General features: G+C 72.3%; 55 protein-coding genes (2 of these 55 cut by a window edge). 31 read left to right on the forward strand and 24 right to left on the reverse strand.

The window, feature by feature from the left end:
- From F4554_RS03745 to F4554_RS03775, 7 genes are all read left to right on the forward strand, one after another.
- Positions 1 to 645: the 3' portion of an oligosaccharide repeat unit polymerase gene (locus tag F4554_RS03745; RefSeq protein ID WP_179786068.1), read on the forward strand. 933 nt of this gene lie to the left of the window's left edge; only the last 645 of its 1578 coding nucleotides appear in the window; its start codon lies off the left edge, out of view; it ends in the stop codon at positions 643 to 645.
- Positions 642 to 1916 (forward strand): glycosyltransferase family 4 protein, encoded by a 1275-nt coding sequence (locus F4554_RS03750; RefSeq protein ID WP_179786069.1) that lies wholly within the window; start codon positions 642 to 644, stop codon positions 1914 to 1916. The genes F4554_RS03745 and F4554_RS03750 overlap by 4 nt, the downstream gene beginning before the upstream one ends.
- Before the next feature lie 286 nt (positions 1917 to 2202).
- Positions 2203 to 3453, forward strand: a complete 1251-nt coding sequence (locus F4554_RS03755) for a DegT/DnrJ/EryC1/StrS family aminotransferase (RefSeq protein WP_179786070.1) — start codon at positions 2203 to 2205, stop codon at positions 3451 to 3453.
- A 25-nt stretch (positions 3454 to 3478) separates the two neighbouring features.
- Complete coding sequence (locus F4554_RS03760; RefSeq protein WP_179786071.1) at positions 3479 to 4114, forward strand: acyltransferase; 636 nt, start codon at positions 3479 to 3481, stop codon at positions 4112 to 4114.
- Positions 4115 to 4233: 119 nt separating this feature from the next.
- On the forward strand, positions 4234 to 5304 hold the full coding sequence (locus F4554_RS03765; protein ID WP_179791280.1) for a DegT/DnrJ/EryC1/StrS family aminotransferase: 1071 nt from the start codon (positions 4234 to 4236) through the stop codon (positions 5302 to 5304).
- Positions 5301 to 6368: a Gfo/Idh/MocA family protein gene (locus tag F4554_RS03770; RefSeq protein ID WP_179786072.1), complete on the forward strand. Its 1068-nt coding sequence runs from the start codon at positions 5301 to 5303 to the stop codon at positions 6366 to 6368. The genes F4554_RS03765 and F4554_RS03770 overlap by 4 nt, the downstream gene beginning before the upstream one ends.
- A gap of 108 nt (positions 6369 to 6476) precedes the next feature.
- Complete coding sequence (locus F4554_RS03775; protein ID WP_337795862.1) at positions 6477 to 6992, forward strand: DinB family protein; 516 nt, start codon at positions 6477 to 6479, stop codon at positions 6990 to 6992.
- 29 nt (positions 6993 to 7021) lie between these two features.
- Here F4554_RS03775 and F4554_RS32890 read toward each other — a convergent pair whose 3' ends face one another.
- The 7 genes from F4554_RS32890 to F4554_RS03810 all read right to left on the reverse strand — a co-directional run bounded on the left by F4554_RS32890 (position 7022) and on the right by F4554_RS03810 (position 13815).
- Positions 7022 to 8728 carry an HNH endonuclease signature motif containing protein gene (locus tag F4554_RS32890; protein ID WP_179786074.1) on the reverse strand — a complete coding sequence of 569 codons (1707 nt, stop codon included), beginning with the start codon at positions 8726 to 8728 and terminating at the stop codon, positions 7022 to 7024.
- Between the two features lie 135 nt (positions 8729 to 8863).
- Positions 8864 to 9352 (reverse strand): tetratricopeptide repeat protein, encoded by a 489-nt coding sequence (locus F4554_RS03785; protein WP_179786075.1) that lies wholly within the window; start codon positions 9350 to 9352, stop codon positions 8864 to 8866.
- Positions 9353 to 9406: 54 nt separating this feature from the next.
- Complete coding sequence (locus F4554_RS03790; RefSeq protein ID WP_179786076.1) at positions 9407 to 10099, reverse strand: CE1759 family FMN reductase; 693 nt, start codon at positions 10097 to 10099, stop codon at positions 9407 to 9409.
- A 4-nt stretch (positions 10100 to 10103) separates the two neighbouring features.
- Positions 10104 to 11264, reverse strand: coding sequence for a CE1758 family FMN-dependent luciferase-like monooxygenase (locus F4554_RS03795; RefSeq protein ID WP_179786077.1), 1161 nt, complete (start codon positions 11262 to 11264; stop codon positions 10104 to 10106).
- A 105-nt stretch (positions 11265 to 11369) separates the two neighbouring features.
- Positions 11370 to 12497: a winged helix DNA-binding domain-containing protein gene (locus F4554_RS03800; RefSeq protein WP_179786078.1), complete on the reverse strand. Its 1128-nt coding sequence runs from the start codon at positions 12495 to 12497 to the stop codon at positions 11370 to 11372.
- Positions 12498 to 12536: 39 nt separating this feature from the next.
- Positions 12537 to 13265 (reverse strand): maleylpyruvate isomerase family mycothiol-dependent enzyme, encoded by a 729-nt coding sequence (locus F4554_RS03805; RefSeq protein WP_179786079.1) that lies wholly within the window; start codon positions 13263 to 13265, stop codon positions 12537 to 12539.
- 43 nt (positions 13266 to 13308) lie between these two features.
- Positions 13309 to 13815 (reverse strand): DUF3224 domain-containing protein, encoded by a 507-nt coding sequence (locus F4554_RS03810; protein ID WP_179786080.1) that lies wholly within the window; start codon positions 13813 to 13815, stop codon positions 13309 to 13311.
- Between the two features lie 138 nt (positions 13816 to 13953).
- On the opposite strand from F4554_RS03810, the gene F4554_RS03815 reads away from it, so the two are divergent.
- The gene (locus F4554_RS03815) at positions 13954 to 14952 is read left to right on the forward strand and encodes a WYL domain-containing protein (protein ID WP_179786081.1); all 999 of its coding nucleotides are present in this window, start codon (positions 13954 to 13956) and stop codon (positions 14950 to 14952) included.
- A gap of 10 nt (positions 14953 to 14962) precedes the next feature.
- Here F4554_RS03815 and F4554_RS03820 read toward each other — a convergent pair whose 3' ends face one another.
- Complete coding sequence (locus F4554_RS03820; RefSeq protein ID WP_179791281.1) at positions 14963 to 16126, reverse strand: pyridoxal phosphate-dependent aminotransferase; 1164 nt, start codon at positions 16124 to 16126, stop codon at positions 14963 to 14965.
- A 205-nt stretch (positions 16127 to 16331) separates the two neighbouring features.
- Between F4554_RS03820 and F4554_RS03825 the strand changes: the two genes are divergently transcribed.
- The 4 genes from F4554_RS03825 to F4554_RS03840 all read left to right on the forward strand — a co-directional run bounded on the left by F4554_RS03825 (position 16332) and on the right by F4554_RS03840 (position 18982).
- Entirely contained in the window at positions 16332 to 16901 is a 570-nt protein-coding gene (locus tag F4554_RS03825; RefSeq protein WP_179786082.1) for a hypothetical protein, read from the forward strand.
- Positions 16902 to 16912: 11 nt separating this feature from the next.
- A complete protein-coding gene (locus F4554_RS03830) occupies positions 16913 to 17686 on the forward strand; it encodes an SDR family NAD(P)-dependent oxidoreductase (protein ID WP_179786083.1) in 774 nt (257 codons plus the stop codon).
- Positions 17687 to 17779: 93 nt separating this feature from the next.
- Positions 17780 to 18289 (forward strand): orotate phosphoribosyltransferase, encoded by a 510-nt coding sequence (gene pyrE, locus F4554_RS03835; protein ID WP_202889643.1) that lies wholly within the window; start codon positions 17780 to 17782, stop codon positions 18287 to 18289.
- A gap of 51 nt (positions 18290 to 18340) precedes the next feature.
- Complete coding sequence (locus tag F4554_RS03840; protein ID WP_179786085.1) at positions 18341 to 18982, forward strand: LemA family protein; 642 nt, start codon at positions 18341 to 18343, stop codon at positions 18980 to 18982.
- A 25-nt stretch (positions 18983 to 19007) separates the two neighbouring features.
- Here F4554_RS03840 and F4554_RS03845 read toward each other — a convergent pair whose 3' ends face one another.
- Positions 19008 to 19727 (reverse strand): VTT domain-containing protein, encoded by a 720-nt coding sequence (locus F4554_RS03845; protein WP_179786086.1) that lies wholly within the window; start codon positions 19725 to 19727, stop codon positions 19008 to 19010.
- 310 nt (positions 19728 to 20037) lie between these two features.
- Between F4554_RS03845 and F4554_RS03850 the strand changes: the two genes are divergently transcribed.
- Positions 20038 to 20682 (forward strand): TrmH family RNA methyltransferase, encoded by a 645-nt coding sequence (locus tag F4554_RS03850; RefSeq protein ID WP_202889646.1) that lies wholly within the window; start codon positions 20038 to 20040, stop codon positions 20680 to 20682.
- A gap of 6 nt (positions 20683 to 20688) precedes the next feature.
- Here the strand turns inward: F4554_RS03850 and F4554_RS03855 are convergent, their stop codons facing one another.
- A complete protein-coding gene (locus F4554_RS03855; protein ID WP_179791283.1) occupies positions 20689 to 21429 on the reverse strand; it encodes an HAD-IIA family hydrolase in 741 nt (246 codons plus the stop codon).
- 187 nt (positions 21430 to 21616) lie between these two features.
- On the reverse strand, positions 21617 to 22666 hold the full coding sequence (locus F4554_RS03860) for a hypothetical protein (protein ID WP_179786087.1): 1050 nt from the start codon (positions 22664 to 22666) through the stop codon (positions 21617 to 21619).
- Positions 22667 to 23513: 847 nt separating this feature from the next.
- Here F4554_RS03860 and F4554_RS03865 point away from each other — a divergent pair.
- A complete protein-coding gene (locus F4554_RS03865) occupies positions 23514 to 24299 on the forward strand; it encodes a GAF and ANTAR domain-containing protein (protein ID WP_179786088.1) in 786 nt (261 codons plus the stop codon).
- Between the two features lie 53 nt (positions 24300 to 24352).
- On the opposite strand, the gene F4554_RS03870 is transcribed toward F4554_RS03865, so the two are convergent.
- Entirely contained in the window at positions 24353 to 25243 is an 891-nt protein-coding gene (locus F4554_RS03870) for an rRNA adenine N-6-methyltransferase family protein (RefSeq protein ID WP_179786089.1), read from the reverse strand.
- Between the two features lie 328 nt (positions 25244 to 25571).
- Positions 25572 to 26615 carry an SIS domain-containing protein gene (locus tag F4554_RS32895; protein WP_179786090.1) on the reverse strand — a complete coding sequence of 348 codons (1044 nt, stop codon included), beginning with the start codon at positions 26613 to 26615 and terminating at the stop codon, positions 25572 to 25574.
- 137 nt (positions 26616 to 26752) lie between these two features.
- Between F4554_RS32895 and F4554_RS03880 the strand changes: the two genes are divergently transcribed.
- From F4554_RS03880 to F4554_RS03890, 3 genes are all read left to right on the forward strand, one after another.
- Entirely contained in the window at positions 26753 to 27520 is a 768-nt protein-coding gene (locus tag F4554_RS03880; RefSeq protein WP_179786091.1) for a UTRA domain-containing protein, read from the forward strand.
- A gap of 126 nt (positions 27521 to 27646) precedes the next feature.
- The gene (gene fbaA, locus F4554_RS03885) at positions 27647 to 28672 is read left to right on the forward strand and encodes a class II fructose-bisphosphate aldolase (RefSeq protein WP_179786092.1); all 1026 of its coding nucleotides are present in this window, start codon (positions 27647 to 27649) and stop codon (positions 28670 to 28672) included.
- Between the two features lie 528 nt (positions 28673 to 29200).
- Positions 29201 to 29617, forward strand: a complete 417-nt coding sequence (locus tag F4554_RS03890; RefSeq protein WP_179786093.1) for a DUF3151 domain-containing protein — start codon at positions 29201 to 29203, stop codon at positions 29615 to 29617.
- Positions 29618 to 29639: 22 nt separating this feature from the next.
- On the opposite strand, the gene F4554_RS03895 is transcribed toward F4554_RS03890, so the two are convergent.
- Together F4554_RS03895 and F4554_RS03900 are read right to left on the reverse strand one after the other, a co-directional pair.
- The gene (locus tag F4554_RS03895; RefSeq protein WP_179786094.1) at positions 29640 to 30512 is read right to left on the reverse strand and encodes an aldo/keto reductase; all 873 of its coding nucleotides are present in this window, start codon (positions 30510 to 30512) and stop codon (positions 29640 to 29642) included.
- Between the two features lie 75 nt (positions 30513 to 30587).
- Positions 30588 to 31616, reverse strand: coding sequence for a diacylglycerol kinase family protein (locus tag F4554_RS03900; protein WP_179786095.1), 1029 nt, complete (start codon positions 31614 to 31616; stop codon positions 30588 to 30590).
- Positions 31617 to 31854: 238 nt separating this feature from the next.
- Between F4554_RS03900 and F4554_RS03905 the strand changes: the two genes are divergently transcribed.
- Genes F4554_RS03905 through purD form a run of 3 tightly spaced genes read left to right on the forward strand, consistent with a single transcriptional unit; the run spans position 31855 to position 34889 of the window.
- On the forward strand, positions 31855 to 33138 hold the full coding sequence (locus tag F4554_RS03905; protein ID WP_179786096.1) for an adenylosuccinate synthase: 1284 nt from the start codon (positions 31855 to 31857) through the stop codon (positions 33136 to 33138).
- A 51-nt stretch (positions 33139 to 33189) separates the two neighbouring features.
- Complete coding sequence (locus F4554_RS03910) at positions 33190 to 33591, forward strand: PIN domain-containing protein (RefSeq protein ID WP_179786097.1); 402 nt, start codon at positions 33190 to 33192, stop codon at positions 33589 to 33591.
- A gap of 29 nt (positions 33592 to 33620) precedes the next feature.
- On the forward strand, positions 33621 to 34889 hold the full coding sequence (purD, locus tag F4554_RS03915; protein ID WP_179786098.1) for a phosphoribosylamine--glycine ligase: 1269 nt from the start codon (positions 33621 to 33623) through the stop codon (positions 34887 to 34889).
- A 53-nt stretch (positions 34890 to 34942) separates the two neighbouring features.
- Here the strand turns inward: purD and F4554_RS03920 are convergent, their stop codons facing one another.
- Positions 34943 to 35227 (reverse strand): DUF1540 domain-containing protein, encoded by a 285-nt coding sequence (locus F4554_RS03920; RefSeq protein WP_179786099.1) that lies wholly within the window; start codon positions 35225 to 35227, stop codon positions 34943 to 34945.
- A gap of 229 nt (positions 35228 to 35456) precedes the next feature.
- Positions 35457 to 36248 carry an LLM class F420-dependent oxidoreductase gene (locus tag F4554_RS03925; protein ID WP_179786100.1) on the reverse strand — a complete coding sequence of 264 codons (792 nt, stop codon included), beginning with the start codon at positions 36246 to 36248 and terminating at the stop codon, positions 35457 to 35459.
- Positions 36249 to 36428: 180 nt separating this feature from the next.
- Between F4554_RS03925 and purB the strand changes: the two genes are divergently transcribed.
- From purB to F4554_RS03940, 3 genes are all read left to right on the forward strand, one after another.
- Positions 36429 to 37859 carry an adenylosuccinate lyase gene (gene purB, locus F4554_RS03930; protein ID WP_179786101.1) on the forward strand — a complete coding sequence of 477 codons (1431 nt, stop codon included), beginning with the start codon at positions 36429 to 36431 and terminating at the stop codon, positions 37857 to 37859.
- 35 nt (positions 37860 to 37894) lie between these two features.
- The gene (locus F4554_RS03935; RefSeq protein WP_179786102.1) at positions 37895 to 38560 is read left to right on the forward strand and encodes a glycine zipper family protein; all 666 of its coding nucleotides are present in this window, start codon (positions 37895 to 37897) and stop codon (positions 38558 to 38560) included.
- A 122-nt stretch (positions 38561 to 38682) separates the two neighbouring features.
- On the forward strand, positions 38683 to 39564 hold the full coding sequence (locus F4554_RS03940; protein WP_179786103.1) for an NAD(P)-dependent oxidoreductase: 882 nt from the start codon (positions 38683 to 38685) through the stop codon (positions 39562 to 39564).
- Positions 39565 to 39667: 103 nt separating this feature from the next.
- Here the strand turns inward: F4554_RS03940 and F4554_RS03945 are convergent, their stop codons facing one another.
- Positions 39668 to 40726 carry an FAD-dependent monooxygenase gene (locus F4554_RS03945; RefSeq protein ID WP_179786104.1) on the reverse strand — a complete coding sequence of 353 codons (1059 nt, stop codon included), beginning with the start codon at positions 40724 to 40726 and terminating at the stop codon, positions 39668 to 39670.
- Positions 40727 to 40818: 92 nt separating this feature from the next.
- A complete protein-coding gene (locus tag F4554_RS03950) occupies positions 40819 to 41244 on the reverse strand; it encodes a VOC family protein (RefSeq protein ID WP_179786105.1) in 426 nt (141 codons plus the stop codon).
- A gap of 63 nt (positions 41245 to 41307) precedes the next feature.
- On the opposite strand from F4554_RS03950, the gene F4554_RS03955 reads away from it, so the two are divergent.
- From F4554_RS03955 to F4554_RS03965, 3 genes are all read left to right on the forward strand, one after another.
- Positions 41308 to 42765 (forward strand): sulfatase family protein, encoded by a 1458-nt coding sequence (locus F4554_RS03955; protein WP_179786106.1) that lies wholly within the window; start codon positions 41308 to 41310, stop codon positions 42763 to 42765.
- Positions 42766 to 42834: 69 nt separating this feature from the next.
- On the forward strand, positions 42835 to 43590 hold the full coding sequence (locus tag F4554_RS03960; RefSeq protein ID WP_179786107.1) for a metallophosphoesterase family protein: 756 nt from the start codon (positions 42835 to 42837) through the stop codon (positions 43588 to 43590).
- Positions 43591 to 43659: 69 nt separating this feature from the next.
- Positions 43660 to 44520, forward strand: coding sequence for a phosphoribosylaminoimidazolesuccinocarboxamide synthase (locus tag F4554_RS03965; protein ID WP_179786108.1), 861 nt, complete (start codon positions 43660 to 43662; stop codon positions 44518 to 44520).
- 28 nt (positions 44521 to 44548) lie between these two features.
- Here the strand turns inward: F4554_RS03965 and F4554_RS03970 are convergent, their stop codons facing one another.
- The gene (locus F4554_RS03970) at positions 44549 to 46198 is read right to left on the reverse strand and encodes a hypothetical protein (protein ID WP_179786109.1); all 1650 of its coding nucleotides are present in this window, start codon (positions 46196 to 46198) and stop codon (positions 44549 to 44551) included.
- Positions 46199 to 46441: 243 nt separating this feature from the next.
- Here F4554_RS03970 and purS point away from each other — a divergent pair, with 243 nt between their 5' ends.
- Both purS and purQ read left to right on the forward strand, forming a co-directional pair.
- Positions 46442 to 46702: a phosphoribosylformylglycinamidine synthase subunit PurS gene (purS, locus tag F4554_RS03975; protein WP_179786110.1), complete on the forward strand. Its 261-nt coding sequence runs from the start codon at positions 46442 to 46444 to the stop codon at positions 46700 to 46702.
- A 1-nt stretch (position 46703) separates the two neighbouring features.
- Positions 46704 to 47378, forward strand: a complete 675-nt coding sequence (gene purQ / locus F4554_RS03980; RefSeq protein ID WP_179786111.1) for a phosphoribosylformylglycinamidine synthase subunit PurQ — start codon at positions 46704 to 46706, stop codon at positions 47376 to 47378.
- A gap of 69 nt (positions 47379 to 47447) precedes the next feature.
- Here purQ and F4554_RS03985 read toward each other — a convergent pair whose 3' ends face one another.
- On the reverse strand, positions 47448 to 48086 hold the full coding sequence (locus F4554_RS03985; RefSeq protein WP_179786112.1) for a response regulator: 639 nt from the start codon (positions 48084 to 48086) through the stop codon (positions 47448 to 47450).
- The gene (locus F4554_RS03990) at positions 48074 to 49354 is read right to left on the reverse strand and encodes a sensor histidine kinase (protein ID WP_202889140.1); all 1281 of its coding nucleotides are present in this window, start codon (positions 49352 to 49354) and stop codon (positions 48074 to 48076) included. Before F4554_RS03990 ends, F4554_RS03985 begins: the two co-directional genes overlap by 13 nt.
- 294 nt (positions 49355 to 49648) lie before the next feature.
- Here F4554_RS03990 and purL point away from each other — a divergent pair, with 294 nt between their 5' ends.
- A complete protein-coding gene (purL, locus tag F4554_RS03995) occupies positions 49649 to 51949 on the forward strand; it encodes a phosphoribosylformylglycinamidine synthase subunit PurL (protein WP_179786113.1) in 2301 nt (766 codons plus the stop codon).
- Positions 51950 to 52016: 67 nt separating this feature from the next.
- Here the strand turns inward: purL and F4554_RS04000 are convergent, their stop codons facing one another.
- Entirely contained in the window at positions 52017 to 52406 is a 390-nt protein-coding gene (locus F4554_RS04000; protein WP_179786114.1) for a hypothetical protein, read from the reverse strand.
- A 277-nt stretch (positions 52407 to 52683) separates the two neighbouring features.
- Here F4554_RS04000 and F4554_RS04005 point away from each other — a divergent pair, with 277 nt between their 5' ends.
- Positions 52684 to 53853, forward strand: coding sequence for a glycoside hydrolase family 27 protein (locus tag F4554_RS04005; RefSeq protein ID WP_179786115.1), 1170 nt, complete (start codon positions 52684 to 52686; stop codon positions 53851 to 53853).
- 21 nt (positions 53854 to 53874) lie between these two features.
- Here the strand turns inward: F4554_RS04005 and F4554_RS04010 are convergent, their stop codons facing one another.
- The gene (locus F4554_RS04010; RefSeq protein WP_179786116.1) at positions 53875 to 54297 is read right to left on the reverse strand and encodes a hypothetical protein; all 423 of its coding nucleotides are present in this window, start codon (positions 54295 to 54297) and stop codon (positions 53875 to 53877) included.
- Positions 54298 to 54827: 530 nt separating this feature from the next.
- Here F4554_RS04010 and lon point away from each other — a divergent pair.
- Positions 54828 to 56266 carry the 5' portion of an endopeptidase La gene (gene lon / locus F4554_RS04015; protein WP_179786117.1) on the forward strand. It continues 958 nt past the right edge of the window, so the window shows 1439 of its 2397 coding nt (coding positions 1-1439); the start codon lies at positions 54828 to 54830; the stop codon falls past the right edge of the window.

The following is a 56266-nucleotide window of genomic DNA, read 5'->3' on the forward strand; positions in this document are numbered from 1 at the left end:
GCCGGATGCGGGGTGTTCGCGGTGACCGCGATCGACTTCGCCCGCGGCGGGTGGGGCCTGTCGTCGATCCTGGTCCGCCGGATGGTGCTCACCAGCGCGGTCAACACGAAGTACCACTTCGAGTTCTTCCTGCAGAACCCCAAGGGACACCTGGGCTACGGCGTTCTGTCGCACTGGGTGGACTATCCGTACGACCTGAAGCCGCCGTTCCTGATCGGCCAGGTCTTCTACGGGAATCCGGAGACGAGCGCCAACGCCAACCTCTGGGCCGACGCCTACGCCAACTTCGGGTTGGTGGGCGTCTTCGTGTTCACCGGCATCCTCGCCGCGGTGCTGCACTTCGCCGACAGTGCCGCCCGCGGCCTGCCGGCCGGCATGGCTCTGGCCGCCCTCGCGCAGTCGGCGTTCAGCGTGTCGAACACCGCCATGCTGACGGTCTTCCTCACCCACGGCATGTTGCTGGCGGTGGCCGTCATCTACCTCATGCCGGCCGGCGACGGTGCAGCCAGGCGCGCGCGCACCCGTCGGCTGAGCCTGCGGCGGACCCGCCGCGGGATCGCGCCTCGCCGGACTCGCCGTGGGCCGCCCGAGGTGGACCGGCCGCGACCACGTCCGCGCCTTTCGGGAAGCCGAGCACCCTCATGAGCCGAGGCGAGAGTCCCCAGCGTTCCCGGAGTTCCCAGCGTTCCCGGCGTTCCCGGCGTTCCCAGAGTCCCTCGACGTCCCGGCGGGTACTGGTCCTCAACCAGTCCGCCCTCCCGCGGTCGCAGGGCGGCGGCACCCGCCACGTGGAGCTGTTCGGCCGCCTCTCGCGCTGGTCCCACCGCATCGTGGCCGGCAACCGCAACTACACCACCCGGGAACGTTTCTCCAGCCGGTCGCCGGCGTTCGTGACCGTCCCCGTCCCGAACTACGAGTCCAACGGCCCCGGCCGGGTGCTGAACTGGCTGACGTACGCGGTGGGTGCAACTGTCGCCGGACTACGGTCGGGCCGGTACGACGTGGTGTACGCGTCGTCCCCGCCGCTGCTCACCCCGCTGGCCGGCTGGCTGCTGGCGCGGCTGCGGCGGGTTCCGCTCGTCGTGGAGATCCGGGACCTGTGGCCGCGGTCGATGGTGGAGCTCGGCTACCTTGCGGACGGCTCCCGGACGCACCGGATGCTGGTCGCCCTGGAGAGGTTCGTCTACCGGTCCGCGGACGCGATCGTGGCCGTCGCCGACGGCTGGCAGGACCACTTCGCGGCCTTCGGCGTACGACCGGAGAGGGTCGTACTGATCAGCAACGGCGCCGATCCCGTCGACTTCGTGGCCACCGTGTCGCGGGACAAGGCGCGCGCCGAACTCGGCGCGGACGGCTTCGTCGCGGTCTACGCCGGGGCGCACGGCCCGGCCAACGGCCTCGACCTGATCCTGGACGCGGCCGGCGAGCTGCCCGGCTGCACGTTCGTCCTGGTCGGGGACGGGCTGGACAAGGCGCGGCTGGTCACCCGGGCGGGCGAGGAGGCCATCGGCAACGTGCGGTTCCTGCCCGCGGTGCCGAAGGAGCAGCTCGCGAACGTGTTCGTCGCCGCCGACGTGGGGCTGCACACGCTCGCCCAGGCGGAGTTGTTCAAGGAGGCGCTGAGCCCGAACAAGCTGTACGACTACCTCGCGGCGGGGCTCCCGGTCGTCACCAACGTCGGCGGCGAACTGGAACGCCGGCTGGTCGAGGCCGGCTGCGCGGTGCGCGGCTCGGCCGAGCCGGGTGAGCCCTCGCTGCCCTCGCTGGTCGCCGCGCTCCGCGACCTGGGTGACCGGGGCGCGGACGAGCGGGCGCGGATGGGTGCACGCGGCCGCGAGTACGTGGAACGGCACGTCTCGCGCTCGATCATGGCGACGCGACTGGAAGCCCTGCTGGACGACGTGTCCAGCCGATGAGTGGCGATTCGGTCAGGAACCCGTTCTTCATTTGTGGCCCCGGTCCCAGCGTCCACATTCCCCCGCTGAGGGAATCCGGCAGAGTCGCACCTGGCAGCCCTTCCCGGTCGGGCGCGAACTCCCATGCTCCGGCCCGTTCGACGGCGCGGGGATGCGGGGACGAGAGGGGTGGGCGGCTACGGCCGGCCCGGACGGTTCGTCCACGGTCGGCGTCGCCACCCGTACCCCACGTGGTCGGCGGGGCGATCCTGTCCGACCTATACCCACCCTGGGAGGCTGAACGCGCATGTTCGGCACGTTCGGCACGTCTGCCACCTCTGCCACCTCCGGAGATGCTCTCGCGGTCGCGGGTGGCACCCCTGTTCGCACGGCGGCGTTCCCACCATGGCCCGTGTTCGCCGAGGACGAGATCGAGGCGACGGTGCGGGTGCTCCGGTCGGGCCGGGTCAACTACTGGACGGGCGTGGAGGGAAGGGCGTTCGAACACGAGTTCGCGGCCGCCGTCGGTGCGCCGTACGCGGTGGCGCTGTCCAACGGAACCGTCGCGCTCGAGCTCGCCCTGCAGGCGGTCGGGATCGGCCCGGGCGACGAGGTGGTCGTACCCGCGCGGACGTTCGTGGCCACCGCCAGCGCCGTGGTGGCGGTCGGCGCGCGGCCGGTGGTCGCCGACATCGACCTGGTGAGCCAGACGCTCACCGCGGCCACCGTGGACGCGGTCCGTACGCCGCGGACCCGGGCGGTGATTCCGGTGCACCTGGGCGGTTGGCCGGCGCCGATGGCGGAGTTGATGTCCCTGGCCGCCCGGCACGACCTGGTGGTGGTCGAGGACTGCGCGCAGGCGCACGGCGCGCGGCTGGCCGGCCGGTCGGTCGGGACGCTGGGACACGTGGCGGCGTGGTCGTTCTGCCAGGACAAGATCATCACCACGCTTGGCGAGGGCGGCGCGGTGACCACGGGCGACGAGGAGATCTGGCGCACGGTGTGGGAACGCAAGGACCACGGCAAGAGCTTCGCCGCGGTGTACGAGCGGACGCACCCGCCGGGGTTCCGGTGGCTGCACGAGTCGTTCGGCACCAACGCCCGGATGACCGAGGTGCAGGCCGCGCAGGGCCGGCGGGCGCTGGCCCGGTTGCCGTCGTGGTCCGAACGCCGGCGCGCGCTCGCGGCGGTGCTGGACGAGGGCCTGGCCGACGTGCCGGGGCTGCGGGTGCCGGTCCCGCCGTCGGACGTGCGGCACGCGTACTACAAGTACTACGCCTTCGTCCGGCCCGAACGCCTGGCGCCCGGATGGGACCGGGACGCGGTGATGACCGCGATCGAGGCGGAGGGTGTGCCGTGCCTGCAGGGTGCCTGCGCGGAGATCTACCGCGAGAAGGCGTTCGACGGGGTTGGCCGGCCCGAGCATCCGCTGCCGGTGGCCCGCGAACTCGGTGAGACGTCGCTGATGTTGATGGTGCATCCCACGCTGACCAAGCGGGAGATCGACGACACCGTGGAGGCGATCCGGAAGGTGATGCGCGTCGCCGCCCCGGAATGAACCGAGATGGTTACGCTCTGAGTTCATGGCAACACTTTCAGTCGCCGAGTCCGCCGACGTGCACGAGACGGCGCGGCTCGGCGACGGGACCGCGGTGTGGCACCTGGCGCAGATCCGGGAGAACGCCGTGCTCGGCACGGACTGCATCGTCGGCCGCGGCGCCTACGTCGGCGCCGGCGTCCGGATCGGTGACCGGGTCAAGGTGCAGAACCACGCGCTGGTGTACGAGCCGGCGGTGCTGGAGGACGGGGTCTTCGTCGGGCCCGCGGTGGTGCTGACCAACGACCAGTACCCGCGTTCGGTCGACCCGGACGGCACGCTCAAACGCGCCGCCGACTGGGAGGCGGTCGGGGTGACGGTCCGCGAGGGCGCCTCCCTCGGTGCCCGGTCGGTGTGCGTCGCGCCGGTGACTGTCGGCCGGTGGGCGATGGTGGCCGCGGGGGCAGTCGTCGTACGCGACATCCCGGACTTCGCGCTGGTGGCCGGAGTGCCCGCGCGCAGGGTCGGGTGGGTCGGCCGTGCGGGGGTACGACTGGAGGACAAGGGCGCCGGACGCTGGCTGTGTCCGCGTACGGGCGCCACCTACACCGAGCGCGGGGGTCTCCTGCGTGAGGACGTGCACGACGGGAAGCGCGAGGGCCGCCGGGGCCGCGAGGACTAGCAGGACGGGCAGTACGAGCGCGGGCCGAGACGACCACGGGGGTCGATGACGTGAGCAGCAACGGAGCGGTACGCGGAGGGGCGCCGGGCGACGTACTGCCCGATCCGATCCCGGCCGCGATGCCGATGATCGGTGCGGAGGAACGCGCCGCGGTAGACCGGGTGCTCGCCAGCGCCATGCTGGTGCAGGGCCGGGAGGTCGCCGCGTTCGAGCAGGAGTTCTCGGTGCTGGTCGACGACCGGCCGTGCGTGGCGGTGAACGCGGGTACGAGCGCACTGCACCTCGGCCTGCTGGCGGCTGGTGTCGGACCGGGCGACGAGGTGATCGTGCCGTCGTTCACGTTCGCTGCCACCGCCAACTCCGTCGCGCTGACCGGGGCGACGCCGGTGTTCGCCGACATCGAACCCGACCACTTCTGCCTGGATCCCGCGGCGGTCGAGGCCGCGGTGACGGCCCGCACGGTCGGGATCATGCCGGTGCACCTCTACGGCCACCCGGCGGACCTGACCGCGCTGATCCGGATCGCCGACCGCTACGGACTGGGGATCTTCGAGGACGCCTGTCAAGCCCACCTTGCGCGCTGGGGCGGTCGCCCGGTGGGTGCGTTCGGCGCCTTCGGCGCGTTCAGCTTCTACCCCACCAAGAACATGACCACCGGCGAGGGCGGCATGGTGGTGTGTGCGGACGAGGACCTCGCCCGCACGGTGCGGCTGCTGCGCAACCAGGGCATGGAACGCCGGTACGAGAACGAGCTCGTCGGCTTCAACGCCCGGATGACCGACGTGGCGGCCGCGATCGGGCGGGTCCAGCTGGCCCGGGTCGAGGGCTGGACCAAGCAGCGCCGAGCCAACGCCGGCTACCTCGACGCCCAGCTCGCCGGGGTCGACGGCCTCGTCACTCCGCGGGTGGCCGGGGACGCCGAGCACGTCTACCACCAGTACACCGTGCGGGTACCCGACCGGGACGGCGTGCAGGCGCGGCTCGCCCAGGCGGGGGTGGGCACCGGTGTCTACTACCCGATCCCGAACCACCGGCTTCCGTCGTACGCCGTCGGCTCCGGACGTGGCGTCGAGCTGCCGGAGACCGAGCGGGCCTGCCGGGAGGCGATCTCGTTGCCGGTGCATCCGGGCCTGTCCGACCGCGACCTCGCCCAGGTCGCGACCGAGGTGACCAGGGCGGTGTCCGGATGAGCGCGCTGCGGGCCGGGCTGCTGGGCCTGGGCATGATGGGCCGCCACCACGCGCGGGTGCTGCGGTCGCTGGACGGCGTGGAGCTGGTCGCGGTCGCCGACCCCGGTGGAGACCCGCACGGTGTGGCGGGCGGGATGGAGGTGCTTCCGGGCGTGGAGAAGCTGGTCGCCGCGGGCATCGACCTGTGTGTGGTCGCCGTACCCACCGCGTTCCACGAGGAGGTGGGTCTGGTGCTCGCCGCCGCCGGGGTGCACACCCTGGTGGAGAAGCCGCTGGCGAGGACGGTGGAGGGCGCGGAGAAGCTGGCCGCGGCGTTCGAGACGCAGGGGCTGGTCGGCTGTGTCGGGCACATCGAGCGCTACAACCCGGCGTTGCAGGCCCTCCGGGGCCGCCTCGACCACGGCGAACTCGGCGAGATCTACCAGGTGATCACCCGCCGGCAGGGGCCCTTCCCCAACCGGATCGCCGACGTCGGCGTGATCAAGGACCTCGCCACTCACGACATCGACTCCACCGCGTGGGTCACCCGGGGGCGTTACCTGTCGGTGTCGGCGCGCACGGCGCACAAGAGCGGTCGGGAGTACGAGGACCTGGTGGCGGTGGTCGGCCAGCTCGACGACGGCACGGTGGTCAACCATCTGGTCAACTGGCTGTCCCCGATGAAGGAACGTGTCACGGTGGTCACCGGCGAACGCGGCGCGTTCGTCGCGGACACGATCGCGGCCGACCTGACGTTCCACGCCAACGGTGTCCGCCCGCTGGAGTGGGAGACCATGGCGTCGTTCCGCGGGGTGACCGAGGGCGACATGATCCGGTACGCCATTCCCAAACCGGAGCCGCTGCGAACCGAGCTCACGGCGTTTCGGGACGCGATCCTGCGCAACCGGGACGGAGCCGGCGCGAACCTGGACGTGGACGTGGACCCGGGCACGGGTGGCGGGGATGGCCGGGATGGCCGGGATGGCGGCGACGTGGTGGGAATGCGGGAGGGGCTGGCGATCGTCGAGGTCGCCGAGGCGATCCTGCGTTCGGCCGCGCAGGGCCGCACGGTCGGCCTCGGCTGACACCGGCCGCAAGGTCGGGTTGACGCCGGTGTACCGCCGCCTACCGGAGGACACCGCCAGCGGAACTCCGGCGGTCCTCGTTGGGCGGGGATGGCTAGGGTCTGGCTCGTGAGTGAACCTTCCGAGCCTGACTACGCTCTGGCCGATCCGCGTGACCTGTTGGTCGGCTACCTCGACTACTACCGCGACGTCGTGCTCCGCAAGCTCGACGGCCTGTCGGAGGAGGAGCTGCGAACCAGCCGGCTTCCTTCCGGCTGGACGCCGCTCCAGCTGCTCAAGCACCTCACCCACGTCGAACGCCGCTGGCTGGTCTGGGGCTTCCTGGCCGAGGAGCTCGCCGACCCGTGGGCAGACGACGGGCCGGACGGGCAGTGGCGGGTGGGCCCGGAGGAGTCCGTGCACGACCTGTTGGCGGCATTCCGCGCGCAGGTGGCGCGTTCCCGGGAGATCGTGGCCGGCGCGGCGCTCTCGGACCTGTCCGCGCTCGGTGGCCGGTTTCCTGCGGACGTCGACGCCCAGCCGTCGATGGGCTGGATCCTCTTCCACGTGCTGCAGGAGTACGCCCGGCACGCGGGCCACCTCGACGTCGCCCGCGAGCTTGCCGACGGCGCGACCGGCGAGTGACGCCGGAATCCCTGTGCACGTTCGCCGTTTCACGGCCGGAGGATTCGTCGTTGCGGGTCGGACCATTCCGGGGGTACGTATTCGGGGTGGCCGTGGGTGCCCATGCGGACGTGCCAGCCTTTGTGGTGGACGGTGGTGTGGTGGTAGCGGCACAGGAGTACGCCGTTGGCGAGGTCAGTGGGTCCGCCGTGGTCCCAGGCGGTCATGTGGTGCGTAATACAGCGCGGCTCCGGAATCTGGCAGCCGGGGAAGTGGCAGTGGCTCCCGTCGCGGATGGCCAGCGCACGCCGTTGGTGCTCTTTGAAGAACCGGTCGGAGCGCCCGAGGTCGAGGACTTGCCCGTCGCCGGCTAGGACGACGGGGATGAGGTCGGCTTCGCAGGCAAGCCTGCGCACGGTGGCGGCGGAGATGGGTCTGCCGTCGGTGCCGAGGTAGCGGGCTGATCCGCCGCCTCCACACGTCGGGCAGCCGTCGTGCGGATCGACAGCAGCCTGCGGCCCCGCGGCCACCTGGTCGGGGTCGGCTCCCCGCTCGGTCCCCGGGTCGGCGTCGTGGGAATCCGTTCGGGGACGGGGTTCCGGGTCGGTTTCAGTGTTCGGTTGTGGGTGCTGCCCGGGTGCTCGCGGTGGCGGTATCCCGTCTGTGAGCGAGCCGGTGCCGGGTGATCGCCGTTTCTCCTTACCGGCTTGGCCTTCGTTCTGACCTCCTGCCTCCTCCGGCTTCGGAACGCCGGTGTCATCAGCGTTCTTGGTGCTGTTGGTTCTCTTGGTGGTGGCGTATTTGGGGTCTGTGCAGGGGCAGGTGCAGGGTCTGGGCCGGATGATGGTTGCGGTGTCGTCGATGGTTCCGGCACCGGTGCCCTTCAGCAGGGTCTCGAAGGGGATGGTGACGGCGACCTGGGGCGGTCTGCCACCGCGGACGGGTGCGGTCGCGGCGGCGGCGAGCAGGCCGAGGGCTTCGGCGAACGCGTCGCCTCGGCGTTGGTCGATGGGCCGCCTGTCCGGCTCGGCTCCTTTGACGGGTTCGGCGAGGGGTTCGATGATTTTGCGGAGCAGTTCCATCTCCCACGCGGGCAGGGTGATGTGCACCGACTCCGATTGCGGAATCCCGTTGGGGACGTAGCGCAGGGACCGTTTCTGCTCGGCCTTGCGGTCCTTGCGTTCCAGCTCCTCCCGCATGAGCCGGTCGTACTCTTCCGGCGCGATCCGTTCCAGCAGTTTCTCGCCCAGCACCCGTAGCTCGTCGGGGTTGGCGAACCGGGCCGCCTCGATCAGGAACTCCTCGGCCTGGTGGCGTTCGTCCAGGCCCACGTACTCGGGGAGTTTCTTGATCGCGTCGGCGATGACCTGCGCCTGCCGCACCGACACCACACCCGCCGCCAGCGCTTCCCCGGTCAACCGGGCCTCCTTGTCGAGGTCACGGGCGAGACCGACGGTCGCGGAGGACTCGTGCTGACTCATCCGCTGCGCGGTGCGCAGGTAGACGGTCGCGTTGGGCGCGCCGGTGAGTTTGCCGATGTCGCAGGCCTCGGCCTGGCGCACCAGCGCCAGTTCGAGTGCTTCGAGGCGGGCCTTCTTCGCCCGCACCTGCGCGATCAGCGAACCGACCTCCTCCGCGCCCAGGAAGCCCTTCGGCGTCACCCACGCCGAGTCGAGAGCCGGGTCCAACAGGTCGAGCGCAGCCTGGACCCGACCGGCGGCACCACCGGCCGGGATATCCCAGCTGCTCGAAGACATGATCGAATGCTATCGGCAACCACCGACAAGAACTCGTTGTCCACAAGGTGAATCGACTACGGGTGTAATTCAAGGCGTCCTGTGGATCAGAGCCCGGGTGGCGACCCTGATCCACAGGACGGAACCATCCGGCAGTTATGCGTCGGCGGTGAAGGCGTCCGCTCTGCGCAGCCAGGTCGCGGCCTCGTCACGACGGTTCTGGCGTTCCAGAACTCTGCCCAGCAACAGATGTGCGTACGGCTCGACCGGGTCCTGGTCGATCAGCGTGCGCAGTTGCTCCTCAGCGCGGTTGAGCTGAGCGGAGTGGTAGTACGCACGGGCGAGCAGGAGCCGAGCAGAGGTATGACGAGGGAACTCCTCGACGAGTCCGGCCAGCAGGCGTGCGGTCTCGATGTACCGGCGTTCCTCGAACATCAGGCCGGCGCGTTTCCACCGGTTCGCAGCCGCCTCCTCGGCCTGGTCGGCCAAGCCGACATGCTGAGCCGTCCGGCCGGCCTGGTCAGCCAGGACGGCCAGGTCAGCCAGGTCGGCCTTGTCGGCCTGGTCGAAGAGGTGGAGCGCCCCGGCCCAGCGGTCGGCGGTGGCCTCGCCGTCGGGGCGGAAGGTGTTGAACCTGTCGGTCATCGCGGTCCTCCGGAGTTCTTACGGGGCGGGTGGCTGACGGCTGGCTGTGGTGGTCTATTCGGGTCTGAGCGCGGCCAGGTACTGCTCGAACGGAACGACGGTCTCCTCCGCGGCACGTAGGTCGTCCGCGGCGTGAACAGCGCCGTTCGCCCGTCCGTCGTCGACGCTGCGCGCCTCTCCGCGTGCTCGGCCGGCCAGCAGGTCGGCGAGTTCACCCGCGGCGCGGTCGATCCGGGTGGGCAGTCCCTCGGCCAGGGAGTCGCCGCGCCCGCCCCAGTCCTCGGCGGCCGCGTACACCGCAGTGGGTACGACGACCGCCCGCAGGAACGCGAACAGCGGCCGGAGGGCGTGCTCCAGTGCGAGCGAGTGCCTCGGCGTCCCGCCGGTCGCCGCGGCGAGCACCGGCGTCCCTGTCAACGCGTCATTGTCGAGGACGTCGAAGAACGACTTGAACAACCCGCTGTAGGAGGCGGAGAACACCGGGGTGACGGCGATCAGGCCGTCCGCCCAGGACACCGACTCGAGGGCGTCGGTCAGCCGCCGCGAGGGGAAGCCGGTCACCAGGTTGTTGGCGACGTCGGTGGCCAGGTCGCGGAGTTCGACCACCGTGACCTCGACGTCCCGCCCCCGGTCGGCCAGTGCCCGCCGGGTCGCGTCGGTCAGCCGGTCGGCCAGCAGCCGGGTGGACGAGGGGACGCTCAGCCCGGCCGAAACGACCGTGAGCCGTAGGGGCGTACGGGTGTTCACGGGATCAGCTCCTCACGATCTGAGTGTTCTCGACGGACTCGGCGCTCTCGATGGACTCGATGGACACGGTGGACTCGTCGGGCTCACCACTCTCGGCGCGGCGAGCCAGCAGGGACGCGTGCGTGGGAGCCTCCGGTACGCCGCCCGGGCAGCCCTTGGCGAACTCCTCCCGCAGTACCGGCACGACCTGTTCGCCGAGCAGGTCGAGCTGTTCCAGCACGGTCTTCAGCGGAAGCCCGGCGTGGTCCATCAGGAACAGTTGCCGCTGGTAGTCGCCGAACGTCTCGCCGAAGGTCAGCGTCTTCTCGATGACCTGCTGCGGGCTGCCGACGGTCAGCGGCGTCTCCCGGGTGAACTCCTCCAGCGACGGCCCGTGCCCATAGACGGGTGCGTTGTCGAAGTACGGCCGGAACTCACGGACCGCGTCCTGGGAGTTGGCCCGCATGAACACCTGCCCACCGAGGCCGACAATCGCCTGCTCCGGCGCGCCGTGGCCGTAGTGGGCGTAGCGCGTGCGGTACAGGTTGATGAGCCGGCGGAAGTGGCCCTTCGGCCAGAAGATGTTGTTGGCGAAGAAGCCGTCACCGTAGTAGGCGGCCTGCTCGGCGATCTCCGGGCTGCGGATCGACCCGTGCCAGACGAACGGCGGCACGTCGTCCAGCGGCCGCGGCGTGGAGGTGAAGCCCTGCAGCGGCGTACGGAACCGCCCCTCCCAGTCCACGGCGTCCTCCCGCCACAGCCGGTGCAGCAACGCGTAGTTCTCCACCGCCAGCGGGATGCCCTGCCGGATGTCCTGCCCGAACCACGGGTAGACCGGGCCGGTGTTGCCGCGGCCGAGCATGAGGTCGACCCGCCCGTCCGCCAGGTGCTGCAGCATCGCGAAGTCCTCGGCGATCTTCACCGGGTCGTTCGTGGTGATCAGCGTGGTCGACGTGGACAGGATCAGCTTCTGGGTCCGCGCGGCGATCCAGCCCAGCATCGTGGTGGGTGAGGACGGCACGAACGGCGGGTTGTGGTGCTCCCCGGTGGCGAAGACGTCGAGTCCGACCTCCTCGGCCTTGAGCGCGATCGCGGTCATCGCCTTGATCCGCTCGTGCTCGGTGGGGGCCCGGCCGGTGGTGGGGTCCACGGTCACGTCGCCGACGGTGAAGATGCCGAACTGCACGGCTGCCGCCTCCCTAGATCGTTCAACTTTCAACTGATCTGCTTCAGCGTCTGGTGCCGTGGGTCTATTCCCGGTCCGCCGGTGCCCCGGCCAGGTAGGGGTTTGTCAGGATTCGTACGTCACGTCGGCCTCCGTGAGTCCGCGGACACCGGCCATCCGCTCGGCCTCCTTCGCGAGCAGTGACCGCTCGGCCCTGCCGATCCGGCCGAATCCCCGCACCGTCACCGCCAGCCGTTTACGGCCTGCCGACTTCGCCCGCCACACCCCGGCGACGTCGCCACGGACCAGGACGGCACCGGGGTTGCCGAGGATCTTCCAGACCTCCTTCTGCCGCGCAGGGTCGGGGACCAGCAGGTCGCGGTCGCGCGACTGCAGGAACGGATCCAGCGGCGGCAGCAGCCGCACGTAATCCGGCGCGGACGCCCCACGCAACGCGGTCAGGTCCTCCTCCGGCAGCCAGCACTTCCGGCCGTCGGCGCGAACCTCGACCAGTCCGTCCGGCCAGCTGTGCCGAAGCTCCGCCTGCGAGGTGCCGAAGTAGCTCGCCGCGTCGCCGGCCGTCGCGGGGCCGTGCAACCGGAGGTACGCACGGACGACGTCGACGGTGCCGGCCGGCTTGTTGGGCACCGCGGGCCTATTCTCCAGCGGAGCCAGCACCGGCGGGGAGGTGTCGAACTCCTGTCGTACGCCCGCGGGCAGGCCGACCTGCTGCAACAGACCGCCGTAGACGTGGCGGGCCTTGCAGCTCCGGCAGTCGTAGGCGTACGCGTCCGGCAGCTTCCGGGTGACCGCGGCACTCACCTCACCCTTCGGCATCGGCCTGGTCACCACCGAGCGCAGCGCCTTGGCCGCGGTGGCGAACGCCTCCAGGGCACCGATCCCCGCCTCCTTGAGCGGTTTGCGTTCGGCGGCCAGCCGGGAGTGCGCGTCGGCCTCGCCGCGGGGCCACAGTGCCCGGGCCAGGTGGGTGAGGTCGGCGCGCCGGTGCAGGTGAGGCGCTCCCCGCACCGACCACAGCACCGCGAACGCGCCCTCGTCGGCGAACGGATCGGCGTCCCCCTCCGGTAGCCGGGGCAGCCGGGCGCTGAGTGCCAGCCGGGCGGTGTGCGCGGCGCTGTGCTGCACGCCGAGGTCGAGGACGCCCAACTCGACCGGGTCGTCGGTGGACCGGTCCAGGCCCTGCGCGGCGGCGCGGTAGGCCAGCACCTGCTCCCGCCCGACTTCGACCACCATGTGGCTCCTTTCGTGTTCCTGGGCGTCCCCGTAACCTGGCTACTCGCCCCGCAACGGAGCGTCGCGGTAGCTCCCGAACAGTGGCAGCGAGTCCAGCACCGGCTCGGGGTCACCCTCCCAGTCCAGGGCGCGCACCTGGTCGCGGGTGCGCCGGCCGCCGATCGTGCGGAACAGGTCGTACGCCGACGCCCGCAGCGTGGCGACCGGCTCGCCCTCGCCGATGATCCGCGGCTCGTCGTCGTCGATCACCAGCCGCACGGCCGGCCCGCCGGACTCCCGCAGCCGCTGGCCGATCTGGTCCAGCGGCCTGTCCAGCCCGACCCTCACACCCCGGTCGTCGCGTGCACCTGGCCGCCCCAGCGCGGTGCGCAGGTCCTGTTCGTGGGAGACGACCTCGGACACGAGAACGCCGCCCATCGGCGAGGCCAGGATCTGCTCGGCGCCGGCCCGGTGGCGTTCCCACTCCACGAGGGACTCGGCCACGGCCTGCCCCTGGCGTTCGCGCACGGTCCGCTCCCCGAAGTCGTCCCCGCCGGCCACGTCGAACCGCTGGGCCAGGAAGTCGGCCAGCGCTCCTGCCAGGTGTGCGGCCAGCGCCTCGACGGTCCAGCCCGGGCAGGCGTCGACGGGTGTGCTCGGGTCGGCGTCGCGCAACAGGGCGGCGGTCCGCGCCATGCTGGCGTCGTACAACCGGGTGGCGGACTGGTCGGCGGACTCTGCGGCGGCCTGGGACTGCGCGGCCGACTCGGGCCGGACGGTGTCACTCATCGCGGGGCTCCTTCGCTCCGTTCGGGTTGCTCAGTTGGGTTGCTCAGTTGGGGAGTTGCTGCTCGTCGAAGGCGTGGTCGAATGTGTACTCCACAGCACCGACACCCTGCTGGGCGACGAAGCTGCCCCGGCCGCGCAGACCGGTGAGCTCGCCGGTGGCCGACCCGGGTACGACGGTCCAGTCCGCGCGTACCGTCGTGTCGGCGAAGCCGCCGTCGTGGGCCAGGACGAAGCTGCCCGTACGTCCGCCGACGGTGCCGGTCACCTTCTCGTAGCCGTGGTAGCGACCGGCGCCCCACTGGCCCTCGCCCGGCCCGTAGAACATCACGTGGTGGGCCCTGCCGGTGCCGTCGATCACGCCGGTGAACGTGTTGGTGGTGTACGCGTGCGCCACCCGAGGAAGCTCCTCGCCCGGCTCCGGCTGGGTCTCCTCCCAGGCCGTGTACGCGAACGTGCCGTCCGGCTCCGTGCTCGCCCGCCGGTCCTCGGCCGAGTTCGCGGATGTGGTGGTGGGTGCGCTCGGGGTGCTGGGTGTCGAGGCGTTCGACATGGGCGGGTTCTCCCTGGTTCGTCGCGGATGCTCATGCCCACGGCCGGGCACGCGGCTAACCATCGCCGGGATACCTGCCACGTACTGTCAGGTACGTACGAGAAGATTCCAACGAGAGGCCCGAGGAAGGGAGCGGACGTGCGCGCCAGCCGGCTGCTGTCCCTGCTGCTCCTGCTCCAGACCCGCGGCCGGATGACCGCACCCGAGCTGGCCCAGGAGCTGGAGGTGTCGGTCCGCACGGTCTACCGCGACGTCGAGTCGCTGTCGGCGGCCGGCGTCCCGGTCTACGCCGACCGCGGCCCGGCCGGTGGCTACCAGCTGCTCGGTGGATTCCGGACGAAGCTCACCGGGCTGACCGGCGACGAGGCGGAGTCGCTGTTCGCCGGCATCCCGGACGACGCGGCGGCCGAGCTCGGCCTCGGCTCGGTGCTCGCGGCCGCACAGGTGAAGCTGCTGGCCGCGCTGCCGCCGGAGCTGCGCTCGCGCGCCGGCCGGATCCGGGAGCGGTTCCACCTGGACGCGCCGAACTGGTTCCGCGAGGTGGAGCGGCCAGAGCACCTGGCCGCGCTGGCCGAGGCGGTGTGGAACCAGCAGCTGGTGGAGGTGCGCTACGAGCCGTGGGGCCGGGACGAGGTGACCCGCGTGCTGGAGCCGTACGGCCTGGTCTTCAAGACCGGGGTCTGGTACGTCGCGGCCCGTGCCGACGGCAACTTCCGCAGCTACCGCGTCGGCCGGATCCGCGCGCTCACCCTGCGGCCGGACCGCTTCGAACGCGTAGCCGACTTCGACCTCGCGGCCTACTGGGCGTCCTGGGCCGAGGACTACCGCGCTCGGCTGTTCCATTCCGAGGCGGTCGTGCGGCTGTCACCGCTGGCCCGCGACCTGGTGCCCTACTACCTCGGCCCGCACGCGGCCCGGGCGCTGCGCGAGACCGCCGGGCCGCCGGACGAGCACGGGTGGGTGCGGGCGACGCTGCCGATCGAGACGCCCACCCACGCGCGGATGGAGTTCTTCCGGTTCGGCCCGGACCTCGAGGTGCTGGAGCCGGTGGAGCTGCGTGAGCTGATGGTGCGCAGCGCCGCCGAGGTCACCCGGCTCTACGCCGACGGCCCGGCCGCGGAGGCCACGGCCGAATAGGCCACGCCTGCTAGCGCGGACCACCGCTCAGCCCGGACCGCAGCCGTTCCACCGCCTCCGACAGCACCTCGTCCCGCTTGCAGAACGCCCAGCGCACCAGGGGACGCCCGGCCTGCTTGTCGTCGTAGAACACCTCGTGGGGGATCGCGACCACGCCGCAGCGTTCGGGCAGCATCCGGCAGAACTCCACGCCGTCGTCGTACCCGAGCGGTCGTACGTCTGTGGTGACGAAGTACGTCCCACCGGGCACGAACACGTCCAGCCCGAGCGACGACAGGCCCGCGCTGAGCAGGTCCCGCTTCCCCTGCAGGGACGACCGCAGGTCGGTGTAGTAGTCGTCGCCGAACGCCAGCGCCTCCGCGACCGCAGGCTGGAACGGCCCGCCGGAGACGTAGGTGAGGAACTGCTTGGCGGTGCGCACCGCGGCCACCAGCGGCGGCGTGGCGCAGACCCAGCCGATCTTCCAGCCGGTGACGGCGAACGTCTTGCCGGCGCTGGAGATGGTCACGGTCCGCTCGCGCATTCCGGGGTACGTCGCGAGCGGGATGTGCGGCGCGCCGTCGTAGGACAGGTGCTCGTACACCTCGTCGGTCACCACCAGCAGGTCGCGCTCGACGGCGAGCTCGGCGACCGCGGCCAGCTCGTCCGCGGTGAGCACCGTGCCGGTCGGGTTGTGCGGTGAGTTGATCAGCAGCAGCTTGGTGCGCGAAGTGACCGCGGCGCGCAAAGCGTCGACGTCGAGCCGGAAGTCCGGTGCCCGCAACGTGACCGGTACGCGCCGCCCGCCGGCCATCGCGATCCCGGCCGCGTAGGAGTCGTAGTAGGGCTCCAGCGCGACCACCTCGTCGCCGGGTTCGACCAGCGCCAGCAGCGCGGCCGCGATCGCCTCGGTCGCGCCCGCGGTGACGAGCACCTCGGTGTCGGGGTCGTACTCCAGGTCGTAGAAGCGGCGCTGGTGCGCGGACACCGACTCGCGCAGGGCGGCGATGCCGATGCCCGGTGGGTACTGGTTGTGCTCACCGGACCGGATCGCGTCCACCGCGGCGTCCAGCATGCGCGTCGGGCCGTCGGTGTCGGGGAAACCCTGGCCGAGGTTGATCGAGGAGGTTCGCAGCGCGAGCGCCGACATCTCTGCGAAGATCGTCGTTCCGAGACCCTGCAGGCGGGCGGCCATCCGTGGGTGCGTCACGGTGACCGACCTTACTGCGCGAAAGTGCCGCCAACTGCCCGGAGCGCCTCCGGCAGCGCACCCGGCGGGCTGCCGAGCGGGAGCACCGTCCGGGGTCGGTCGCGCGCCGGAACCGTCACCGATGGCAAGGTGGCAGTCGGTACGCGTACCCGCGTGGGCGAGGATGGGGACACACGACCAGGAGGTCCGCATGAGCGAGACGAACTCACCCGGGCCCGGCACGTCCGGGACCTCCGGCACGTCCGGGTCCTCGGGCATGTCCGGGATGCCGCCGATGCCCGCGTGGCCTCGCGGTGAGGAGGACGCGCCGGCGCGGCCGACCCAGCGTCCCCGCGTCGTCCAGATCGCGGTCTACCTCATGTATCTCGGCGCGGCGCTGTCGGCGGTGTCGGCGGTCGCGGTGTTCGGTTCCCGCGACCGGCTCGCCGCCGACGCCCGCAAGATGCTCAGCGGCCAGAAGCAGCCGCTCACCCCCGACAAGATCGAGGCGACTGTCAACACCAGCCTGACGCTGTTCGTCGTGCTCGGCGTGCTGTCCGTGGCGCTGTGGATCCTGATGGCGGTGATGAACGGCAAGGGGCAGCCCTGGGCCCGGATGCTCGCGACGGTCCTCGCGGTCGCGAACGTCCTCAACTTCGTCCTCACCGGCCTGTCCGTCGTGGGGCTCGCCCTCCTCGTCACCGGCACCGTCGCGGCCGTGATGCTGTGGCTGCCGGCCGCCCGCCCCTGGTTCACCACGACCCGGCGCCTGCGCGTCTGACGTCGGAGATCATGCCTACTGCTCTCGTCACCGGGCCCACCGCCGGCCTCGGCCGCGCCTACGCCGAGGCCCTCGCCGGTCGTGGCTTCGACCTCGTGCTCGTCGCCCGCGACCGTGCCCGGCTGGGATCTCTCGCCACCGAACTCTCCGGCCGTTTCGGGGTGAACTGTGAGGTCCTCCCGGCCGACCTCGCCGACAAGGCCGATCTGGCTACGGTCGAGGATCGCCTGCGCACCGGCGAGCCGGTGGTCGACCTGCTGGTCAACAACGCCGGCTACGGAATGGGCGAGGGCTTCCTCGACAGCAGCTCCGACGACGAGGAACGCCTCCTCGACGTACTCGTCGTCGCGGTGCTGCGGCTCACCAAGGCCGCTCTGCCCCGCATGCTGGCGCGGCGCACCGGCGCGGTGATCAACGTCTCCAGTGTGGCCGGGTTCGCGCCGTACGGCACCTACGGCGCGGCGAAGGCCTGGGTCACGACCTTCACCGAGGGCGTCGCGAACGACCTGATCGGCACCGGCGTGCGCGCGTTCGCGGTGTGCCCTGGGTACGTGCGGACGGAGTTCCACCAGCGATCCGGCCTGCGGGTGCAGGGACTGCCGAACTTCATGTGGCTGACCCCACCCGAGATCGTCGACGCCAGCCTGCGCCACCTGGACTCCGGCCGGTCCGGCCCGGTGGTGGTGCCGACGGCCCGCTACCAGTTGGTCGCCGGTGCCGCGAGGTACGCACCGCGGCCGTTGGTGCGGGCCGCCGCCCGCGGCGTACGGATGCGCCGCCGCTGAGGCCGTCTCCGCAACACACCCTGGGACCGGCTCGGAGCGTGTCCTAAGCTTTCCGCCGTGCCCAGTGAGCGTTCGCAACTCCTCGACCAGATCATGTCCAAGGCGATCGTCCGCGAGACCGTCACGTTGTCGTCGGGAAAGACCGCCGACTACTACATCGACCTGCGCCGGATCACCCTCGACGGTGCGGCCGCGCCGCTGGTGGGACGGCAGATGCTGGAGCTCACCGGTGACCTCGACTTCGACGCGGTGGGTGGCCTGACGCTCGGGGCCGACCCGCTGGCCACCGCGATGCTGCACGCGGCGGCGGTCCAGGGGCGGCGGCTGGACGCGTTCGTCGTCCGCAAGGAGGAGAAGCGGCACGGCCTGCAGCGCCGGATCGAGGGGCCCGACGTGGCCGGCCGGAGGGTGCTCGCGGTGGAGGACACCTCGACCACCGGCTCGTCGGTGCTCACCGCGGTGGAGGCGCTGCGCGAGGCGGGCGCTGACGTGGTCGCGGTGGCCGTCCTCGCGGACCGGAGCACCGGTGCGCAGGCGAAGGTCGAGGCGGCCGGGCTGCCCTACCGGTACGTCTACGGACTCACCGACCTCGGCCTGGGGTAGTTAGCCCTACTGTCCCGGACGAGTCCGGCCCGCCGCAGAAACGAGGTCCGCGTGATCTGGATTGCCGCCGCCGTCGTCCTCGTCGTGCTGGTCGTCGCGGGCGGAGTGGTGTCGTACAACCGGTTCGTCAGCCAGCGCAACCTCGTCCAGGACTCCTGGCGGCAGGTGGACGTCGAACTCCACCGCCGGTACGACCTGGTGCCCGGCCTGCTCGCCTCGGTGCGTACCCACGTCACCGGCGGGGACCGCGGCGCTGAGCCCGACGCCGGGGCGGGGCACGGCGAGGAGGAGGTGTTCGCCGAGGTCACCCGGCGGGCCGAGGTGGCGGCGCGTGGAGGCGCCGACCTGTCCGTACGGGCCGGCCGGGAGGCGGCGCTCGCGGAGGCGCTGCGGCGGTTGTTCGCGGTGGCCGACCGGCACCCGGCGCTCGGTGCGGACGAGGAGTTCCTGGACCTGCAGCGGCAGGTGGCCGAGACCGAGGACCGGATCGCGGCCGGTCGGCGGTTCTACAACGCGAACGTACGGGCGTACAACACCCGCGTCGAGGCGTTCCCCTCCAGCCTGCTGGCCGCCCGCTGCGGCTTCGAGGAGGCGGAGTACTTCGAGGTCGAGGAGGCACAGGTGCGTGCCGCGCCGGCGATCGACTTCGGCGCGCTGGGAACTCCGTCCCAGACGCCGCCCGGCGACCAGTAGCCGGCGCCGCCGGCGGTAGCCGCGGTCAGCTGCGCCGGTCGGCCCGGGGCGTTTCGGTCTCCGCCTCCGCCTCCGCCTCCGGCGCCGGCGTGGCCGGGCGCCGGTTGCGGTGGGCCGCCCGCATCCGGAGGTACTCCAGGCCGATCGGCACCACCGAGACGAGAACGACCGCGACCAGCATCAGCTCGATGTTGGTGCGGATCAGCTCGATCCGGCCCAGGAAGAAGCCGAGGACGGTGACACCGGCGCCCCAGGCGACCGCGCCGATCGAGGTGTAGGTGGCGTAGCGGCGGAAGTCCATCTTCGCCACGCCCGCGGTCACGGTGATGAATGTCCGCACGATGGGGACGAACCGGGCCAGCACGATGGCGCGGGCGCCGTACTTCTCGAAGAAGTCCTGCGTCTTGTCGACGTACTCCCGTTTGAACAGCCGCGAGTCCTCCCGCCCGAACACTCGTGGTCCGGCGCGGAAGCCGATGGCGTAGCCGACAAGGTTGCCCACGGTCGCGGCGACCGCGACGAGGACGCACACCAGCCACAGCGGAGTGCCGATGGCGCCCGTCGCCACCAGCAGACCGGCGGTGAACAGCAGCGAGTCGCCCGGGAGGAAGAACCCGACCAGCAGCCCGCACTCGGCGAAGATGATGAGCAGCACCCCGACCAGCGCGTAGGGGCCGAGCGTGTGGAGGATCTGCTGGGCGTCGAGCCAGGAGGGAAGAAGCGCGAGTGTCGTCGTGGGTGGCACCCAGAGAGCCTAGCTGGCCAACCCCGGAACCTCTCCGAGCCGTCCGAACTCGTGTCGCGGATGTTTCGGCGGGCCTGCCCGGAATGTGAGCGAATGCCCGTCCGGCTCGGGTACGCGACGTCGGCATGGATGGGCGCGGGCGGGGAGTCGCCGAGGCGGGGGTCGCGGGCCGGAGTCCACGGCATCCGTCGAAGATGGTGCGGTGCGACTCCGTGACGATCCAGGGCGGCCCGGCCGCCGCGAAGAGCCCCTGCGCGAAGAGCCCCAGCACGAAGAGCCCCAGCACGACGAGGCCCGGCGCGACGAGCTTCTGCGCGAGGACGAGCCCGACCTGCCCGGCCCGCAGGTCGGCGTGGGCCCGTGGGTCGGGCCGTGGCCCGACGACCCGCGCTACGACCCCGAGCTGCTGCGGCACGGCGACCGGCGAAACGTGGTCGACCGTTACCGCTACTGGCGACGGGAGGCGGTGGTGGCCGACCTGGACCGGCACCGGCACGACTTCCACGTCGCGGTGGAGAACTGGCAGCACGACCTGAACATCGGCTCGGTGGTGCGTACCGCGAACGCGTTCCTCGCCCGCGAGGTCCACGTGGTGGGCCGGCGGCGCTGGAACCGCCGCGGCGCGATGGTGACCGACCGGTACCAGCACGTACGCCACCACCCCGACGTCGCGGCGCTGCTGGCATGGGCCGCGGAGCAGGACCTACCGCTGCTCGGGGTGGACAACCTGCCCGGTGCCGTCGCGCTGGAGACGTACGACCTGCCGCGGGCGTGCGTCCTGCTGTTCGGGCAGGAGGGTCCGGGCCTGTCCGAGGCCGCCCGGCAGGCGTGCACCGACGTACTCTCCATCGCGCAGTACGGCTCGACGCGTTCGGTCAACGCGGGTGCGGCCGCGGCGGTGGCGATGCACGCGTGGGTACGCCGGCACCGCTACGACCAGGACGCCGGCGCCTAGGGCGCGTCAGACCTCGTCCACCAGGTCGGCGACGGAGTCGACCACCAGCGACGGGCGGTAGGGGTAGCGCTCGACGTCCTCGCGCCGGGTCACCCCGGACAGCACCAGCACGGTGCGCAGCCCGGCCTCGATGCCGGAGATGACGTCGGTGTCCATCCGGTCGCCCACCATCGCGGTGGTCTCCGAGTGCGCCTCGATGCGGTTGAGGGCGCTGCGCATCATCAGCGGGTTCGGCTTGCCGACGAAGTACGGCTCGATGCCGGTCGCCTTGGTGATGAGCGCCGCTACCGCACCGGTCGCCGGCAGCGGGCCCTCCGGCGAGGGGCCTACCGTGTCGGGGTTGGTGGCCAGGAACCGCGCGCCGCGCTCGACCAGCCGGATGGCGGTGGTGATGGTGGAGAAGCTGTACGTGCGGGTCTCGCCGAGTACGACGTAGTCGGGGTTGCGGTCGGTGAGGACGTACCCCATGCCGTGCAGGGCGGTGATCAGCCCCGCCTCGCCGATCACGAAGGCACTGCCGCCGGGCGCCTGGTCGGCGAGGAAGGTCGCGGTCGCCAGCGCGGACGTCCAGATCAGGTCCTCGCTGACGTCCAGTCCCACCGACTGCAGCCGGGCGCTCAGGTCGCGCGCGGTGTAGATCGAGTTGTTGGTGAGGACGAGGAACCGTTTGCCCGACTCGCGCAGCCGGGCGACGAACTCCGGTGCACCGGGGACGGGATGGCCCTCGTGGACGAGCACGCCGTCCATGTCGGCGAGCCAGCACTCGACCGACCTGCGTTCGGACAACTCGCCACCTCCGGATCGGGGACCCCGCGCGCCTACCGTAGCCGGAGCGGACCGGCCCGGCGCGCGCCGAGGTCTGTCGATCACGACCCGCCTCCGGATGGCCGGCTCGCCGGCCGGCCCCGGCGCCTCGGCTCAGCGGCTCACCGGCTCAGCCCTGACCGCAGGTCCGGCAGGTGCCGCGCCGGCGCAGGTGGTACGCCAACGTGGCGGCGGCGAGCCCGGCACCCCACAGCGGCCACAGCAGTTCCGGGCCCATGGTCGCCCACCACTGGTGGCTGAACTCCGGACGCTGGATCAGCCGCCAGTACTCCAGCCCGGCCGAGGTGACGATGACCGACACCAGCGTCGCGGGCACGATCGCGACCTTCGGCGGCACGGTCCGGCCGGCCCGGAACCACACCCAGCGCGGGTAGGTCTCGCCCCAGTGCCGGACCAGCCCCAGGGTGAGGACCGCGCCGAGGATGCCGAGCGACCCCAGTGCGGCGCCCGCCGTCCACAGGCCGTCCTCCTTGCCCTGCCGGTAGAACTCCGCGTCGATGCCGAGCGGCACACCGAGCGCCCACGCCCACCGGGTCGCGGCGTAGAGGAGGGGGACCACCACGGCCAGGCCGACCGCCCAGCGTCCCCACCTCGCCGCCGCCGCGGGCGCGGTCCAGCGCGAGACTCTTCCGGGCGTACGGCCGCAGGCCAGGCAGACGGCGCGGTACCGACGGGCGGTCGCCAGCGCGAGACCTGCCCACGCCAGGCCGCCGAGCACGAACACCGCCTGGTGGGTGACCGTCCACAGCCCCGGGTCGCCGAGGTGCGGCATCGAGGAGCCGGTGACCAGGACGTAGAGGCCGACTCCCGCGAGGATCGGCGCGTACGCCACCAGCATCAGCACCCGCCGGTCCGGGACGACCACCAGCAGGGCCAGCGCGCTGAGCGCGGCGTATCCGGCGAACACCGGCGCGGCCGGGCCGATGGTCCGGCCGGCGGCGAGGGCGCGGGTGGCCACCAGGCCGAGCACCGCGCCGAGGATCCCGAACGCGGCGAGAGCGGGCGCGGCCACGGCGGCCGGTACCGAACCGAGGACGGACTCGAACGGCGCCGGATCCTGGCCGGCGCCGAAGGGGAAGCCGGGGCCGCCCGCGGTCCAGAAGAGACCGAGTACGGCGTAGAGCGCGGACCAGGCGGTGGCGGCGTACCCCAGCCTCACCGGCCACCGTGTGGGCGCGCTCGCCGGTGCCGGAGTCGATGCAGGAAGTGGTGCCGGAGTTGGTGCGGGTGTCGATGGGTGCGCCGGTGCGGGCGGTCGTCTGCTCATGTGTCCAGCCTCGCCACGCGGACGGGCCGCCACCTCTGCCGAACGGCCGACCGCGCGGGCCCGCCGGTGGCTCGGCGTCCCCCGATCGCCGTAGGCGGGACGCGGAACTTCACAGGCGTGCGGCCTCCCCGGGCCGGCCGGAGTGGTGGACGGGTGGCCGGACCCGGGGAGATCGGTGGGCGCCGGAGCGGATCCGCCTCCGAAATCCGCTCCGGCGCCGGGCCGGTGGAGGTCCCCCTCGCCACCGGCAGGAAGCACCAGTGCGGAACCTCGGCGGGCTCGCGGTCGCCCCCTCCTGCGACCGCGCGGCGCACCGGGCGTACGGCATGGTGCTCGGCGGGATGTCAGGTCGTCGCGGGCGGCGGTTCGAACCGGCGTCTCGCGACGGGCCCACGACGCTGTGAACGCTGCTCGCCGGCGATGCGCGGTGGCGCGTGGTCGGCTGGGGCATGCCTCCTCGACTTCGCGTCGAGCTTCCGGGTCGGAACCGCATCGGACGCCGCGAGCGAGAGGTGTGGCCGCTGCCAGGGACCCGGGCGGCAACCGCGATGGCCACCTGCGGCCAATCGCGAGATGACCATAGCGGTCCGGTAGCGGTGCCGGAACCCGGGGTTACCGGATTGTCGGACAAAAAGTGACCGTCTCGTTCCGGAACGTCATCAGGTATCCCGCAGTCCTCCCCTGCCAGTCGCCCGGTCCGGTGACGACAGGGCGGACGTGCAGGTCTAACCTTTGCTCGATGCGGACAGTGACCGAGCGGGAACTCATCGCGGCATTCGTTGCGCTCGCGGGGTCGCCGGACGACCACGGCGTCGACGATCAGCTCGGCTCGCTCGTTCGCGGGGCCACGTCGCTGCTGGACGTCGGCGCGGCCGGTGTCCTGCTCGCCGACGCCGACGGAATGCTGGGCGTCGCCGCCTCCTCCGACGACGTGGTCGCCCAGGTCGAGGCCGCCGCGCTGGCCGGGCCGGACGGTCCCGGTGTGGACTGCTACCGGACGCACGCCGCGGTCGGTACGCCCGACCTGGGCACCGCCCTGGACCGGTGGCCGCGGTTCGCGGCGCTGGCGCTCGGCGCCGGCTACACCGGTGCGTACGCCCTACCGCTGCGGGTGCCGGGCGAGGTGATCGGCGCCGTCATCCTGCACCGCGCCGCCCCCGCGAACGGGACTGCGACCGGGACCTGGCCCGGCGACGACGCGCTGGCGCTTGCCCAGGGGCTGGCCGACGTCGCCGCCGCCACCGTCGTCCGCCGTCGGGAGCTGCGGCACTCCGGCGTACTCGCCCAGCAGTTGCGGTCGGCGCTGGACAGCCGGGTGGTGATCGAGCAGGCCAAGGGCGTCCTCGCCGAACGCGGCGGGTTCGGGGTGGACGAGGCGTTCACCGTGCTGCGTGGGTACGCCAGACGCAACCGCATCCGGCTGGCCGACCTCGCCGACGGGATCGTCGACGGCGCGGTCGACACCCGCCCGCTGCTGGGCCGCGGCCATAACAGCCCGGCGACGGAGGCGCGCGGACGCAGGTGAGCCGACGGCGGCTCACCGCCGCAGTCGCGCCACCCGTCGGCAGCTCCGCCGTTTCACGGCCGCCTCCGGGACAGGTCGAGCGCGCACCGCGCGAGGTCGGCCCACCGGTCGACCGGGACCGTACCCGCGCGCACTCCCCGGTCCAGGCCCGCGTCACCGAGGATCCGGCGCGCCGTCGACCGGCCGGCCACCTCGGCGACCACGGCCCGCGCCGGCTGGTCCGGACACCGGAACGCCTCGGCCAGCATCGCGTACAGCACCCGCCGAACCCGCCGGCCGGCCTGCCCGGGACGGGGCCGGATCCGCAGGTGCGCGGAGTCCACCGCCGGCACGGGCTTGAACGCCGCCGCCCGGACCCGGCGGACGACCCGCAGTTCGTACGTCGCACCCCACCGGGCGGTCTCCAGGTCGCGAGGCACCGCACGGCAGACCCGCTGGGCGAAGCCCCACTCGACCACCAGGTCGGCGGCGGCCAGGTTGCTCGCGCCGCCGTTCGCGTCCGGCAACAGCCTGCGCAGCAGCCGGGTCGACAGGTCGTACGGAATGGACGCGACCACCTGGAACGGCCGCCGCGGAAACGGCACCGTCGCCAGGTCGCCCGCGACCACCCGGACGTTCGGATGGTCGCCGAACCTGCGCTCCAGCCGGGCGAGGAATCCGGGGTCGCGTTCGACGGCGAGGACCCGGGCGCCGGTGCGGGCGAGTGGAGCGGTGAGCGTTCCCGGGCCGGCGCCGAGGTCCAGGACCAGGGAGTTCGGTCCGAGGCAGGCGGACTCGACCAGGCCGCGCACCGCCGTACCGGACCGCAGGAGATGGATCCCGTGGTGGTTGACGGTGGACGGACGGTGGGCCGTGCGGGCGGAGGTACGGGTGGAAGTGCGGCGAGCGCCACGGCGAGCTTCACGGCGGGCAGGGGTGGACGAGCGGGGCGTACGGGCAGGCATGACGTCCTCGAGGTGCGGTCACGAATGGGAGCCGTGAGAAGGCCCCACCGAGAGCACTCGGGAGGTCGGAGACGCCTGGGGTCGGCCGGCAGACGCCGGGCCGGCGAGGAAACGCCGGGGTCAGCGCGGGGACACCTGGGTCAGACCGTCACCGAGGGGTCGGTGGGGCGGTCCAACCGCAGGCGGACGAAGAACGCGCACGCGCACATGGCCGCGACCCTAGTGCGGACATGCGACGGCCCGCGACCGAATATCCGGTCGCGGGCCGAGACGGAGTTCCAGGCGTTCGAGGCGTACTTGAGGAACGGGAGGAAGACGAGGCTGGGGCTCAGCCCGCGTCGGTCTGGGTGACCTTGGACAGTCCGCGCGGTGCGTCGGGGTCCAGGCCGAGCCGGCGGGCCAGGCTCTCCACCATGAGCTGACCGGGTACGACGGCGGCCAGCGGCGCCACCATCTCCGGCAGGTCCGGGCCCGGCACCGACAGCGCGCACGCGGCACCGAACGCCGCGTCGCCGCCGATCCCGATCGTGGTGGCGCCCCGGCGGCCCAGGTCGGTGGCGACCTCGGTGAGCCCGCCCACCACCGGGCCGTCCTTCGCGGCGACCACGATCGCGGCCACGTCTGCGTCGACGACCGCGATCGGGCCGTGCCGCAGGTCGGCGTACGACAGGCCGCGGACCGGACGCAGGCAGGTCTCCTCCAGCTTCAGCGCCACTTCCAGCGCGGTGCCGAACAGCAGTCCTCGCCCGGACACCAGCGTCTCCGCCGACTTCGCGAGCTGGGCCGCGGCGGCGTCCACGCCCTCCCGCCGCTCGACGAGTGCGGACATCTGCTCCGGCACCCGGGCCAGGTCGGCGTCCAGGGAGGTCGGATCGGGTGCGAGGGCGGTGGCCAGGACGGCCATCGCGGCGAGCTGGGTGGTGTAGGTCTTGGTGGCGGGTACGGCGTACTCGCGGCCGGCGTCGGTGGCGAGGGTCAGGTCGGCGCCCCGGGCCAGCGAGCTCTCGCCGTCGTTGGTCACCGCGACGGTCCGGGCACCGCGACCGGCCGCCCACTCCTGGGTCTCCACGATCTCCCGGGTCTCACCGGACTGCGACACGCACACGACCAGCGCGTCGGTGAGGTCGACCTCGGCGTGGTAGTGGGTGGCCACGCTCGGTGCGGCCAGTCCCGCCATCCGATGGGCGTGGGTCTCCACGAGGTAGCGCCCGTAGACACAGGCGTTGTCGGAGGAGCCGCGGGCGACGAACAGGATTTGGCGGGTGCCCTCGGCGAGGCGGTGGAGTTCGCCGCGCAGCGGACGGAGACCGTCCAGGGTCCGGGCAACCGCGTCCGGCTGCTCAGCGATCTCCCGGGCCATCTGGGTGGTCATGCGGCGACTCCGAAATCGTCAGCGAGGCTCGTGTGTGGGCGCACGCCGTCGTGGCACTATGCCTGCGACGAAGCTGCTCACGGTGTCGGAGCGACCCTAGAACGCCTGGTGGGCGGCCCGGACGGGAGGTGCCGACGGTGGACGAACGTCACCGGGTGGTCACCGACGGTCCGGTGCCCAAACACGCCCAGCTGCGGCGGATCCTCGAGTCGCTGATCGACGGCGAGCTCGGCCCGGACGCGCCGATCCCGTCCGAACGCGATCTGATGGCCGCACACCGGGTGTCCCGGATGACGGTGCGGGAGGCGATCGGCCAGCTGGTCGCCGAGGGCCGGCTCTACCGCGTGCGCGGCAAGGGCACGTTCGTCGCGGCGCCTCGGGTCGACTCCATGCTGGAGCTCACGTCGTTCACCGAGGACATGCGCCGCCGCGGCCACGAGCCGGCGACCGTGGTGCTGCGCTCGGTCGAGGCCGTTCCGCCGGCCCCGGTCCGCCGCGCGCTGGGGCTCACCGCGGCGCAGACCGCCTACCGCGTCGAACGCCTGCGGATCGCCGACGGCGTGCCGATGGCGCTGGAGGACGGGTGGTACGCCGCGGACCGGGCGCCCGGCCTGCTCGACCGTGACCTGTCGCAGTCGCTGTACGCCGTACTCTCCCGGTCCTACGGCGTGGTGATCGACGCGGCCAAGCAGACCCTGCGGTCGGAGGTCGCCGACGCGCAGACCGCCCGGATCCTCGGCGTCACCGTCGGCGCGCCGCTGCTGGCACTGGACCGCACCTCCACCGCCGGCGGCCGCCCGGTCGAACAGATCACCTCGTGGTACCGCGGCGACCGCTACCAGGTGCACATCGACCTCGCCCGGGCCAGCGACGCCGGCCGGGTGCCCTGGCAGCCGGCCCGCTGACGCGGGATGCGGGAGGCCCAGCCCAGCGGCCGCGACGCGCTGAGCCGGAGGGTGGCCTGCCCGGGCACGGTCGCCTCGGCGATACTTGGCGTGAGCAGGATCGACAGACCAGTTCGAGGAGCGCCCATGCCTGTTGCCACGCCTGAGGCCTACGCCGAGATGCTCGACCGCGCCAAGGAGGGCGCGTTCGCCTACCCGGCCATCAACGTCACCTCGTCGCAGACGCTGAACGCTGCGCTCCGGGGGTTCGCCGAGGCGGAGAGCGACGGCATCGTCCAGGTCTCCACCGGCGGCGCGGAGTTCCTGTCCGGCTCCACGGTGAAGAACATGGTCACCGGCGCGGCCGCGTTCGCCGCGTACGCCCGCGAGGTGGCCAAGGGCTACCCCGTCAACGTCGCCCTGCACACCGACCACTGCCCGAAGGACAAGCTGGACAAGTTCGTCCGGCCGCTGCTGGAGCTGTCGGCGGAGCGGGTGAAGCGCGGTGAGGAGCCGCTGTTCCAGTCGCACATGTGGGACGGCTCGGCGGTGCCACTGGAGGAGAACCTCCAGATCGCCAAGGACCTGCTGGCCAAGGCGGCCGCGGCCCGGATCATCCTCGAGATCGAGGTCGGAGTGGTCGGTGGTGAGGAGGACGGCATCGTCGGCGCGATCGACGACAAGCTCTACACCACCGTCGGTGACGGTCTGCGCACCGTCGAGGAGCTCGGCCTGGGCGAGCACGGCCGCTACATCACCGCGCTGACGTTCGGCAACGTGCACGGCGTCTACAAGCCGGGCAACGTCAAGTTGCGCCCGGAGATCCTGAAGGAGATCCAGGAGGCGGTCGGGGCGAAGTACGGCAAGGAGAAGCCGTTCGACCTGGTCTTCCACGGCGGCTCCGGCTCGCTGCTGGAGGAGATCCGCTCCGCGCTCGACTTCGGCGTGGTGAAGATGAACATCGACACCGACACTCAGTACGCCTACACCCGCGGCGTGGTCGACCACATGTTCCGCAACTACGAGGGCGTGCTGAAGATCGACGGCGAGGTCGGTGACAAGAAGGCCTACGACCCGCGTGCGTACGGCAAGGCCGCCGAGGCGACGATGGCCAAGCGGGTCGTCGAGGCCTGCGAGAACCTCCGCTCGACCGGTACGACGCTCGGGAAGTGACGTCGCCGGGCCGGTCCTTCGCGGGCACGGCCGGCCGGCAGGTGTGCGGGGCCCGACCGGGCTGGTGACAGCCGACGGCCCGCGATTCGTTCGAACCAAGGAGCCAGGACGGTGATCACCGTCCTGGCTCCTTCGCGTTCAGGGGACGGGGTGAAGAGCGAAGGCGTACGCGTCGTGGCGGCCGGTGGATCCGGCTTGTGACGGCCTTTGTGGCCCGCATTGTCATCGTCTTGTCACCGTCGGGTGCAACGTTTACCGTTCGATTTGATCAACGTTTACCGACGGCGTTGCCCGACGGCCGTATCCGGCCACGATTACCGGGAACTCTCCCCGGTTGGAGTATTGCGCGCGTTTCGGGACGTCCGCGAAACTTAATGGACAGCGGCGACGCTTCGGACGACCTGGTAATCCCGGGCCTACGAGGGGCGTCGCCGCGACCATGTCCGGCCCAGGTCCCGCGCATGTTCTCTGCGACCGGGTGCCCGATCCGCCTCGGGCGCGCACCCACGCAGGCGGCAGGATGGGCATATGAGCATGAACCTGCTGGGCGAGCCGCCCGCCACCGAACTCCCGGAGGACACCGCCGCGCGCGCCGCCCTGGACGAGGGTGCCGACGCCGCCGACGTCGCCCGCGCCCACCCGACGTACTCCCTCGCCTGGGCGATGCTGGCCGAACGCGCGCTCGCCGAGGGGCGCGACCTGGACGCCTACGCGTACGCCCGGGTCGGCTACCACCGCGGCCTGGACTCGCTGCGGCGAAGCGGGTGGCGCGGCCACGGTCCGGTGCCGTGGGAGCACGGACCGAACCGCGGCTTCCTTCGCGCCCTCGGCGCGTTGGCCAAGGCGGCGGGTTCGATCGGCGAGGCGGACGAGGCCGAGCGTTGCTCGACGTTCCTGGCCGAGTCGAGCGCCACCGCCGCCAAGGAACTCGGCCTCGCCGGCTGACCCGCCTGCTGATCAGCCTGGCTCAGGAGACGCCGACGGCCTCGTCGAGCGCGGCCTGCTCGTCCGCGGTGAGCGTCAGGTCGGCCGCCGCCGCGGAGTCGCGGGCGGTCTCCGGCCGGCTCGAACCCGGGATCGGGATCACCACCGGAGAGGTGGCCAGCATCCACGCCAGGCAGACCCGCTGCGGGCTGACGTCGTGCTCCCTGGCCACCTTCTCGAACGCCGCGAACTTGCTGCCGAGCTCGGCCGCGCCGCTGATCCCGCCGAGCGGGCTCCACGGCAGGAACGCGATGCCGAGCTCGTCGCACAGGTCCAGCTCGGGCCGGCTGCTGACGAACGCGGGGGAGTACTGGTTCTGCACCGAGGCCAGCCGGCCGCCGAGGACCTCCTGGGCCTGCCGGATCTGGTCCGGGTCGGCGTTGGAGATCCCGGCCATCCGGATCTTGCCGGCGTCCAGCAGGTCGCGGATCGCGCCAACGGACTCCGCGTACGGCACCTTCGGGTCCGGCCGGTGGAACTGGTAGAGCCCGATCGCGTCCACGCCGAGCCGGCGCAGGGACGCCTCGCAGGCCTCCCGGAGGTGTTCGGGTGAGCCGTCCAACGTCCAGGAGCCGTCGCCGGGACGCAGGGCGCCGCCCTTGGTGGCGACCAGGACGTCGGAAGCGTCGCTGCCGTACGACTTCAGTGCCTTCGCGATCAGCGACTCGTTGTGACCCACCTCGTCGGCGTGGAGGTGGTAGGCGTCGGCGGTGTCGATCAGGGTGACGCCCGCGTCCAGGGCGGCGTGGATGGTGGCGAGGCGGCGGGCCTCGTCGGGGCGGCCCTCGATGGACATCGGCATTCCGCCGAGACCGATGGCGCTGACCTGGACGTCGCCGAGTTGCCGCAGTTGCATGAGTGACCTTCCGCTGTCTGGGGTTGGCTGTCGGGTGAGCGGCGCGCGGGGTGGAACGGACCGGGCGGACCGTCGTCAGCTGCCGGCCGGGACGATCACCCGCAGACGCTGGGGCACGACGTTCCAGGTGCACCGGCGTTCGGCGCCGCTGTCCTGTCCGTCGGAGTTGAGCCAGAAGCGCTGTCCCGCCACGCTCACCCGGCGCGCCCGCACCGTCACCGTGTCGCCGTCGCTGTCGTGGCCCAGCTTCAGCGCCCGGCGGGCCCGGGCGAGCGGATCCACCGCGAAGTTGACCACCACGTCCACGTACCCGTCGGCGAGTTCGGCATCCGCAGCCGACCGGTCCGGGTCCGGCCTGCCGTCCGCTCCGGAAGCGCCGTCGGCCGCTCCGTCCGGTGACGTGAAGGATGACGTGAAGGATGACGTGGAGTTGGTGACGGCCACCTGGAGCACGGGCCGGTCGAAGTCGGTGACCACCTGGTCGTCGGCCTCGATCCGGACGTGGAACGGCCGGGCGCGCGGATGGTCCGCGTCGTGCAGGGCGTGCAGCGCGGCCAGCACGGGGATGCCCGCCAGGCCCGCGCCGTCGGAGCCGCCCGCGCCGTCGCCGCTGTGGATGTCGGCCTCTCCGCCCGCGGACCGCATCGGCCAGATCCTCGGCCGGTGCGGCCGTCCGCTGACGCCGAGGTGGACGTTGCTCACCACGATGTCGCCGCGGCAGTCCTCCAGCAGGTCGAACCGGCGTTCCACGCCGTGGAGCACGACGTCGGCGGCTCGTGCCGGGTCGCCGGGAATGCCCGCCGACCGCGCGAAGTCCGATTCCGGACCGTCCGGGAGGATCGCGAGGACCGCGTTGTCGAGTTCGTTGCGCTTGTGCAGGGCGCCGACCACGGTGTGCAGGTGGCTGTCACCGCCGGCCACCACGATCTTGCGGCCGCCGCGACGATGCAGGGCGCCGTCGAGGTCACCCGGCATGGAAACCCTGCACACATGGACATCCGCCTGCTTGCGCAGCGCGCCGATGGCCTCGCTGATCGCGTCGGGGATCCCCTGGCCGCCCGAGCCGTCACCGTCTGGGTTGGTCACCACGAGCAGGGACTCCACGTCCGGCACCCTACCGTTACTGCCTCTTGGAGGCTGTCCTGCCGATCTCGACCCGGGTCCACGAGGAGGTCCCCGGGTCACCGGTGTCGCCCGGCGGCCCTACTGGCCGGGCCTCGTCCGAGCTTCGACTACCCTTTCCCGCGCAAGGGCCGTGATCTGCGATTCTGCGTCCCCGCACGGCGATGTTCAAGACCCGCAGCGTCCGCAGCCCAAGTACCGCCACCGGAAGGACCACCTGATGCCCGCGATCGTGCTTGTCGGCGCCCAGTGGGGTGACGAGGGCAAGGGGAAGGTCACCGACCTGCTCGGCGGTTCGGTCGACTACTGCGTGCGTTACCAGGGCGGCAACAACGCCGGCCACACCGTGGTCGTCGACGGCGAGTCCTACGCCGTCCACCTGCTGCCCTCCGGTGTGATCACGCCCGACTGCGTGCCGATGATCGGCAACGGCGTCGTCGTCGACCCGGCCGTGCTGCTGGACGAGATCGCCATGCTGGAGTCGCGCGGCGTGAGCTGCGACCGGCTGCTGATCTCGGCCAACGCCCACCTCATCGCGCCGTACCACGCGACGGTCGACAAGGTGACCGAACGCTTCCTCGGCAAGAACCAGATCGGCACCACCGGCCGGGGCATCGGACCGACGTACGCCGACAAGGTCAACCGGGTCGGCGTACGCGTGCAGGACCTCTTCGACCCGAACATCCTCCGCCAGAAGGTGGAGGGTGCGCTGGAGCAGAAGAACCACCTGCTGGTGAAGGTCTACAACCGCCGCGCCATCACGGTGGACGAGATCGTGGACGGGTTCCTGCGGTACGCCGAGGCGCTGCGGCCCAAGGTGACCGACACCTCGGCGGTGCTCAACAAGGCGCTGGACGAGGACAAGGTCGTGCTGCTGGAGGGCGCGCAGGCGACGATGCTGGACGTCGACCACGGCACCTATCCGTTCGTCACCTCGTCCAACCCGACGGCGGGCGGGGCGTGCATCGGCGCCGGTGTCGGCCCGACCCGGATCGACCGGGTGGTCGGCGTGCTCAAGGCTTACACGACGCGGGTGGGTGCGGGGCCGTTCCCGACCGAACTGCGCGACGCCGACGGCGAGCACCTGCGCAAGGTGGGCGGGGAGTACGGCGTCACCACCGGCCGGCCCCGCCGCTGCGGCTGGTTCGACGCGGTGATCGCGCGTTACTCGACCCGGATCAACGGCTTCACCGACTACTTCATCACCAAGCTGGACGTGCTGTCCGGCTTCGAGCGGGTGCCGGTGTGTGTGGCCTACGACGTGGACGGGGTACGTCACGACGAGATGCCGATGACGCAGACCGACTTCCACCACGCCCGGCCGATCTTCGAGTACCTCGACGGCTGGTGGGAGGACATCTCCGGTTGCCGGAACTTCGACGACCTGCCGAAGGCGGCGCAGGCGTACGTCCGCCGGCTGGAGGAGCTGATCGGCGCCCCGGTCTCCGGCGTCGGTGTCGGGCCCGGCCGGGACGAGGTCATCTCGCTCCGCCCGCTGGTCTGAGCCGACGCCCGAGCAGACGCCCGAGCAGGAGCCCGAGGGAGGAGCCGGCCGATGAGCGCCGACCTGCCCCCGCTGGTGGTGGTGGACGCCGCCAACGTGATGGGTTCGGTGCCGGACGGCTGGTGGCGGGATCGCTCCGGTGCGGCCGGACGGGTCCGGGACGCGCTGAGTCACGTCGCCGCGGCCGGGTTGCCCGGTGTGGTCGACCCGCCCGCGGAGGTGGTCCTGGTCACCGAGGGCGCCGCGCGGGACGTGCCGGGTACGCCGACGGTTCGGGTCGTTCCGGCACGCGGATCCGGCGACGACGCGATCGTGGACCTGGTGCGCTCGGCCGGACCCGGCCCCCGGCGGGTCGTGGTGGTGACCGCCGACCGGGAGTTGCGTACTCGCGTTCGCGCGCTCGGCGCCGAAGTGGTCGGGCCGCGCACCGTCTACCCGCCCGGCCACGGCTGACCGGGCGGGCCTGCCCTAGGGTCGTGACCATGGACGTACTCCTCGTCGGATCCGGTGGCCGCGAGCACGCGCTCGCTCTCGCTCTGTCGCACGATCCGGAGGTGTCGGCGCTGCACGTGGCGCCCGGTAACGTCGGCATGGAGTCGCTTGCCCACACCCATCCGCTGGACCTCGCCGACAACGCCGCGATCGCCGATCTCGCGGCCAGGCTGGGGGTCGACCTGGTGGTGGTCGGGCCGGAGGCGCCGTTGGTGGCCGGCGCCGCCGACGCGGTACGCGAGCGCGGGATCGCCTGCTTCGGACCGTCCGCCGCGGCCGCCCGGATCGAGGGGTCGAAGGCGTTCGCCAAGGAGGTGATGGCCGCCGCCGGTGTGCCCACCTCGATGGCGCACGTGTGCGAGAAGCCCGAGGAGGTGGCCGCGGCGCTGGACGCGTTCGGTGCGCCGTACGTCGTGAAGGACGACGGGCTCGCGGCCGGCAAGGGCGTCGTGGTCACCGAGGACCGGGCCGCGGCGCTCGCGCACGCGGCCGCATGTGAACGCGTGGTGGTCGAGGAGTACCTCGCCGGTCCGGAGGTGTCGCTGTTCGGCATCTGCGACGGGACCACGGTCGTACCCCTGCTGCCCGCGCAGGACTTCAAGCGCGCCGGCGAGGGCGACGCCGGACCCAACACCGGTGGCATGGGCGCGTACTCCCCGCTGGACTGGACGCCGCCCGGATTCGTCGACGACGTGGTGGCGCGCGTGCTGCAACCCACGGTCGACGAGTTGCGGCGCCGGGGCACACCGTTCGTCGGCGTCCTCTTTGCCGGGCTCGCGCTCACCGCGCGCGGCATCCGGGTGATCGAGTTCAACTGCCGGTTCGGTGACCCGGAGACCCAGGTCGTACTGCCGCTGCTGAAGTCACCGCTCGGCCGGCTGCTGTACGCCGCGGCGACCGGCGGTCTCGCCGGCGCCGAGCCACCCCGCTGGCACGACGGCGCGGCGGTCACGGTGGTGGTCTCGTCCGCCGGATACCCCGAGAGCGCCCGCCGCGGCGACCCGATCGAGGGCGCTGAGGAGGCCGACCGGCTGGAGGGTGTCGACGTGATCCACGCGGGGACGGCGCGGGACGCCGACGGCCGGCTGGTCACCGCCGGCGGGCGGGTGCTCGCGGTGACGGCGTACGGATCCGACCTGAGACTGGCGCGGGACCGGGTCTACGACGCGGTCGCCCGGATCTCGATCGAGGGTGCCCACCACCGCAGTGACATCGCCGCCAAGGCCGCGCTGGGCGAAATCGTCGTACCCACGTCGTGACGGCGGGCGCCGGCCGCCTCGGCTGAGGCGGCCGGGGGGTGCCGGGACAGACCCTACGAGCGCTGGTACGTCATGCACTCCGCGGAGTCCTGCAGGCGGCCGACGCTGATGCCCGGCGCCTGGCACTCCAGGTCGACGTTGTGCGTGCAGTCGTCCATCTTGCAGGCGCCGACCTGACCGGCGGGCATCGGCACTCCGCCCTTGCGGGGAATCCCGAAGAAGGTGTCGCAGGCGGCCATCTGCGCGTCCCCGATCGTGATGGCCAGCGCGTGGCAGGCCTGGTCGCGGTTGTAGGCGCAGGATTCGGCCGCACAGTTGTGCACGACGGGCATGTCCATGGTGGCCCCCGGTTCCGGTCGTCTTCCGGTCGTCAGCCGGTCGGCGCGGTAGGTCCGCGTCGTTCATCGTTCACTTCCGGCGTACCCGCACCACGCTACGGATGCACCACCCACCGGCACCGGGATTGGCGTGTTCGCGGAATTACCCATCACACAAGTGGCCGCATGCGAAGCGGTCCCGACGCCCGGCCGGGCGTCGGGACCGTTCGTCGAACCGTCCTGGCTGTGCTCAGCCCGCGGTGAGTTGCTTGTTGTGGTCGTCGCGCCAGTCGATCCAGTCGCGGACCTCGGCGAGGTCGTAGTCCGGGCCGGACACCCCGACCGTGAACTGCGTGATCCCCGCGGCCACCATGCCCTCGGCCACCTGGTCGGGGGAGCCGCTGACCCCGGCGGAACGCTCGATCGCGGCCGGGTCGCGGCCGACCTCGCCGCACCAGCGGTCCAGCACGTCGCGCTTGTGGCTGAGCGTCTCGGCGTCGCCGAAGCCGTGCCAGATCGAGGCGTACTCGGCGGTGTAGCGGAGCGTCTTCTTCTCCCCGCCGCCACCGATCAGGATCGGGATGTCGCGGGTCGGCTTGGGGTTGAGCTTCGCCCACCGCGCGGTGATGCGGGGGAGTGCGGCGGACAGTTCGTTCAGCCGGCTGCCGGCGGTGCCGAACTCGTAGCCGTACTCGTTGTAGTCACGCTCGAACCAGCCTGCGCCGATGCCGAGGATCAGCCGGCCGTCGCTGATGTGGTCCACGGTGCGGGCCATGTCGGCGAGCAACTCGGGGTTGCGGTAGCTGTTGCAGGTGACGAGGGCACCGATCTCGACCCGGGAGGTCGCCTCGGCCCACGCGCCGAGCATGGTCCAGCACTCGAAGTGCAGGCCGTCCGGCTCCCCGGACAGCGGGAAGAAGTGGTCCCAGTTGTAAACGACGTCGACCCCGGCCTCCTCGGCGGCCGCGACCGCACGCCGGATCTGGGCGTAGTCGGCGTGCTGCGGTTGGATCTGAACGGCGACACGTGCGGGTGTAGTCATGGCGGCCAGCGTATTCTGCCCGGCCGGCACTCACCTGTCGGCGTCCACCGCGCGCATTCGCCACACCGTACGCCCCGGTTCGGGCGGATTTCCACGCTCGCCGGGCGCACCCCGGCCGCGCCCCGGCCGCGCCCCGGCACCGGGAGACCACCGGCGGACGACCCGGGAGACAATGGGTGCGTGCCGCAGCCTGTGATCCCCGACATCCTCGCCGCCCGCTACGCCTCCGCCCCGCTGGCCCACCTGTGGTCGCCGGCGCACAAGATCGTTCTCGAACGCCGCCTGTGGCTGGCCGTGCTCCGGGCCCAGCAGGAGCTGGGCGTCGAGGTGCCCGACGGTGTTGTCGAGGCGTACGAACGTGTCATCGACCAGGTGGACCTCGACTCCATCCGGGAGCGGGAGAAGGTGACCCGCCACGACGTGAAGGCCCGGATCGAGGAGTTCTGCGCCCTTGCCGGGCAGGAGCACATCCACAAGGGCATGACCAGCCGCGACCTCACCGAGAACGTCGAGCAACTGCAGGTGCGCGCCTCGCTGGAGCTGGTGCGCGACCGGGTGGTGGCAACGGTCGTACGCCTCGCCGACCGGGCCGCCGAATACTCCGCACTGGTGATGGCCGGCCGCAGCCACAACGTCGCGGCGCAGGCCACCACCCTCGGCAAGCGGTTCGCCTCCGCGGCCGACGAGCTGCTGGTCGCGCTGGAACGCCTGGAGGACCTGCTCGCCCGCTACCCCCTGCGGGGCATCAAGGGGCCGGTCGGCACCGCGCAGGACCAGCTGGACCTGCTCGACGGGGACGCCGATCGGCTGGCCGCCCTCGAACGCAAGGTCAGCAAGCACCTCGGCTTCGAACGCGTACTCACCAGCGTGGGCCAGGTCTACCCGAGGTCGCTGGACTTCGACGTGCTGTCCGCGCTGGTCCAGGCCTCCGCGGCGCCGTCCAGCTTCGCCACCACGGTCCGGCTGATGGCCGGGAACGAGCTGGTCACCGAGGGCTTCCAACCCGGCCAGGTGGGCTCGTCGGCGATGCCGCACAAGATGAACACCCGCTCGTGTGAACGCGTGAACGGCCTGGCCGTGGTGCTGCGCGGCTACCTGTCGATGGTCGGCGAACTCGCCGGTGACCAGTGGAACGAGGGCGACGTGTCCTGCTCGGTGGTCCGCCGGGTCGCCCTGCCGGACGCGTTCTTCGCCGCGGACGGGTTGTTCCAGACGTTCCTCACCGTGATCGCCGACTTCGGAGCGTTCCCCGCCGTCGTGCAGCGCGAACTCGACCGCTACCTGCCGTTCCTCGCCACCACCAAGATCCTGATGGCGGCGGTGCGCCGTGGTGTCGGCCGGGAGACCGCGCACGAGGTGATCAAGGAGCACGCCGTCGGGGTGGCACTGGAGATGCGGGAGAAGGGTGTCGACCGCAACGACCTGTTCGACCGGCTCGCCGACGACGGCCGGCTCGGCCTGTCCCGGGTCGAGCTGGACGCCCTGGTCGACGACCCGCTGACGTTCACCGGTGCGGCGTCGGCACAGGTGGCCGAGGTCGTACGCCGGGCGCAGGAGGTGGCCGAGCGGTATCCGGAGGCGGCGGCGTACACGCCCGAGGCGATCCTCTAGGACGTGACCCCTGCGCGGGGGAGGGGCGCCCGGTGATGAGGCGATGGACCGAGATCTGCGCCGGCGTGGTCGCGGCCGTGGTGCCGGCCGGCGTCGCCAGCGCGCTCGGCGCTCTCGCGGGCGGCGGCTCCGGACTGGTCGCGGGACTGGCGATCGGTGGCGTACCCGGCGCGGTGTTCGGCTGGGCGGTCGCGGCGTTCGTGCCGTACGACCTCGCTTGCGTCCGGGGGATCGCGCGGTACGCCGTCGACCTCACCTGGAGCCTGCCGAACACCTGGCTCGGTGCGGTCCTGCTCACCGGCAACCTGCTCGCCGGCAACCACGTGGTCGGCGGCCTGAGCCGGCACGGCGGCACCGTCCACCTCGCCAGGGGAACGCTGCCGGCGATGGGCGGCGTGAGGTACGTGACCACGGTCGGCACCGTGGTCGCCGGCATCTCCGCTCCCGCCGTCTCGCCGGCCGCCCGGGCGCTGCTCGCGCACGAACGCGGCCACGTCCTGCAGGCCCGGCTGCTCGGCCCGGCGTACGTGCCGTTGGTGCTGGTCAACTACGCGGTGTGGGCGGTCCTGCCGCTCTGGTGGATCTGGCACGACCACGCGGCGTACCCCATCCGCTCCGTCTCGGCGTACTTCCAGCACGGGGTGTATCCGCACGTCTGGAACGAGGAGTGGTGCTACCGGGCGTACGGACCGAGGCGGTGACTCTGCCGGTCACCCAGACGGTGACTCAGCCGGTGACGCCGTTCACCTGCTGATCCGCGGTCAGGGCGGCCGCGCTCGGGTAGGACCTAGCGGACCCGCGAACCCGACAGCTTGGAGCACCGATGCCCGACACGAACCTCCCGAAGGTGGCCTTCCTCGGACTGGGCCGGATGGGCGCGCCGATGGCCCGGCACGTGCTGACCGCCGGGTACGACCTGGCGGTGTGGAACCGCACCCGCGACAAGGCCGAGCCGTTCGGCCGCGACGGCGCGCAGGTCGCCGACACTCCGGCGCTGGCGGCAGCCGGTCGGCAGGTCGTCGTGCTCATGCTGGCCACCCCCGATGCCGTACGCGACGTGCTGTTCGACCCCGACGCCGGCGTGGTGACCACCGCCGAGCCCGGCACGCTGGTGATCGACTCGAGCACGATCGGACCGACCGCCTCCCGCGAGGTCGCGGCCCGGCTGGCCGAGCACGACCTGCGCTACCTCGACGCGCCGGTCTACGGCTCGGTCGCCCCGGCCACCGAGGGGACGCTGCGGGTGTTCGCCGGTGGTGACGCCGCGGACTTCGAGCGGGCCCGGCCGCTGCTGGGACTGTGGGGCGACCCGGACAAGGTGGATCTGGTCGGCCCGGTCGGCACCGGCAGCGCCGCGAAACTGGTCGTCAACCTCACCCTGGGCACCTCGATCGCCGCCATCGGGGAGGCGCTGCGGCTGGGCCGGGAGCTGAACCTCGAACAGTCCCTGGTCGACTCCCTGATCGAGGCCAGCCCACTCGGCGCGGCGTTCCCGCCGATCAAGGCCATCATGGAGAGCGGTAAAGCCCAGCCGGCGAACTTCGAGCTCAGCCTGCTGCGCAAGGACCTCGACCTGTGCCTGGCCGAGGCCGACGACCTCGCCCTGACCGGCGCGGCCCGGGAGGCATGCCAGCGGGCGATCGGCGCCGGGCACGCCTCCGACGACGCCCGGGCACTCGCGGTGCTGATGGCCGGCCTGCTCTGAGGCGCGGTCAGCCCGCTGGCTGCTCGCCTCGCTCCACCGGATTCTTCCGCGGAAGAATCACCGGTGGCGGTCCGGCCGGCCGTGGGTCAGCCATGCCCGCACCTCAGGTCGAGTCAGGGGTCGAGCCATGTCCCCTGGCCAGCTGTGCGCTGGCGGCCACCGTCTCCTCGGTCTGCTGCCGGCGGAGCGCGGTGTACGCGGTGAAGGCGACGGCGGGGTCCGGATGCTCGCGCAGCGCCGCGGCCAGTGCGACGGCGTCCTCCAGCGCCATCGAAGCTCCCTGGGCCGCCGCCGGTGACGCGGCGTGCGCGGCGTCGCCGACCAGCACCATCCGGTCGTCGTGCCAGTGCGGCGTGGTGGGGATGTCGTACGAGTCGCCGCCCACGACAGCTGCACCGGTCGCCTGGATGATCGCCGCGGCGGGGGTGGTGTCGTCACGCACCGCCGCGAGGGCCAGGTCGCGCGACTGTTCGGCGGTGGTCCCGCCGGGTCGGCGTTCGCCGGTGACGCGGGCGAACCACCACGTACGCCCGTCCCCGGGTGCGGTGAAGCCGAAGAACGCGCGGGAGCCGAACACCATGTGGTACGCGTCGGAGGCGCTGCCGGCCGGATTGCCGTCGGCGTACCCGTACACGACGTGCTGGCCGGTGTAGCGCGGAGTCGGCGCCTGCGGGTCGATGAGGTGCCGCGTACGGGAGTGGATGCCGTCGGCGCCGACCAGGAGGTCCCCCTCGGCGCGGCCGCCGTCCGCGAAGCGCACCTCGACCCCGCCACCGCCGTCGGCCCGGCGGGCGTCGACCATGCGTTTCCCGTGGACGACCCGGACGCCGCGGGCCGCCGCGAAGTCCTGCAGGACGCGGTACAGCGTGGCCCGGCGGAGCGTACGTGCCGGGCCCTCGATCGCTCGGTGCCGCAGGTGCCGGCCCTCGGCGTCGAACAGCTCCACCGCTCCGGCGGGGTAGGACGCGTCGACCACGCACCGGTCGGCGCCGATCACCTCGAGGGCGGCCATGCCGTTGGCCATCACGGTCAGGAACGCGCCGGCATCGTCACCACCGGACGGGTGCGCCTCGTACACCACCGCCGGGATGCCTGCCTGGTGCAGCGCGAGCGCGGTGGCGCAGCCGGCGACACCTCCGCCGACGACGAGAACCTTCGTCATGAGTTCGACTCCCCCTGTCGAGTGTTCGGACAAGCCGTGCCGCGGCCAGGTTCTGCCTCCGGGATCTGTCCCCGGGTCTGGCTCCTGAAGCCCTAGCCGACGGCGACGAGTTCCACCTCGAAGCCCTGGCCGTCCTCGAGGTAGCCCGCGTAGTGCTCGGGGCCGCCCGCGTGGGGGTGCCGGTCGGCGAACATCAGGTCCCACCCGTGTCCGGGCGCGGCGGCCACCAGCCGGTCGACCTCGGCGCGGTCGCGGACGTGGAACGCCAGATGGTTCAGGCCCGGGCGGCGGCGGTCGTGCGGACCGGGCCGCAGGGCGGGCGACTGCTCGGCGACGAGATAGGTCGGGCCGAGCCGCCAGCTGATCCCGGCCGGCCAGTCCTGGAAGACGGTCCATCCGAGCTCACCCAGCAGCCAGCCCAGGCTCTCCTTGGTGGCGGCCAGGTCGGCGACCCAGAGTTCGACGTGGTGGAGCTGTCCAGACTGGTCGGGCTGTTCGGGCTGTCCAGGTGCGGTCACCGGACCGACGCTATCGCCGTTCCCGGTGGGTGATCGCCCGACGTCGGCGGGAGGATTGCGGCCATGGCCTCAGCTTCCTCCGCTTCTCCGGCTTCCTCACCTGCGAGCTCTCGGCGCCCGAACGTCGTGCTCATCGTCTCCGACGACCACGGGTACGCCGACCGCGGCGCACTCGGCATCGACCCACAGGTGCGTACTCCCGCACTGGACCGGCTGGCGGCAACGGGTGTCACCTGCTCCCAGGCGTACGTCACGGCGCCGATCTGCAGCCCGTCGCGCGCCGGGCTGATCGGCGGCCAGTACCAGCAGCGGTGGGGCGCACGGTGGTTCGACACCAGCGCGTTTCCCGACCACCTGCCCTCGCTGGCCGAACGCTTCGCCGACCTCGGCTACGCCACCGGCTACCTGGGCAAGGTGCACTACGGCAAGGAGGGACGCGGTGACCGGGCCTGTCCGCCGCACCACGGGTTCGCCGAGAGCTGGTACGGCCTGGCCGGGCAGCAGATGGGCCGGCTCAACTACCTGCACCACTCCCGGGCGGCGGTGGAGCGGTACGGGCCGGAGGCGTCGTGGCGGATGGCGGTGCAACCGATGCTCGACGGCGACGAGGAGTCCGACCTCGAGGGCTTCCTGACCGACGAGATCGGCGCCCGGGCACGCGACTTCGTGGCCCGGCACGAGGACGAGCCCTTCTTCTTGATGATGGCGTTCAACGCGGTGCACAACTTCTGCTTCCAGCTACCGGAGGAGGAGCTTGTCAAGCGCGGGTTGGCGAAGGTCGACGACTGGGACCCGTCGGTGTCGGAATACGTCGACTGGTACGACGGCGCGATCTGGCCCGACCTGCCCGACGGACGGGCGTACTACCTCGCCCAGCTCGAACTCATGGACGCCCAGATCGGCCGGCTGCTGGACGAGCTGGAAAGCCGCGGCCTGGCCGAGGACACGATCGTCGTCTACACGACCGACAACGGTGGCTCCACCTGCAACTTCGGTGTCAACGCGCCCTTGCGCGGCACGAAGTACACGTTGTGGGAGGGCGGGATCCGGGTGCCGTTCCTGGTCCGCTGGCCGGCTGGTGACGTCGGTGACGCCGGTGACGCCGGTGGAGCGCCGGACGCGCGGTCGACCGACCGGCTGGTGAGCACGCTGGACCTCTATCCCACGTTGCTGTCCGCCGCGGGCGCCGACCCCACGGCGTGGGAGCACAGCGACGGTGTCGACCAACTGCCCGCGCTGCGAGGCGAGCCGGACGCGCCCGGGCACGACGCGCTGCACTGGGACTGCGGTTTCCAGTGGGCGGTGCGGTTCGGTGACTGGAAGCTCCGGCACGCCGACGACGGCCGGCACGCGCAGGCGCTGCTGCGGACCGAGCACGCCGAGGTCGGCGTCGGCGACCGGCTCACCCACCTGGGCGCGGACATGGGTGAGGAACGCGACCTCGCCGCCGAGCATCCCGAACTGGTCGCCGAACTCACCGCACGGCACCGGGCCTGGCAGGCGGAGGTCGGCATCGGCTAGGGCAGGCCCCGTTCAGCCGGCAGCGAAGAGTGCTGGCCCGCGCCGGACGTACGGACCAGACTTCGGCGCATGTCGTCGCGAACCGTCGCCGTCCTGTCCGACATCCACGGTGTGCTGCCTGCCCTGGAGGCGGTGCTGGCCGAGCCGGACGTCGCCGCCGCCGACCGGATCGTGCTCACCGGCGACCTCGCCGCAGGGCCGCAGCCGGTGGAGACACTCGACACGCTGGCAGCCCTCGGCGACCGCGCGGTGTGGGTACGCGGCAACGCCGACCGCGAGCTGGTGGAGTACGCCGCCACCGGAACGATGGCCACCGACGATCCGGTGGCCCTTTGGGCGGCCGGGCAGCTGCGCAAGGACCAGTTGACACTGCTCGCGCAGCTGCCCACGTCGGTGGTGCTGGAGATCGACTGTCTCGGGCCGACGGTGTTCTGCCACGCGACGCCGCGCGACGACGAGGAGGTCGTCGTGGTCGACTCCCGGCTGGACCGGTGGAGCGAGGTGCTGGCTGGTCTCGACCCCGCCGTACGCACGGTGGTCTGCGGGCACACCCACATGCCGTACGCCCGCCTCGCGCACCGCCGGCTGGTCGTCAACCCCGGCAGTGTGGGCATGCCCTACGGCGGGGCGGGCGCGCACTGGGCGCTGCTCGGTCCGGGCGTGAGCCTGCGCGTGACCGGCTTCGACGTGGACGCCGCGTGCGAGCGGGTGGCCAGCGAGTCCGGTTTCCCCGACGCGGCCGAGTGGGCCGACTACTACCTGCGCTCCCGGGCCTCCGACGCGGACGCGCTCGCGGTGATGGCTCCCCGCGACGGCCGCCCCTGACCACACCCGGCCTGATCGCCGGGCCCGGCCCAGCCGCCCGCGCCGGGCCGGCTCTGGGAGGATCGGGCCATGAGCGAGCCCGCACCGCCGCCCGGCCTCACCCACGTCTACTCAGGCAAGGTCCGCGACATCTACACCGACGGCGACGACCTGATCCTGGTCGCCTCGGACCGGATCTCGGTCTACGACGTCGTACTCCCCACTCCGATCCCCGACAAGGGGCGGATCCTCACCGCCCTGTCGCTGTGGTGGTTCGAACGACTGGCCGACCTCGCCCCCAACCACGTCCTGTCCAGCACCGACGTCCCGGCGGAGTTCGCCGGCCGGGCGATCCGGTGCCGGCGGCTTTCCATGGTGCCGGTGGAGTGCATCGCGCGCGGTTACCTCGCGGGCTCCGGCCTGGTGGAGTACGCCGACCGCGGCACCGTGTGCGGGGTGCCGCTCCCGCCGGGGCTGGTCGACGGCTCCAGGCTGCCCGAGCCGATCTTCACCCCCACCACCAAGGAGGCGGTGGGCACCCACGACCAGCCGATGACGTACGACGAGGTCGCCGGGAAGGTCGGTGCGGACACCGCGGGCGACCTGCGCGAGCTCACCGTCGGGATCTACCGGCGGGGTGCGCAGATCGCCGCCGAGCAGGGCATCGTCATCGCCGACACGAAGGTCGAGTTCGGTTTCGCGCCGGACGGCACGCTGACGATCGCGGACGAGTTGCTGACACCGGACTCGTCGAGGTTCTGGCCGGCCGACTCCTGGGAGCCGGGCCACCCGCAGTTCGCCTACGACAAGCAGTTCGTCCGCGACTGGGCGACCTCCACCGGCTGGAACAAGCAGGCTCCCGCGCCCGAGGTGCCCGCGGACGTCGTGGCCGTGACCCGGCAGCGCTACGTCGAGGCGTACGAACGCCTCACCGGCGAACGCTGGTCCTGAGCGCTGTCCTGAAGGACCCGCCCGCGGGTCAGGTCTGCGACGGCGGCGGTGTCGTCGGGGTCGATCCTGGCGCCGGCGGCGGCGTCGGGTCAGTGGTCGGCGGCGGCGACGGATCCGGGGTCGGCGGCGGAGGCTCCGGTGCCGGCGGCGGAGCGGGCGGCGAGGGCTCGGAGGTCGGCGGTGGCGAGGAGTGGCCGGGCGGCGGAGGCTCCGGCGTGCTCGTGCGGGTCCGGGTGGGTTGCGGGTTGGGCGCCGGCGGAACCGGCGCCGGCGTCGCCGTTCGGCGCGGCGTGGGAGCGGGTGCCGTGGGCAGCGGTCCGTCCGTCACAGTCGGTTTCGTCCGCTGGGTCGCCGGGCGATCGATGACGGCGTCCGACCGCGCCGCCGGCCGGGCGGCTTCGGCCGTCACAGCGGCCGTCGGCGGCACCGCCGGAAGCACGACACCCGTCTCCGGCGCCCTGGGGGAGTCCTGCACGAAGCCCATCCAGTCGTCCTCCGGTGGCCCCTCGGCCGCGGTGTCCCCGGCCCGGCTGCCGGGCACCCGGGCGCGGTCGGCGTCGGTGACGGGAGTGGTGCTGCCGATCATCGCCACGGTTCCCCAGGCCAGCGTGGCCACCGAGGCTGCGGCCAGCGCACCCATGGCGGCGATGCCGGCGGTCCGGCCGCGGAGGACCCCACGGCCGGCCCAGAGTTGCCGGCCGGACGAGGCGAGGCGTTCGGTCCAGGACGGTGTCGCCTGCTGCGGGCCGTGCGGACGGGTGGCCGGGCCGACGAGCACGAACGCGGGTGCCCCAGTCCGCCGCAGTGCGGCGAGGTAGCCCGGCGCGTGTGGTCCGAGGACCAGTCCGGCCAGCCGCTCCGGCAGGGCCGCGTCGGCCGCGACCAGCCGCTGGTGCAGGTCGGTGCAGGTCGGGCAGGTGGTCAGGTGGTCGGTGACCAGCCCCGCCTCCTCGTCGTACAGCCCGTCGAAGGTGTGCCGGCCCAGCGCCTCCAGGATCTCCCGGCACTGTGCGGGGGTGTCCTCGAGCTCGTCGAGCAGGCGGCGTACGTAGACGCGCCGGAACGCCGCCTCGGCGCGGTAGCCCGCGACGGCCGCCTCCGCGGCTTTGGTGCCGAGGACGACGGCGAGACGTTCGGGGTGGTCGTGCTCGACGGCGCTGTGCCACAGGACGGTGAGGACGGACTCCGGCAGGTACGCCAGTGCTGTGTAAGCGGGGTCAGCCGGGCCAGCGGGGCCGGCCGGGTCCTGTTCTGAGCCGGAGCGGCGCAGGCCGTTGCCCGCCTCCAGCGTCGTGGAGGTGGAGACCCGCAGCACCGCCCGCAGGAAGAACGGCCGGAACGCCGCACGCGGCCCGGTGCCGGCGTGGACGGTGGCGAGTACCTGGTCACCGGCCGCCCGCAGCCGGTCCTCGGCTGTCGGAACGGCGTCGTCGGCCAGAGCGTCGCCGGGCAGAGCGTCGCCGGCCAGGGCTTCGCGAGGCAGGGAGGCGAGGAGGAGCCGGGCGGCGGGTTCGTGCCGCCGGATGAGTTCGGCGTAGGCGTCGACGTCACCGGAACGCGTGGCCGTGAGCAGAACGGCGTCCGGGCGGGGCCCCGGTGGGTCCGGCGGCAGCTCCGCCAGCAGGGTGCGCAGGCGGTCGTGACCGACGTGCCGGCCGGCCAGGTGCGACTGCGTCACCCAACGACCAGGTAGAAGTGGGTGACTCTGCATGATCACGCGGTGCTGTGGTGTCGGCTCGGCCGATCTCGGACCATTGGGATCGTTCGGTCCTGCCGACATGTACGCGCCCCCTCGTACCGTTCACCTACCGGAGCGGGCACTCTATTGCGTGTTCGGGACACTCGCCACGAGGCGGAAGCGGCCCGGATGCCGCCGCTCGCTAGGCTTGGCCGCAGTTGTCGCGTCCAGGAGAGGGGCACCGTGGCCAGGGTCGTCGTCGATGTCATGCCGAAACAGGCCATTCTCGACCCGCAGGGCCGTGCGGTCGCCGGTGCGCTGGAGCGGCTCGGGTTCGGCGGCATCGCGGACGTCCGCCAGGGCAAGCGGTTCGAGCTCGAGGTCGACGGCGAGCTGACCGAGGAGCGCCTCGCCGAGCTGCGCCGGGCCGCGGAGACGCTGCTCGCCAACACCGTGATCGAGGACTTCACGGTCCGGGTCGAGCACGTCACCACACAGGCCTGACATGCGCATCGGAGTGGTGACCTTCCCCGGTTCGCTCGACGACCGGGATGCCGCCCGCGCGGTGCGGATCGCCGGCGGTGAGCCCGTCGCGCTGTGGCACGGCGACGCCGACCTGGCCGGTGTGGACGCGGTGGTGCTGCCCGGCGGTTTCTCGTACGGCGACTATCTGCGGTGTGGAGCGATCGCGCGGTTCGCGCCGATCATGGGCCCGATCATCGAGGCGGCCGAGAAGGGCCTGCCGGTGCTCGGCATCTGCAACGGCTTCCAGATCCTGTGCGAGTCGCACCTGCTGCCGGGCGCGCTGGTCCGCAACGACCGGCGCAAGTTCGTCTGCCGCGACCAGCGGCTGCGCGTGGACAACGCCGAGACCGCCTGGACCTCCGCCTACACAGCCGGGCAGGAGATCGTCGTACCGCTGAAGAACGGCGAGGGCGGGTACGTCGCCGACGAGGACACCCTCGACCGGCTGGAGGGCGAGGGACGGGTGGTCGTCCGCTACCTCGACGACAACCCGAACGGCTCCTACCGCGACATCGCGGGCATCACCAACGCCGCCGGCAACGTCGTCGGCCTGATGCCGCACCCCGAACACGCGGTGGAGACGCTGTGCGGGCCGACCAGCGACGGGCTCGGCTTCTTCGCCTCGGTGCTGGGCCGCTTGGCCGCCGCCCGCTGACCCGGGCACCGGCTGTCAACCCTCCACCTGCGGGTGTCAACCCGCGCCTGACACCGGACTTCGGACCAGTCAGCGGCGCAGGTACGCCAGCACCGCCTGGACCCGGCGGTGTCCGGTGTCGTCGGGGTGCAGGTCGAGCTTGACGAAGATGTTGCCGACGTGCTTGTGCACCGCGCGCTCGGTGACCACGAGGCGCCGCGCGATGGCCGCGTTGCCGTGCCCCTCGGCCATCAGGGCGAGCACCTCGCGTTCCCGCGGGGTGAGCGCGTCGACCGGGTCGTGCCGGCGGGTCAGCAACTGTCGTACGACCTCGGGGTCCATCGCGGTGCCGCCGGCGGCCACCCGGCGCAGACTGTCGAGGAACTCCTCCACCCGGGCCACCCGGTCCTTCAGCAGGTAGCCGACGCCACCGCGCCCGTCGGAGAGAAGCTCACCGGCGTAGGTCTCCTCGACGTACTGCGAGAAGACCAGGACCGGAAGGCCGGGGTGTTCCTTCCGCGCGCGCAGGGCGGCGTGGATGCCCTCGTCCCGGTACGCCGGCGGCAGGCGTACGTCGACGATGCACACGTCCGGCGCGTGCTCGGCGACCGCGGCGAGGAACCCCGGCGAGTCGGCGGCCCGTGCCGCGACCTCGAACCCCGCGCTGGCCAGCACCAGCGTGAGGCCCTCGGCCAGCAGGACGTTGTCCTCGGCGATCACGACCCGCACGGCAACTCCACCAGCACGCTGGACGGCCCGCCGACGGGACTGTCCACCCGCACCACACCGTCGAGCGCGTCGACCCGGCGCCGGATCCCGGCCACTCCGGTGCCGAGGGCCTCGTCGATGCCGCCCAGCCCGTCGTCGGCCACCTCCACGACCAGCCGGTCGGCGCTGCGGGCGACCCGCACGTCCGCCCGGGTCGCCGCGCTGTGCTTGGCGACGTTGGTGAGCGACTCGGCGACCACGAAGTAGGCCGCCGCCTCCACCGGCGCCGGCACCCGGCCGAGGTCACCGACGTCCATCGTTGTGGGAACCGGGCAGCGGGCACCGAGTGCGGCCAGCGCGCCGTCGAGGCCCCGGTCGGCCAGGATCGGTGGGTACATCGTGCGGATCACGTCCCGAAGTTCCTGCATCGCCTCCTCGGCTCCGCCGCGCGCCTCGCGGATGAGCTTCGCGGTCAACTCCGGCTGGTCGGCCCCGAGTTGCTCGGCCACCCCGAGCCGCATGGCGATGGAGACCAGCCGGGCCTGGGTGCCGTCGTGCAGGTCGCGCTCGATCCGGCGGAGTTCGGCGTCGTGTGCGTCCAGGGCGCCGGCCCGGGTCTGGGTGAGGACGTCCACCCGGTTCGCCAACCGCGCCGCCTCGACCTCGGCGACCGAGGGAGCGAGTACGCGCATCGTGCGCCGCGCCTCCCACCTCGCGAGTGCGGGTGCGACCCACCACAGCACGGCGACGACCAGCACGAGCTGGGTGGCGCTGCCCGTGACGGCGTACCACGTACTCGGTGCCGGGTTGTCGAAGAGGAAGGTCGTCCCGGGGATCGCTGACCCCCCGATGAACTGCACCAGGGTGCCCGGGACGCCGATCACGGCGACCACCCCGACGAGGCCGCCCGCCGTGCCGACGAGGGCATGCACGCACAGTCCCCGCAGTGCCCGCCTGGTGGCGGGGTCCGCGAGCATCCGGCGGAGGCGAGCCACTGCTCCGGGCGCGGGCTCCTCGCGGCCGGAACCGTCCGGATCGGGTTCGGGCAGTGTCGGGAGGTCCACTCCGAGCAGCGCGGCCGCCCGCCGAGCCTCCCAGTCCGCCCACCGGCGTACGACGTCCAGGGCGGAGGGGAACAGCACCAGGCCGAGTCCGCCGACCGCGACGGTCACCGCGCTCACCACCACCAGCCCGATGCCGACCATCGCCGCCATGCCGGTGGCCAGGGAGACGAGGAGGTACGTCCCCGCGCGGGCGCCCCGCACGGTCCGGTCGCGCATCCCACTCATCGGCTGCTCCTTCGTCGTGAAGACCGTCGCGCCGGGCCCGGGTGGGCCGGCTGACCTCAAGTCTTCTTTCTCGGTGGGGCCGGCACAGTGGTGCGAGCTACACCTTAGGGGCGGGTGCGGAGGCCACCGCCGGGGCGACGGGCCGGGCTGTGCCGGTCTGTCCGGGGCTGCCGGACCGGCCGGGTGGCCGCGCTCGGTACCGTTGGGCCTGTCGTGCCCGCCTCGCCGCCGGTGCCCAGCCGCCGACCGCAGCGAGGACGCGGACGAGTACACAGCGGACAGGAGAGCGCCCCGGTGACCGTCGACACCGTGAAGCAGGCCGGGGACAACCCGGACGCCCCCCAGCCCTACGCCGAGCTCGGCCTGAAGGACGACGAGTACGCCCGGATCCGGGACATCCTCGGCCGCCGGCCCACCAGCTGCGAGCTGGCGATGTACTCCGTGATGTGGAGCGAGCACTGCTCCTACAAGTCCTCCAAGGTGCACCTGCGCAAGTTCGGTGAGCTGCCCACGGAGACACACCGGGGCAAACTGCTCGCGGGCATCGGCGAGCAGGCCGGGGTGGTCGACGTCGGCGAGGGGTACGCCGTCACGTTCAAGATCGAGTCCCACAACCACCCGAGCTACGTCGAGCCGTACCAGGGTGCGGCCACCGGCGTCGGCGGAATCGTTCGCGACATCCTGGCGATGGGTGCCCGCCCGGTCGCGGTGATGGACTCGCTGCGGTTCGGCCCGGCCGCGGCGCCCGACACCCACCGGGTGCTGCCCGGCGTGGTGGCCGGGGTGGGTGGCTACGGCAACTGCCTCGGCCTGCCCAACGTCGGCGGCGAGGTCGTCTTCGACCCGTCGTACGCCGGAAACCCGCTGGTCAACGCGCTGTGCGTGGGCGTGCTCCGGCACGAGGACCTGCACCTGGCCAAGGCGGCCGGCGTCGGCAACCAGGTGATCCTCTACGGCGCCAAGACCGGCGGCGACGGCATCGGCGGGGTGTCGGTGCTGGCCAGCGAGACCTTCGACGCGTCCACCGGCGAGGGTGGCGGCGGACCGGCGAAGCGGCCCGCGGTCCAGGTCGGCGACCCGTTCATGGAGAAGCTGCTGATCGAGTGCACGCTGGAGCTGTTCGCGGCGGGCATCGTGGTCGGCATCCAGGACCTCGGCGGCGCGGGCCTGTCCTGTGCGACGTCGGAGCTGGCCTCGGCCGGCGAGGGCGGCATGCACGTCTGGCTGGACCGGGTACCGCTGCGCGACTCCTCCCTGGCGCCGGAGGAGATCCTGATGAGCGAGTCGCAGGAACGCATGATGGCGGTGGTGGCGCCTGCGGACGTCGAGCGGTTCCTGCAGATCTGCGCCAGGTGGGACGTCCCGGCGACGGTGGTCGGCGAGGTCGACGACTCCGGCCGGCTCACCGTGGACTGGCACGGCCAGACGGTGGTCGACGTACCGCCGCGTACGGTCGCCCACGAAGGCCCGGTCTACCAGCGCCCGTACGCCCGGCCGGACCGGCAGGACGCGCTCCAGGCCGACGTACCCGACCACCTGCCCCGGCCCTCGTCCGGCACGGAGCTGCGGGAGACGCTGCTCGCCCTCGTCGGGTCGGCCAACCTCGCCGACCGGTCCTGGGTCACCGACCAGTACGACCGCTACGTCCTCGGCAACACCGTGCAGTCCCAGCCCGACGACGCCGGCATGATCCGGGTGGCCGACGACACCACCCTCGGCGTGGCCGCCGCGACCGACTGCAACGGACGCTTCGTGCAGCTCGACCCGTACGCCGGGACCCAGCTCGCCCTGGCCGAGGCCTACCGCAACGTCGCCGTCTCCGGCGCCCGCCCGCTCGCGGTGACCAACTGCCTCAACTTCGGCTCGCCGGAGGACCCCGCGGTGATGTGGCAGTTCGAGCGGGCCACCCAGGGCCTGGCCGACGGCTGCCGCGAACTTGGCCTGCCGGTGACCGGCGGCAACGTGAGCTTCTACAACCAGACCGGCCGGCAGCCGATCCTGCCCACCCCGGTGGTCGGCGTGCTCGGCGTCACCGACGACGTGACCCGCGCGATCCCGCAGGGCTGGCGCACTCCGGGCTCGGCGCTGTACCTCCTCGGCACCACCGCGGCGGAGTTCGGCGGCTCCGAATGGGCGCACGTGGTGCACGGACACCTCGGCGGACTGCCGCCGAAGGTCGACCTGGCCGCCGAGCGCCGGCTGGCGCAGGTGCTGGCCGAGGCCGGCGACGCGGGCCTGGTGCTGGCCGCGCACGACCTGTCCGACGGCGGGCTCGCCCAGGCGCTGGTCGAGGGCAGCCTGCGGGCCGGGTTCGGTGCGCGGGTCAGCCTGCCGGCCGATGTCGAGCCGTTCGTCGCGTTGTTCGGCGAGTCCGGTGCGCGGGCCGTGGTGAGCGTGGGTGCGGATCAGGAGGCGGAGTTCGGGCGGCTGTGCGAACGGATCGGCGTACCCGCCACCCGGATCGGCACGGTCGGCACCGACGGCACCGACGGCGAGGACGCGGCGCTGGTGGTCGAGGGAGCGTTCGAGGTGCCGCTGGCGGAGCTGCGGGCCACCTGGACGGCGACCCTGCCGGGGTTGTACGAGGAGTCCTGAGCGCGCGGCCGATGGGGGTGCCCGCCCGCCGGGGGGCACTCCGGCGGGCCGGCAGTTAGTCCGGCAGTCAGTCCGGCAGCGGTGCGAACAGCCAGCTGGACAGCAGGTAGAGCAGGAACAGGATCAGCAGCACCGCGGGCAGTGCCTGCACCAGCCCGGGCCACCTGCGCGCACCCAGCTGCCGGATCACCCACACCACGGCCCAGCTGAGCAGGAGCACGACGACCGCGGCCGGGATCACGATCAGCAGCGAGATGGTGAACGTCCATCCGCCCGCGCGCACCAGGTCGACGCCCGGCACGGAGAAGAAGCCGAAGGCGACCAGTCCGAGCGCCGCCAGCAGCACGATGCCGACCAGCACCGCGGCCCAGTGGTAGCCCTTCTTGCTCTTCGGCGGCGGCGGGCCGAGTGGGCGCAGCGTCGAGTGGCCGCTGCCCAGCCTGGAATCGTGCGTCATCGGGTCTCAATCCCCCTCAAAGGTCTGGGTCGATGGTAGCCGCGCCACTCCCTGATGTGTCATCCCGTTAACGACTGCCCCCGTTGACTGCCCTGATGACTGCCCGGTGGCTGCCGCCTGGCGACCGTGCCCGGGGAGGGCGTGGGAAGGGACGTGGCCGGTTCGGGCCGCCGGGCTGGCCCCTGGAGCTTCCGACCGCTGACGATGCGGAGGCCGGTACGCCCGTACGGGTACGCCCGCCTGTTCGCCGTACGTCCTCATCTCGGGAGTCGACGCCATGTCCGACCAGCAGCCCGCCACCGACTCCGGCTCCGATCGCGCCGTCGGATCCGGCCTCGACCACCGTCTGGACCTGTCTCTCGCCCCGACCCCGCCGATGGGCTGGAACAACTGGAACACCACCAACGACCGGCCGGAGTTCAACGAGGAGATGGTGCTGGCCACGGCCGACTTCTTCGTTTCCTCCGGGCTGCGCGACGCGGGCTACGTCTACATCAACCTGGACGACTGCTGGGCGCTGCCCGAACGAGACCGGCACGGCGACCTGGTGCCGGATCCGGCGCGGTTCCCGCACGGCATCGCCGCGGTCGCCGAGTACGTCCACTCCAAGGGGCTGAAGTTCGGCATCTACACCAGCGCGGGTTCGCACACGTGCAGCCCGATCGGCTTCCCGGGCGCCCTCGACCACGAGGAACAGGACGCGCTGCTGTTCGCGTCGTACGGCGTCGACTACCTGAAGTACGACAACTGCCACAACGAGGGCCGCGACGCGGTGCAGCGCTACACGCGGATGCGGGACGCGCTGCACGCCACCGGCCGCCCGATCGTCTACAGCATCTGCGAGTGGGGCCAGAACTCCCCGTGGACCTGGGCCCGGGGCGTCGGCCACCTGTGGCGTACGACCGGTGACATCGAGGACACCTGGGCGAGCATGCTGGCGATCGCCAAGCAGAACCTGACGCTCGCGGAGTACGCCGGCCCAGGCCACTGGAACGACCCGGACATGCTCGAGGTGGGCAACGGCGGGATGAGTGACGTGGAGTACCGCAGCCACTTCAGTCTGTGGGCCGTCATGGCGGCGCCGCTGCTGATCGGCTCGGACCTGAGGACTGCGACGCCGCAGACGATGGAGATCCTGCTGAACACCGAGGTGATCGCCCTCGACCAGGACCCGCTGGGGGTGCAGGGCGCGCCGGTGCGGTCCGAGGGCGGGCTGCACGTGCTGGCCAAGCCGCTGGCCGACGGCGGCCGAGGGGTGGCGTTGTTCAACGAGACCGACGAGGCAGCCCGGATCGTCACGACCGTGACGGAGGTCGGCCTACCGGCCGCGGACGGCTACCAGGTGCGCGACCTGTGGGCGCACACGACGGAGAAGTGCGGCGGGACGATCGAGGCGGAGGTCCCCGCACACGGGACGGCGTTGTACCGGGTCGCGGCCGCGGACTGAGCGTGGGCCCGCCGGGCCGGCTCAGATCAGGGGGTACGCGCGGTACAGGGCGACCACGGCGACCGCGATCAACACCAGCGCGGCGCCCAGCGCGCCCTGTGCGGAGCCGGACCAGCTCCTGGCCGGTCCCCGGCGCAGCAGCAGGACCACCAGCCAGGCGACGCCGGTGGCCAGCGCGGCGAACGGCGCGGAGATGAAGGTGAGCAGGACCGCACCCTCCCGGCGGGTGAGGGTGCAGCCGAACCCGATCCCCTCGCACTGCCCGGTGGGCAGGCTGTTGTGTGGCCAGCTCCAGGCCAGCAGGGCGAGGATCGCCACGAGGTAGGGAACGAGCACGAACGCCGTGCACCACTGCAGGCCGCGGCTCGCGACGGGTCGGCGTTCGGTCTTCACGTGGTCAGCTTCGGCGGCGGGGGCGTCCGGAGCATCCGCGCGGATACTCATCCGCCATGAGTATCCGGCGGATTTTGCGATCGCTCGGACCGTCCGGACCCGCCTGGAACTGCCCGGGCCACGCCGGGAGTCTGCGGGTGAGGTGGGGAGATCGGGGGAGATACCCGCGGCGGGAGGGGCCGGGACGGGGCCCCTCCCGCGGGGTTTGCTGTGCGGCCGATCGGGTGGGGGCCCCTGGCCGCCGCAGCGGATACGCGCGGGCCGTCGGGGGGACGGGAGGGATACGGCCGTCGCGCTGCGGTCACCGATCTGTTTCACACGGTAACCGATATGTACGACGTTAGTCGCTTGGCGGCCTGCCCGGACCTGGTCCCGGAAACTCTGTGGACAACTTTTCCCCGTACTTCCGGAATTCCGGCTCGGAATGCCGATCTGGAATGCCCAGCTGGAACGTCCACCCGGGGATGCCGGCCCGGAATGCCCGCCCGGCCGGGTGGCGTTGCGGCCGGTGAGGGCGAGCGTCACCCGAAGAATCTTCCGCAACCGGGAATGCATGTAAGCGTGTAATCAGTTGACTGGGCATGACCACGCTCACGCTTCCGTTGCTGTTCCTCGACGACACGGTCCTGCTGCCTGGCATGGTCGTGCCGGTCGAGCTCGACAGTGAACGCCGCAGCGCCGTCGACGCGGCCCGACTGGCCGCCCAGAACGGCACAGCCGGTGCAGATCAGGGCACCGGTATCCAGACCGACCCGGCTCCCCGGGTCCTCGTCGTACCCCGCCTCGAAGGCAGGTACGGCGCTGTCGGTGCGGTCGCCGAGATCGCCCAGATCGGCCGGCTCCCCAGCGGTGAGCCGGCTGTCGTACTCCGTGCCGTGTCGCGCGCCCAGGTCGGCGTCGGCGTCAACGGTCCCGGCGCGGCCCTGTGGGTCGAGGCCGAGCCGATGACCGTGCCGCCGGCCGACGAGCGCACCCGCGAGCTGGCCCGGGAGTACAAGTCCGTCCTCGTCTCGATCCTCACCGAGCGCGGCAGCTGGCAGGTCGTCGACACCGTGCAGCGGATGAACGACCCGAGCGAGCTGGCCGACGCGGCCGGGTACGCGTCCTGGCTGGAGAGCGACCGCAAGGTCGCGCTGCTGGAGACGGCGGACACCGCCCGGCGGCTGACGCTGCTGCTGGAGTGGGCCCGGGCGCACCTGGCCGAGCTGGAGGTCGCGGAGAAGATCCGCGAGGACGTCCGCGACACGATGGACAAGACCCAGCGTGAGTACCTCCTGCGCCAGCAGCTGGCCGCGATCCGCAAGGAACTGGGCGACGACCCCGAGGGCGCCGACGACTACCGCTCCCGGGTGGAGCGCGCCGACCTCCCGGAGAAGGTCCGCGAGGCCGCGCTGCGCGAGGTCGACAAGCTCGAACGCACCTCCGACCAGTCGCCGGAGACGGGGTGGATCCGCACCTGGCTGGACACCGTCCTGGACCTGCCGTGGAACGTCCGGACGACCGACGCCACCGACATCGCCGCGGCGCGCGCCGTGCTGGACGCCGACCACGCCGGCCTGTCCGACGTGAAGGACCGGATCGTGGAGTACCTCGCGGTCCGCGGCCGGCGTGCCAACCGGGGTCTGCAGGCGGTCGGCGGCCGTGGTTCGGGCGCGGTGCTCGCGCTCGTCGGCCCGCCCGGCGTCGGCAAGACGTCGCTGGGTGAGTCCGTGGCCCGGGCGCTGGACCGGAAGTTCGTCCGGGTCGCGCTGGGCGGCGTCCGTGACGAGGCCGAGATCCGCGGCCACCGGCGTACGTACGTCGGTGCGATGGCCGGCCGGATCGTCCGGGCCATCAAGGAAGCCGGCTCGATGAACCCCGTGGTCCTCCTCGACGAGGTGGACAAGGTGGGGTCGGACTTCCGCGGCGACCCCGCGGCCGCCCTGCTCGAGGTGCTCGACCCGGCGCAGAACCACACGTTCCGCGACCACTACCTCGAGGTGGAGCTCGACCTGTCCGACGTGCTCTTCCTGGCCACCGC

Source organism: Actinopolymorpha rutila, assembly GCF_013407855.1.
GTDB lineage: Bacteria > Actinomycetota > Actinomycetes > Propionibacteriales > Actinopolymorphaceae > Actinopolymorpha > Actinopolymorpha rutila.

Coding starts and splice junctions, on each gene's coding strand:
- F4554_RS03750 (WP_179786069.1), top strand. CDS start 642: ATGAGCCGAGGCGAGAGTCCCCAGCGTTCCCGGAGTTCCCAGCGTTCC.
- F4554_RS03755 (WP_179786070.1), top strand. CDS start 2,203: ATGTTCGGCACGTTCGGCACGTCTGCCACCTCTGCCACCTCCGGAGAT.
- F4554_RS03760 (WP_179786071.1), top strand. CDS start 3,479: ATGGCAACACTTTCAGTCGCCGAGTCCGCCGACGTGCACGAGACGGCG.
- F4554_RS03765 (WP_179791280.1), top strand. CDS start 4,234: ATGCCGATGATCGGTGCGGAGGAACGCGCCGCGGTAGACCGGGTGCTC.
- F4554_RS03770 (WP_179786072.1), top strand. CDS start 5,301: ATGAGCGCGCTGCGGGCCGGGCTGCTGGGCCTGGGCATGATGGGCCGC.
- F4554_RS32890 (WP_179786074.1), bottom strand. CDS start 8,728: ATGTCTTCGAGCAGCTGGGATATCCCGGCCGGTGGTGCCGCCGGTCGG.
- F4554_RS03785 (WP_179786075.1), bottom strand. CDS start 9,352: ATGACCGACAGGTTCAACACCTTCCGCCCCGACGGCGAGGCCACCGCC.
- F4554_RS03800 (WP_179786078.1), bottom strand. CDS start 12,497: ATGGTGGTCGAAGTCGGGCGGGAGCAGGTGCTGGCCTACCGCGCCGCC.
- F4554_RS03805 (WP_179786079.1), bottom strand. CDS start 13,265: ATGAGTGACACCGTCCGGCCCGAGTCGGCCGCGCAGTCCCAGGCCGCC.
- F4554_RS03810 (WP_179786080.1), bottom strand. CDS start 13,815: ATGTCGAACGCCTCGACACCCAGCACCCCGAGCGCACCCACCACCACA.
- F4554_RS03820 (WP_179791281.1), bottom strand. CDS start 16,126: ATGGCCGCCCGCCTGCAGGGTCTCGGAACGACGATCTTCGCAGAGATG.
- F4554_RS03825 (WP_179786082.1), top strand. CDS start 16,332: ATGAGCGAGACGAACTCACCCGGGCCCGGCACGTCCGGGACCTCCGGC.
- F4554_RS03830 (WP_179786083.1), top strand. CDS start 16,913: ATGCCTACTGCTCTCGTCACCGGGCCCACCGCCGGCCTCGGCCGCGCC.
- pyrE (WP_202889643.1), top strand. CDS start 17,780: ATGTCCAAGGCGATCGTCCGCGAGACCGTCACGTTGTCGTCGGGAAAG.
- F4554_RS03855 (WP_179791283.1), bottom strand. CDS start 21,429: ATGGACGGCGTGCTCGTCCACGAGGGCCATCCCGTCCCCGGTGCACCG.
- F4554_RS03865 (WP_179786088.1), top strand. CDS start 23,514: ATGCGGACAGTGACCGAGCGGGAACTCATCGCGGCATTCGTTGCGCTC.
- F4554_RS03870 (WP_179786089.1), bottom strand. CDS start 25,243: ATGCCTGCCCGTACGCCCCGCTCGTCCACCCCTGCCCGCCGTGAAGCT.
- F4554_RS32895 (WP_179786090.1), bottom strand. CDS start 26,615: ATGACCACCCAGATGGCCCGGGAGATCGCTGAGCAGCCGGACGCGGTT.
- fbaA (WP_179786092.1), top strand. CDS start 27,647: ATGCCTGTTGCCACGCCTGAGGCCTACGCCGAGATGCTCGACCGCGCC.
- F4554_RS03890 (WP_179786093.1), top strand. CDS start 29,201: ATGAGCATGAACCTGCTGGGCGAGCCGCCCGCCACCGAACTCCCGGAG.
- F4554_RS03895 (WP_179786094.1), bottom strand. CDS start 30,512: ATGCAACTGCGGCAACTCGGCGACGTCCAGGTCAGCGCCATCGGTCTC.
- F4554_RS03905 (WP_179786096.1), top strand. CDS start 31,855: ATGCCCGCGATCGTGCTTGTCGGCGCCCAGTGGGGTGACGAGGGCAAG.
- F4554_RS03910 (WP_179786097.1), top strand. CDS start 33,190: ATGAGCGCCGACCTGCCCCCGCTGGTGGTGGTGGACGCCGCCAACGTG.
- purD (WP_179786098.1), top strand. CDS start 33,621: ATGGACGTACTCCTCGTCGGATCCGGTGGCCGCGAGCACGCGCTCGCT.
- F4554_RS03920 (WP_179786099.1), bottom strand. CDS start 35,227: ATGGACATGCCCGTCGTGCACAACTGTGCGGCCGAATCCTGCGCCTAC.
- F4554_RS03925 (WP_179786100.1), bottom strand. CDS start 36,248: ATGACTACACCCGCACGTGTCGCCGTTCAGATCCAACCGCAGCACGCC.
- F4554_RS03935 (WP_179786102.1), top strand. CDS start 37,895: ATGAGGCGATGGACCGAGATCTGCGCCGGCGTGGTCGCGGCCGTGGTG.
- F4554_RS03940 (WP_179786103.1), top strand. CDS start 38,683: ATGCCCGACACGAACCTCCCGAAGGTGGCCTTCCTCGGACTGGGCCGG.
- F4554_RS03945 (WP_179786104.1), bottom strand. CDS start 40,726: ATGACGAAGGTTCTCGTCGTCGGCGGAGGTGTCGCCGGCTGCGCCACC.
- F4554_RS03955 (WP_179786106.1), top strand. CDS start 41,308: ATGGCCTCAGCTTCCTCCGCTTCTCCGGCTTCCTCACCTGCGAGCTCT.
- F4554_RS03960 (WP_179786107.1), top strand. CDS start 42,835: ATGTCGTCGCGAACCGTCGCCGTCCTGTCCGACATCCACGGTGTGCTG.
- F4554_RS03965 (WP_179786108.1), top strand. CDS start 43,660: ATGAGCGAGCCCGCACCGCCGCCCGGCCTCACCCACGTCTACTCAGGC.
- purQ (WP_179786111.1), top strand. CDS start 46,704: ATGCGCATCGGAGTGGTGACCTTCCCCGGTTCGCTCGACGACCGGGAT.
- F4554_RS03990 (WP_202889140.1), bottom strand. CDS start 49,354: ATGAGTGGGATGCGCGACCGGACCGTGCGGGGCGCCCGCGCGGGGACG.
- F4554_RS04000 (WP_179786114.1), bottom strand. CDS start 52,406: ATGACGCACGATTCCAGGCTGGGCAGCGGCCACTCGACGCTGCGCCCA.
- F4554_RS04005 (WP_179786115.1), top strand. CDS start 52,684: ATGTCCGACCAGCAGCCCGCCACCGACTCCGGCTCCGATCGCGCCGTC.
- F4554_RS04010 (WP_179786116.1), bottom strand. CDS start 54,297: ATGAGTATCCGCGCGGATGCTCCGGACGCCCCCGCCGCCGAAGCTGAC.